The organism is Actinacidiphila sp. bgisy160 (assembly GCF_965342435.1).
In the GTDB taxonomy this organism is placed as follows: domain Bacteria; phylum Actinomycetota; class Actinomycetes; order Streptomycetales; family Streptomycetaceae; genus Actinacidiphila.
On sequence record NZ_CBDRCM010000060.1, the window covers coordinates 1 to 44,592 of the forward strand.

General features: G+C 72.9%; 38 protein-coding genes and 1 pseudogene. 14 read left to right on the forward strand and 25 right to left on the reverse strand.

Going from position 1 to position 44,592, the window contains the following annotated elements:
- From ACRWNP_RS31360 to ACRWNP_RS31370, 3 genes are all read right to left on the reverse strand, one after another.
- A partial coding sequence (locus tag ACRWNP_RS31360) for an amino acid ABC transporter ATP-binding protein (protein ID WP_431967365.1) occupies positions 1–764 on the reverse strand: 764 nt, incomplete at its 3' end.
- A complete protein-coding gene (locus ACRWNP_RS31365) occupies positions 761–1,711 on the reverse strand; it encodes an amino acid ABC transporter permease (protein ID WP_431967367.1) in 951 nt (316 codons plus the stop codon). The genes ACRWNP_RS31360 and ACRWNP_RS31365, both read right to left, overlap by 4 nt.
- A gap of 26 nt (positions 1,712–1,737) precedes the next feature.
- Positions 1,738–2,679 carry an ABC transporter substrate-binding protein gene (locus ACRWNP_RS31370; RefSeq protein ID WP_431967369.1) on the reverse strand — a complete coding sequence of 314 codons (942 nt, stop codon included), beginning with the start codon at positions 2,677–2,679 and terminating at the stop codon, positions 1,738–1,740.
- A gap of 499 nt (positions 2,680–3,178) precedes the next feature.
- Between ACRWNP_RS31370 and ACRWNP_RS31375 the strand changes: the two genes are divergently transcribed.
- Positions 3,179–4,426, forward strand: a complete 1,248-nt coding sequence (locus ACRWNP_RS31375) for an NAD(P)-dependent malic enzyme (protein WP_431967371.1) — start codon at positions 3,179–3,181, stop codon at positions 4,424–4,426.
- A 130-nt stretch (positions 4,427–4,556) separates the two neighbouring features.
- The gene (locus ACRWNP_RS31380) at positions 4,557–5,519 is read left to right on the forward strand and encodes a zinc-binding dehydrogenase (protein ID WP_431967373.1); all 963 of its coding nucleotides are present in this window, start codon (positions 4,557–4,559) and stop codon (positions 5,517–5,519) included.
- 421 nt (positions 5,520–5,940) lie between these two features.
- Here the strand turns inward: ACRWNP_RS31380 and ACRWNP_RS31385 are convergent, their stop codons facing one another.
- From ACRWNP_RS31385 to ACRWNP_RS31440, 12 genes are all read right to left on the reverse strand, one after another.
- Entirely contained in the window at positions 5,941–6,843 is a 903-nt protein-coding gene (locus tag ACRWNP_RS31385; RefSeq protein WP_431967375.1) for a PadR family transcriptional regulator, read from the reverse strand.
- 1 nt (position 6,844) lies between these two features.
- The gene (locus ACRWNP_RS31390; protein WP_431967377.1) at positions 6,845–7,714 is read right to left on the reverse strand and encodes a DUF4097 family beta strand repeat-containing protein; all 870 of its coding nucleotides are present in this window, start codon (positions 7,712–7,714) and stop codon (positions 6,845–6,847) included.
- Between the two features lie 786 nt (positions 7,715–8,500).
- A complete protein-coding gene (locus ACRWNP_RS31395; protein ID WP_431967379.1) occupies positions 8,501–8,680 on the reverse strand; it encodes a DUF6104 family protein in 180 nt (59 codons plus the stop codon).
- 166 nt (positions 8,681–8,846) lie between these two features.
- A complete protein-coding gene (locus ACRWNP_RS31400) occupies positions 8,847–12,710 on the reverse strand; it encodes a multifunctional oxoglutarate decarboxylase/oxoglutarate dehydrogenase thiamine pyrophosphate-binding subunit/dihydrolipoyllysine-residue succinyltransferase subunit (RefSeq protein WP_431967381.1) in 3,864 nt (1,287 codons plus the stop codon).
- 204 nt (positions 12,711–12,914) lie between these two features.
- Positions 12,915–14,012 carry a HAMP domain-containing sensor histidine kinase gene (locus ACRWNP_RS31405; protein ID WP_431967383.1) on the reverse strand — a complete coding sequence of 366 codons (1,098 nt, stop codon included), beginning with the start codon at positions 14,010–14,012 and terminating at the stop codon, positions 12,915–12,917.
- Complete coding sequence (locus tag ACRWNP_RS31410) at positions 14,009–14,755, reverse strand: response regulator transcription factor (RefSeq protein ID WP_431967385.1); 747 nt, start codon at positions 14,753–14,755, stop codon at positions 14,009–14,011. Before ACRWNP_RS31410 ends, ACRWNP_RS31405 begins: the two co-directional genes overlap by 4 nt.
- Positions 14,756–14,816: 61 nt before the next feature.
- Positions 14,817–15,500, reverse strand: coding sequence for a spermidine synthase (locus ACRWNP_RS31415; RefSeq protein ID WP_431967387.1), 684 nt, complete (start codon positions 15,498–15,500; stop codon positions 14,817–14,819).
- 43 nt (positions 15,501–15,543) lie between these two features.
- On the reverse strand, positions 15,544–16,155 hold the full coding sequence (locus ACRWNP_RS31420; RefSeq protein WP_431967389.1) for a hypothetical protein: 612 nt from the start codon (positions 16,153–16,155) through the stop codon (positions 15,544–15,546).
- Positions 16,156–16,186: 31 nt separating this feature from the next.
- Positions 16,187–17,506 (reverse strand): hypothetical protein, encoded by a 1,320-nt coding sequence (locus ACRWNP_RS31425; RefSeq protein WP_431967391.1) that lies wholly within the window; start codon positions 17,504–17,506, stop codon positions 16,187–16,189.
- Entirely contained in the window at positions 17,503–18,288 is a 786-nt protein-coding gene (locus tag ACRWNP_RS31430; protein ID WP_431967393.1) for an ABC transporter ATP-binding protein, read from the reverse strand. Before ACRWNP_RS31430 ends, ACRWNP_RS31425 begins: the two co-directional genes overlap by 4 nt.
- Positions 18,285–19,178: a zf-HC2 domain-containing protein gene (locus ACRWNP_RS31435; protein ID WP_431967395.1), complete on the reverse strand. Its 894-nt coding sequence runs from the start codon at positions 19,176–19,178 to the stop codon at positions 18,285–18,287. The genes ACRWNP_RS31430 and ACRWNP_RS31435 overlap by 4 nt, the downstream gene beginning before the upstream one ends.
- On the reverse strand, positions 19,175–19,738 hold the full coding sequence (locus tag ACRWNP_RS31440) for an RNA polymerase sigma factor (RefSeq protein ID WP_431967397.1): 564 nt from the start codon (positions 19,736–19,738) through the stop codon (positions 19,175–19,177). The genes ACRWNP_RS31435 and ACRWNP_RS31440 overlap by 4 nt, the downstream gene beginning before the upstream one ends.
- A 378-nt stretch (positions 19,739–20,116) precedes the next feature.
- On the opposite strand from ACRWNP_RS31440, the gene lon reads away from it, so the two are divergent.
- Both lon and ACRWNP_RS31450 read left to right on the forward strand, forming a co-directional pair.
- Positions 20,117–22,558 (forward strand): endopeptidase La, encoded by a 2,442-nt coding sequence (gene lon, locus ACRWNP_RS31445; protein WP_431967399.1) that lies wholly within the window; start codon positions 20,117–20,119, stop codon positions 22,556–22,558.
- A gap of 265 nt (positions 22,559–22,823) precedes the next feature.
- A complete protein-coding gene (locus ACRWNP_RS31450) occupies positions 22,824–23,252 on the forward strand; it encodes a MarR family winged helix-turn-helix transcriptional regulator (RefSeq protein WP_431967437.1) in 429 nt (142 codons plus the stop codon).
- Between the two features lie 61 nt (positions 23,253–23,313).
- On the opposite strand, the gene ACRWNP_RS31455 is transcribed toward ACRWNP_RS31450, so the two are convergent.
- Positions 23,314–24,159 carry a hypothetical protein gene (locus tag ACRWNP_RS31455; RefSeq protein WP_431967401.1) on the reverse strand — a complete coding sequence of 282 codons (846 nt, stop codon included), beginning with the start codon at positions 24,157–24,159 and terminating at the stop codon, positions 23,314–23,316.
- Positions 24,160–24,522: 363 nt separating this feature from the next.
- Here ACRWNP_RS31455 and ACRWNP_RS31460 point away from each other — a divergent pair, with 363 nt between their 5' ends.
- From ACRWNP_RS31460 to ACRWNP_RS31485, 6 genes are all read left to right on the forward strand, one after another.
- Positions 24,523–27,108 carry a sensor histidine kinase gene (locus ACRWNP_RS31460; protein WP_431967402.1) on the forward strand — a complete coding sequence of 862 codons (2,586 nt, stop codon included), beginning with the start codon at positions 24,523–24,525 and terminating at the stop codon, positions 27,106–27,108.
- Positions 27,108–27,623, forward strand: a complete 516-nt coding sequence (locus tag ACRWNP_RS31465; protein WP_431967403.1) for a roadblock/LC7 domain-containing protein — start codon at positions 27,108–27,110, stop codon at positions 27,621–27,623. The genes ACRWNP_RS31460 and ACRWNP_RS31465 overlap by 1 nt, the downstream gene beginning before the upstream one ends.
- Positions 27,623–28,048, forward strand: a complete 426-nt coding sequence (locus ACRWNP_RS31470; RefSeq protein ID WP_431967405.1) for a DUF742 domain-containing protein — start codon at positions 27,623–27,625, stop codon at positions 28,046–28,048. The genes ACRWNP_RS31465 and ACRWNP_RS31470 overlap by 1 nt, the downstream gene beginning before the upstream one ends.
- A 1-nt stretch (position 28,049) precedes the next feature.
- Positions 28,050–28,652, forward strand: a complete 603-nt coding sequence (locus tag ACRWNP_RS31475) for a GTP-binding protein (RefSeq protein ID WP_431967407.1) — start codon at positions 28,050–28,052, stop codon at positions 28,650–28,652.
- Positions 28,653–28,725: 73 nt separating this feature from the next.
- Positions 28,726–29,961: a styrene monooxygenase/indole monooxygenase family protein gene (locus ACRWNP_RS31480; protein WP_431967409.1), complete on the forward strand. Its 1,236-nt coding sequence runs from the start codon at positions 28,726–28,728 to the stop codon at positions 29,959–29,961.
- Positions 29,962–30,428: 467 nt separating this feature from the next.
- Positions 30,429–31,853: a selenium-binding protein SBP56-related protein gene (locus ACRWNP_RS31485; protein ID WP_431967411.1), complete on the forward strand. Its 1,425-nt coding sequence runs from the start codon at positions 30,429–30,431 to the stop codon at positions 31,851–31,853.
- 13 nt (positions 31,854–31,866) lie between these two features.
- Here the strand turns inward: ACRWNP_RS31485 and ACRWNP_RS31490 are convergent, their stop codons facing one another.
- From ACRWNP_RS31490 to ACRWNP_RS31520, 7 genes and pseudogenes are all read right to left on the reverse strand, one after another.
- The gene (locus ACRWNP_RS31490; protein WP_431967413.1) at positions 31,867–32,886 is read right to left on the reverse strand and encodes a zinc-dependent alcohol dehydrogenase family protein; all 1,020 of its coding nucleotides are present in this window, start codon (positions 32,884–32,886) and stop codon (positions 31,867–31,869) included.
- An 85-nt stretch (positions 32,887–32,971) separates the two neighbouring features.
- Positions 32,972–33,556 (reverse strand): TetR/AcrR family transcriptional regulator, encoded by a 585-nt coding sequence (locus ACRWNP_RS31495; protein ID WP_431967415.1) that lies wholly within the window; start codon positions 33,554–33,556, stop codon positions 32,972–32,974.
- 132 nt (positions 33,557–33,688) lie between these two features.
- The gene (locus ACRWNP_RS31500; protein ID WP_431967417.1) at positions 33,689–34,837 is read right to left on the reverse strand and encodes an NlpC/P60 family protein; all 1,149 of its coding nucleotides are present in this window, start codon (positions 34,835–34,837) and stop codon (positions 33,689–33,691) included.
- Between the two features lie 143 nt (positions 34,838–34,980).
- Positions 34,981–35,432, reverse strand: a pseudogene (locus tag ACRWNP_RS31505) (chitinase); the annotation flags it as partial.
- Between the two features lie 151 nt (positions 35,433–35,583).
- On the reverse strand, positions 35,584–35,850 hold the full coding sequence (locus ACRWNP_RS31510) for a hypothetical protein (protein ID WP_431967419.1): 267 nt from the start codon (positions 35,848–35,850) through the stop codon (positions 35,584–35,586).
- 34 nt (positions 35,851–35,884) lie between these two features.
- Positions 35,885–36,637: a TetR/AcrR family transcriptional regulator gene (locus ACRWNP_RS31515; RefSeq protein ID WP_431967421.1), complete on the reverse strand. Its 753-nt coding sequence runs from the start codon at positions 36,635–36,637 to the stop codon at positions 35,885–35,887.
- A gap of 30 nt (positions 36,638–36,667) precedes the next feature.
- The gene (locus tag ACRWNP_RS31520; RefSeq protein WP_431967423.1) at positions 36,668–37,570 is read right to left on the reverse strand and encodes an AurF N-oxygenase family protein; all 903 of its coding nucleotides are present in this window, start codon (positions 37,568–37,570) and stop codon (positions 36,668–36,670) included.
- Positions 37,571–37,622: 52 nt separating this feature from the next.
- On the opposite strand from ACRWNP_RS31520, the gene ACRWNP_RS31525 reads away from it, so the two are divergent.
- Positions 37,623–38,705 (forward strand): ferritin-like domain-containing protein, encoded by a 1,083-nt coding sequence (locus ACRWNP_RS31525; RefSeq protein WP_431967425.1) that lies wholly within the window; start codon positions 37,623–37,625, stop codon positions 38,703–38,705.
- Between the two features lie 18 nt (positions 38,706–38,723).
- Here the strand turns inward: ACRWNP_RS31525 and ACRWNP_RS31530 are convergent, their stop codons facing one another.
- A complete protein-coding gene (locus ACRWNP_RS31530) occupies positions 38,724–40,187 on the reverse strand; it encodes a penicillin-binding transpeptidase domain-containing protein (protein WP_431967427.1) in 1,464 nt (487 codons plus the stop codon).
- Positions 40,184–41,581, reverse strand: coding sequence for an FtsW/RodA/SpoVE family cell cycle protein (locus tag ACRWNP_RS31535; protein ID WP_431967429.1), 1,398 nt, complete (start codon positions 41,579–41,581; stop codon positions 40,184–40,186). Before ACRWNP_RS31535 ends, ACRWNP_RS31530 begins: the two co-directional genes overlap by 4 nt.
- 262 nt (positions 41,582–41,843) lie before the next feature.
- Between ACRWNP_RS31535 and ACRWNP_RS31540 the strand changes: the two genes are divergently transcribed.
- The 3 genes from ACRWNP_RS31540 (at position 41,844) to ACRWNP_RS31550 (ending at position 44,521) form a co-directional block, all read left to right on the forward strand.
- Complete coding sequence (locus ACRWNP_RS31540) at positions 41,844–42,545, forward strand: pentapeptide repeat-containing protein (protein ID WP_431967431.1); 702 nt, start codon at positions 41,844–41,846, stop codon at positions 42,543–42,545.
- A gap of 60 nt (positions 42,546–42,605) precedes the next feature.
- Positions 42,606–43,193 carry a pyridoxamine 5'-phosphate oxidase family protein gene (locus ACRWNP_RS31545; protein WP_431967433.1) on the forward strand — a complete coding sequence of 196 codons (588 nt, stop codon included), beginning with the start codon at positions 42,606–42,608 and terminating at the stop codon, positions 43,191–43,193.
- A gap of 137 nt (positions 43,194–43,330) precedes the next feature.
- Positions 43,331–44,521, forward strand: a complete 1,191-nt coding sequence (locus ACRWNP_RS31550; protein ID WP_431967435.1) for a transglycosylase family protein — start codon at positions 43,331–43,333, stop codon at positions 44,519–44,521.
- The last annotated feature ends 71 nt before the right edge of the window (positions 44,522–44,592 follow it).

Here is a 44,592-nt window from a genome sequence, read left to right on the forward strand (position 1 = left end):
TTGGTGCGGTCGTGCTGCGGATTGGTGAGCACGTCGCGCGGGTGGCCGGACTCGACCACGACGCCGTCGTCCATGAAGACCAGGGCGTCGCCGACCTCGCGGGCGAAGCCCATCTCGTGGGTGACCACGATCATCGTCATACCGTCCTCCGCCAGGCCCCGCATGACGTCCAGGACGTCGCCGACCAGCTCCGGGTCGAGCGCCGAGGTGGGCTCGTCGAAGAGCATCAGTTTCGGCTCCATCGCCAGCGCGCGGGCGATGGCGACCCGCTGCTGCTGGCCACCGGAGAGCTGGGCGGGGTAGTGCCCGGCCTTGTCGCGCAGGCCGACCCGGTCCAGCAGGGCCAGCGCCCGCTCGCGGGCCACGGCCTTGGCCTCCTTCTTCACCCGCACCGGCGCCTCGATCACGTTCTCGATCGCGGTCATGTGGGGGAAGAGGTTGAAGCGCTGGAAGACCATGCCGATGTCGCGGCGCTTGGCGGCGACCTCACGGTCCTTGAGCTCGTAGAGCTTGTCGCCCTTCTGCCGGTAGCCGACCAGCTCGCCGTCGACCGAGAGCCGGCCGCCGCTGATCTTCTCCAGGTGGTTGATGCACCGCAGGAAGGTGGACTTGCCCGAGCCCGACGGGCCGATCAGGCAGAACACCTCACGCGGGGCGACCTCCAGGTCGATGCCCTTGAGGATGTGGGCCAGGCCGAAGTGCTTGTGCACCGCCTCGGCCTTGACCATCGGGTGGGCGCCGGTGCCCTTGCTGAAGTCGGTCATCGTGCCACCTCCGGGCGGCGGAAGGTGCCCAGGTTGGCCTTGACCCGCTGCCACGGGGTGGGCGGCAGGTTGCGGGTCGTGCCGCGGGCGTAACGGCGCTCCAGGTAGTACTGGCCGACCGAGAACACCGAGGTGAGGACCAGGTACCAGACCGCGGCGAGGAAGAGCATCTCCACGGTGGCACCGGTGGTGTTGCCGATGTCGGTGGTGGAGCGCAACAACTCGGCGTACTGGGCGGCCTGCGCGGCCAGTGACGAGGTCTTCAGCATGTTGATGAACTCGTTGCCGGTCGGCGGGACGATCACCCGCATCGCCTGCGGCAGCACGACGCGGCGCAGGTTCTGGCCCTGGGTCATGCCCAGCGCGTGCGACGCCTCGGTCTGGCCCTCGTCGACGGACTGGATGCCGGCCCGCACGATCTCGGACATGTACGCGGCCTCGTTCAGACCCAGGCCCAGCAGCGCGGCCATGAAGGGGGTCATGAACTGGTTCATCTCGTCCTTGTAGAAGCCGAGATTGATGACCGGGAAGATCAGCGCCAGGTTGAACCAGATCAGCAGCTGGACGTAGACCGGGGTGCCGCGGAAGAACCAGATGTAACCCCAGGCCACCGAGGAGGTGACCGGGTTCTTCGACAGCCGCATCACCGCGAGCACGATGCCCAGGACCAGGCCCAGGGCCATCGAGACCACGGTGATGACGATCGTGTTCCGCAGGCCCTTGAGCACCGCGGAGTCGAACAGGAAGTCCGGGATCGCCCCGTAGTTCACATTCGCGTTGGCGAAAGCGTTGACCAGCAGGCCGAGCACGGCGAGCACCAGGATCGCCGAGATCCAGCGGCCATAGTGCCGTACGGGGATCGCCTTGATGGCCTCCGGGCGGGAGGCCCCGGCGGGCGGGGTCCCGGCCGGGGTGCCGGCCGGGACCTTGTCATTCGCTTCGGACATGGAGGGAAGCCTCTTGCTGTCGTGACTCAGGAGCCGCCGTTGATCTTGGCCTCGGTGACGGCGCCGTCGGTGACGCCCCACTTCTCCAGGACCTTGGTGTAGGAGCCGTCCTTGATGACGGCGGTCAGCGCGGCCTGCAGCGCGTCGCGCAGCTCGGTGTTGCTCTTGGCGACGGCGATGCCGTACGGGCCGGCCTCGACCTGCTCGCCGGCCAGCTCGAAGTCGTTGCCGCCACCGGAGGTCTTCACGGCGTACGCGGCGACCGGGAAGTCGGAGACGTCGGCGACGACGCCGCCGGCCTTCAGGCGGGTCTGCGCCTCCGTGTCGGTGTCGAAGGCCTGGATCGACATCGGCTTGTCGCACTTCTGGGCCTTGAGCAGGTCCTGGGAAGTGGTGCCGCGCTGCACGGCGACCTTCTTGCCGCACAGGTCGGCGAGCGACGTGACGCCCTCCGGGTTGCCCTTCTTCACGATGATCGAGGAACCCGCGGTGAAGTAGTCCACGAAGTCGACGCCCTCGCCGACCTTCTTGCCCGTGGAGGAGTCGACACCCTCCTGGCGGTCCTTGGTGTCGCTCATCGCGGACATCACCATGTCGTAGCGCTTGGCGCGCAGACCGGTCAGCAGGGTGTCGAAGGTGCCGTTGTTGAACTCGACCTTGACGCCGAGCTGCTTGGCCATGGCGTCGGCCAGGTCCGGGTCGATGCCGACGTTCTTGCCGTCCTTGACGAACTCCACCGGCGGGTACGCGATGTCCGAGCCGACCTTGAGCACGCCCGCGGACTGCACCGACTTCGGCAGCTTCTCGAAGAGGGGCGCCTTGGAGGCGTCGCTCGACGCGGACGGGGAACCGCCCTTGTCCGTCTGGTCGCCGCAGCCGGTGAGGACGAGGGCGCCGGCGACCGCGATCGCTGCGACCGCGGCGAAGCGGTTCGTCACGGTCGAGCGACGGGTGGTACGTGCGGTCATGGGTGGTTCCTCCTGCGGGGAATCCTGGGAGCAGCCGATCTTCCGGGTGCACACGTTCGGTGGTCGCGTACGCGTGTGATCTCCGCATCTTGCCATCCGGACACGTCCTCATGGGTGTCCGGATGTGTCAAAATCGCATAACGGGCGATCCCCTGGCCCCCCACCAGGCCGGTACACCAAGGCCGGACCGTGCTGGGGCCGTGCCGCGAAGTTGCGTGCATCACTTTCCTTGTCCCGCTATTCGGACGACTTGTTGCGTTGTGCGCAGAAGTTCCCGATGTGCGACGCCGCGGTGCGGCGAACAGACTCGTCAGCGGAAACCGTCTTCCGGTACAACGGACCCTTACCCCTCACCGGGGGCCCCTCGGCGTGCGTGCGGCGCGCCTGGCCTCCGTCTCGCCCGGGACCACTCGAGTCCGGGTGTACGGAAGCCGAGCCCACCTATCCCCTGTTGTAGGGGGTAGTACCCTCATAGACAATTCGGACAAAGGGGTCAACAGTGGCAGCGGAGATCGTGAATCCTCGCACCGACAGCAGCGAAAGCACCGACGGCGCCGACCACGCGGAGAGCGCCGACAGCGACGGCCCGGAAAGCCCCGTGGACCCGGTGTTCGCCCTCCACCGCGGCGGCAAGATGGAGGTGACCGCCACCGTTCCGGTGCGGAACGCCGACGACCTGTCGCTCGCCTACACGCCGGGCGTCGCCCGGGTGTGCACCGCCATCGCCGAGCACCCCGAGCTGGTCCACGACTACACGTGGAAGTCCCAGGTCGTGGCCGTGGTCACGGACGGCACGGCGGTGCTGGGCCTCGGTGACATCGGCCCGGAGGCGTCCCTGCCGGTGATGGAGGGCAAGGCGATCCTCTTCAAGCAGTTCGGCGGCGTGGACGCGGTCCCGATCGCGCTGGCCACCACCGACGTGGACGAGATCGTCGACACCGTCGTGCGCCTCGCCCCCTCCTTCGGCGGGGTGAACCTGGAGGACATCTCCGCCCCCCGCTGCTTCGAGATCGAGCGCAAGCTCCAGGAGCGCCTGGACATCCCCGTCTTCCACGACGACCAGCACGGCACCGCCGTCGTCACCCTCGCCGCGCTGCGCAACGCCACCCGGCTCACCGGCCGCGTGCTGGGCGAGCTGCGCGCGGTGATCTCCGGGGCCGGCGCCGCGGGTGTCGCCATCGCCAAGATCCTCGTCGAGGCCGGCATCGGCGACGTCGCCGTCACCGACCGCAAGGGCGTGGTGCACGCGGGCCGCGAGGACCTGAACTCCGCCAAGCGCGAGCTCACCACCTACACCAACCGGGCCGGGCTCACCGGGACGCTGGAGCAGGCGCTCGCGGGCGCGGACGTCTTCATCGGTGTCTCGGGCGGCACCGTGCCCGAGGAGGCCGTCGCCACCATGGCCAAGGGCTGCTTCATCTTCGCGATGGCCAACCCCACGCCGGAGATCCACCCCGAGGTGGCGCACAAGTACGCGGCCGTCGTCGCCACCGGGCGCAGCGACTTCCCGAACCAGATCAACAACGTGCTCGCCTTCCCGGGCATCTTCTCGGGCGCGCTGCAGGTGCGGGCCTCCCGCATCACCGAGGGCATGAAGATCGCCGCCGCCGAGGCGCTGGCCGCGGTCGTGGACGGTGAGCTGTCCGCCGACTGCGTGATCCCCTCGCCCTTCGACGAGCGCGTGGCCCCCGCGGTCTCCGCCGCCGTGGCCGCGGCCGCCCGGGCCGAGGGCGTCGCCCGGCGCTGAGCGCCGTACGCCCGCAGACCACGCCGCCGCGTGGCGTGCTGCCCGCCGGCCGGGGGCACCACGCCACGCGGCGCGTGTCACATCCCCGCGCGGTTACGCCGGGGCACCGCGCGGCGCTAGCGTCAAGGTCATGTTCGCTGCCTACGCCGCCCGCATCGACCGCGACCAGCCGCTGAGCGGCCTCGAACTCGGGGAGCGCCCCGAGCCGGAGGCACGGCCCGGCTGGAGTACCGTCACCGTCAAGGCCGCCTCCCTCAACCACCACGACCTGTGGTCGCTGCGCGGGGTGGGGCTCGGCGAGGAGAGCCTGCCGATGATCCTCGGCTGCGACGCCGCCGGGATCGACGAGCACGGCAACGAGGTCGTCGTCTACCCCGTCGTCGGCCTGAGCGGGCACGGCGTGGGCCCCGACGAGCCGCGCAGCATCCTCACCGAGAGGTACCAGGGCACCTTCGCCGAGAAGGTCTCCGTGCCCACCTGGAACCTGCTGCCCAAGCCGAAGGAGCTCTCCTTCGAGGAGGCCGCCTGCCTGCCCACGGCCTGGCTGACCGCCTACCGGATGCTCTTCACAGGCGCCGGCGTGCGCCCGGGCGACTCCGTCCTGGTCCAGGGCGCCGGCGGCGGTGTCGCCACGGCGGCCATCGTGCTGGCCAAGGCCGCGGGCCTGCGGGTCTTCGCCACCAGCCGCGACGAGGCCAAGCGCAAGCGCGCCGAGGACCTCGGCGCCGACGCCGCCTTCGAACCGGGCGCCCGGCTGCCGCGGCGGGTGGACGCGGTCATCGAGACCGTCGGCGCCGCGACCTGGTCCCACTCGGTCAAGTCGCTGCGTCCCGGCGGCACGCTGGTGATCTCCGGCGCCACCTCCGGTCCCGACCCGAAGGCCGCCGAGCTGAACCGGATCTTCTTCCTGGAACTCAAGGTCGTCGGCTCGACCATGGGCACCAAGGACGAACTGGAGGACCTGCTGAGCTTCTGCGCGGTCACGGGGGTGCGTCCGGTCATCGACACCGTGCTGCCGCTGGACCGCGCCCGCGAGGGCTTCGAGAAGATGGCGGGCGGCGACCTGTTCGGGAAGGTCGTCCTGACCGTCTGAGGCCCGGCGCGGTCCGGAGAACGGTTCGGGGCATCCCCACAGCGGGCCCCGGACCTGTGGCCGTTGGGAGGACCAGGACCACGCGGCCACCCGGGACGTCCCCGACCGTCACCGTGAAGCGGGTCATCGGACCGGCCAGGACGGACGGCGCCCGCGGTGCCGGGGGTGGTGCCACCGGTTCCACGCCGCGTCACGGCCGACGGTGACGGTGCGTCGGGCAGGCGCCGCGGGGGACGCGCGACCTCCACCGGCCGCGCGCCGGCGCCGTCGCATCGGAGAGCCTGCCAGGGCACGGGTGCCGCGGCATCGGGGAACTGCATCGGGGAACTCCCTACGCCCTCCGCCGCGGACCGGGCGTGTCCGGGCTTCCGCCGGCGGGCGGGGGCCCGGACACGTCGGGGGACGAGGCCGTGGGCAGGGCCTATTCGCGGTCCTTGCGCCCGCCGCGCAGCACGACGCCGATGTGGGCCGCCGCCGTGGACAGATGGCGGCGGACCTCGCGCAGCTGCTCGGCGTCCACGCCGTTGTCGCGGGCGGCGTCGCGGACGTCGTCGCGGAAGCGGTCCAGCAGACGTTCCAGGTCGCGGGCCGGGTCCTCGGTCACGGCGGCGTCCTCCGCGCCCCATTCGGGCGCCTCGGCGGGTTCGGGCTTCACGTACGGCGGCCAGGTGGACGTACGGCCGAACTGCCCCAGCTCCCGGGTGAGTTCGGCCAGTCCTTCGCGGACGCCGGTCTGCCAGTCGCCGCGCCGGACGTGGTCCTGGACCTCCTCCTGGACGCGGCGTGCGATGCGCTGCATCTCGACCCGGGCGGCGTCCTGGGCCTCCCGCGCGGCGCGCTTGGCGGTGCGGGCCTCCTCGCGGGCCTGCCGGATCTCCTCCTTGGAGCGGCGCATCTGCTCCTTCCAGTCCGAAGGGGAGGACTTCGGCTGGGTGCGCGCCGCCTGCTGGGCGGCCGCCCTGATCTCGCGCCGCAGGTCGCCGGCGGCGCCGCGGACGTCCTCGCGGATCTCGGCGGCGAGCGTGGAGACGGAGTCGCGGATCTCGTTCTCCAGGTCGGCGATCTCGTCGCTGCGGGAGGCGAGTTCGGCGCGGCCCGCGTCGGTGATCGAGTACACCTTGCGGCCGCCCTCGGTGGAGTGGGTGACCAGGCCCTCCTTCTCCAGCTTGGCCAGCCGCGGGTAGACGGTGCCGGCGGAGGGGGCGTAGAGGCCGTGGAAGCGCTCCTCCAGCAGCCGGATCACCTCGTAGCCGTGTCGGGGGGCCTCGTCCAGCAGCTTGAGGAGGTACAGGCGGAGGCGGCCGTGTGCGAAGACGGGGGCCATCTCAGACGTCCTTCCGGAACGGATCCGCGTCCGCGGATCCGTGGTCGTCCTGGGGAGGGCGGCGCAGCAGCGCGATCGCGCCCGACACCGTGGTGGCCTTCAGCCGGGAGCCGCCGGACCCCATCCGGCCGGAGATCCGCTTGGCCCCCCACTGCCCGCTGACCCGCAGTTCGTCGAAGGCGCAGGAGACGTCGCCGCTGGTGGTGTTGGCGTCCACCTCGGCGTCCCCGGGGTCGGGGATGCGGATCGCGATCTCCCCCGAGACGGAGGTCAGACGGACGTCGGCGCCGCTGCGCGGGTCCAGGTCGAGGACCATGTTGCCGCTGACCGAGTCGGCCTTGACGGTGGCGCCGCTGCCCTCGACCACGGTCAGGTCGCCCGAGACGGTGTTGACCCGCAGGTCGCCGGAGACCGCCTGGGCCTCCACGTTCCCCGCGACGGTCTCGGCGGTCACCGGGCCGGCCTGGCCGACCAGCGTGATGTCGCCGTTGACCCCCCTCACGGCGGTGCGGTCCGAGATCCCGGAGATCACGGCGTTCGCCCCGACCACCCCGACGGACACGTTGGTGCGCTGCGGCACCGCGAGCGAGACGACGGCGTGCCGCCGCCAGCCCTTGCGGTCCAGCCACTTGAGCAGGCCCTTCCAGGGCAGGTCCTCGTAGGTGACGGTGAGCGTGCCGCCCTCGTGCGACACGATCAGCGGCGGGCCGTCGAGCTCGCTCACCTCCAGGCGGGCCGGGCCCTCGTCGACGCCGACCACGTTGACGGCGCCATTGACCACCCGGACGTGAAGGGTGTCGACGTTTCCGTCGAAGACCATCTTGTGCGGCTCGGTGACCGTCCACTCCCGTGAGCCGGGGGTTCCGCTCATTACGCCCCTCCTTGGGGTTCACCCGGGCACCCCGGGGCAAGGCCGACAACGCCTACGACGCCGACAACGCAACATATCGCGTCTCTCGATAGACACGATATATCGCGTGGATCGGAAGTCAAGGGAGCGCCGCGCGGCTGCCGGTGGCGGCTTCCGGCGGATACTCCGTCTCCCGGCGGGCGGCCGCGCGGCATACGGGTGGGTCCCGCACGCGGGAGACCGCCTCGCGCGCGCCGCGACCGGCCGTACGGGGGCGACGGGCGGTGTTTGCGCTCGGTTCCCCGTGCGCCTTCGCACGGCCACCGTGGCCACCCTCCGCACGGGGCCCGCCCTCGCCGCCTGGGGAACCCCTGCCGGGACCGGCGAGCCCGCCGCCGGGGTGAGCCCCTCGGCGGCCCGGGTGAGCGCCCGCACGGCCGGCACGACCGCCGTGCGCTTCCCGGCCGCAGGCGTCCACGCGAACGCGTCGCGGCCGGCGGTCGCACGGGTCGAGGCGGCCGGCACCCCGGGCGCCCTCCGCGCACTGCACGGCGCCGCGACCCTCACCGCGAGGGACGACCAGGGCAGGCCGCCCCCGGTACTGACGCCGTGGAACTCCACCCGGGTGCGAGGGGCACCGCCGAGGTCGGCCACGGCCACCCTTCGTCACGCGAGGTCCGTCCCGTGCGGGCCTCCCGCATGGGAGATCGGGCTGCCCGGGGACGCGGCCCGTACGGTCGAGGTCACGCCGGCCGACGGCAGACCGGCGCCTTCCACGCCCGAGACCCCCGGTCCCGCCACCGGCGGCTACTCGTCCTCGTCGTCGTCCAGCCGGGCCAGCCAGGTCGCCAGCCGCTCCACCGGGATCTCGAACTCCGGGTTGAGGTCGACGAACTCCCGCAGCCGCTCGGCCAGCCACTCGAAGGTGACCTCCTCCTGGCCGCGCCGGTTCTCCAGCTCCTCGATGCCGCGGTCGGTGAAGTACAAGGGGTGCTCCGGATCAGGGTCGAAAAATGACGTACCAGGCCAGGATAAGTACTCCCGGCGCTCCGGCCCGTGGCTCCCCCTCCCGCGGGCCCGCGTACGCGAAGGGGCCCCGCACTCGCGCTCGCGCAGTGCGGGGCCCCTTCGCGTGGTGGCGCTCAGTAGTGCGTCAGAGCTCGAAGACCTCACGCACCAGCTGCTCCTGCTCCTGCTGGTGCCGCTTGGCGGAACCGACCGCCGGCGACGAGGAGGACGGACGCGACACGCGACGCAGCCGGTCGGCGTTGTCAGGAGCGGCGCCGAGCACCAGGTCGAGGTGGTCGATCAGGTTGAGGGCGATGAAGGGCCAGGCACCCTGGTTGGCTGGCTCGTCCTGGGCCCAGACGTACTTCTGGGCCTTGGTGAACGGGGCCAGGGCGGCCTGGATCTCCAGGCCCGGCAGCGGGTAGAGGCGCTCGATGCGGATGAGGGCGGTGTCGTAGGCACCGCGCTTCTCCCGCTCGGCGACGAGGTCGTAGTAGACCTTGCCGGAGCAGAAGACGACCTTGCGGACGTCCTCGGGCTTGACCGTGCTGTCGCCGATGACCGGCTGGAACCGGCCGGAGGTGAACTCCTCCGTCCTCGAGGTCGCCGCCTTCAGGCGCAGCATCGACTTCGGGGTGAAGACGATGAGCGGCTTGTGGTGCGGGTTGTGGACCTGCCACCGCAGGAGGTGGAAGTAGTTCGCCGGAGTGGTGGGGACCGCGACCGTCATGTTGTTCTGCGCGCACAGCTGCAGGAAGCGCTCGATGCGGGCGGAGGAGTGGTCCGGGCCCTGGCCCTCGTAGCCGTGCGGCAGCAGGAGGGTGACGCCGGAGGTCTGGCCCCACTTCTGCTCGGCCGAGGAGACGAACTCGTCGACGACGGTCTGGGCGCCGTTGACGAAGTCGCCGAACTGGGCCTCCCAGGCGACCAGCGCGTCCGGGCGGGCCAGCGAGTAGCCGTACTCGAAGCCCATCGCCGCGTACTCGCTGAGCAGCGAGTCGTAGACGTTGTAGCGCGCCTGGTCCTCGGACAGGTAGAGCAGCGGGGTGTAGTCCTCGCCGGTCTCCCGGTCGACCAGGACGGCGTGCCGCTGGCCGAAGGTGCCGCGGCGGGAGTCCTGGCCGGCGAGGCGGACCGGGGTGCCCTCCATCAGCAGGGAGCCGATGGCGAGGGTCTCGCCCATGGCCCAGTCGATCGTGTCGTCCTCGACCATGGCCGCGCGGCGCTGCAGCTGCGGCATCAGACGGGGGTGGACGGTGATCCGCTCGGGGATGTTGACCTGCGAGGCGGCGATCCGCTTCACGGTCTCCTGGCTGATCGCGGTGTCCACCGGGACGGGGAACTCCGGACCGGTGGCCTGGGTCTCCTCCTGCTGCGCGGCGGCCGGCGCGGTCGCCTCGCGGACCTCGGTGAAGACCTTCTCCAGCTGGCCCTGGTAGTCCTGCAGGACCTGCTCGGCCTCTTCCAGGGTGATGTCGCCGCGACCGATGAGGGACTCGGTGTAGAGCTTGCGCACCGAGCGCTTCTTGTCGATCAGGTCGTACATCAGCGGCTGGGTGAAGGACGGGTTGTCGGCCTCGTTGTGACCGCGGCGGCGGTAGCAGATGAGGTCGATGACGACGTCCTTGTTGAACGCCTGGCGGAACTCGAAGGCGAGCCGCGCGACGCGGACCACGGCCTCCGGGTCGTCGCCGTTCACGTGGAAGATCGGCGCCTCGATCATGCGCGCGACGTCGGTGCTGTACATCGACGAGCGCGAGGACTCCGGGGCGGCGGTGAAGCCGACCTGGTTGTTGATCACCACGTGCACGGTGCCGCCGGTGCGGTAGCCGCGCAGCTGCGACATGTTCAGGGTCTCCGCCACGACGCCCTGGCCGGCGAAGGCCGCGTCGCCGTGGAGCACGACCGGCATGACGGTGAAGTCCGTGCCGCCCTTGCCGATGACGTCCTGCTTGGCGCGGGCGATGCCCTCGACGATCGGGTCGACCGCCTCCAGGTGCGAGGGGTTGGCGGCCAGCGAGACCTTGATCTGCTCGCCGTCCAGGCCCGTGAAGGTGCCCTCGGCGCCCAGGTGGTACTTCACGTCGCCGGAGCCGTGCATCGACTTCGGGTCGAGGTTGCCCTCGAACTCGCGGAAGATCTGCGCGTACGACTTGCCGACGATGTTGGCGAGCACGTTGAGGCGGCCGCGGTGGGCCATGCCGATGACGACCTCGTCCAGACGCGACTCGGCGGCCGCGTCGATGACGGCGTCGAGCAGCGGGATGACGGACTCGCCGCCCTCCAGGGAGAAGCGCTTCTGGCCGACGTACTTGGTCTGCAGGAAGGTCTCGAAGGCCTCGGCGGCGTTGAGGCGGCGCAGGATGCGCAGTTGCTCGTCGCGCTCGGGCTTGGTGTGCTGGCGCTCGACCCGGTCCTGGATCCACTTGCGCTGCAGCGGATCCTGGATGTGCATGAACTCGATGCCGACGGTGCGGCAGTACGAGTCGCGCAGCACGCCGAGGATGTCGCGCAGCTTCATCAGCGACTTGCCGGCGAAGCCGCCGACCGCGAAGTCGCGCTCCAGGTCCCACAGGGTGAGCCCGTGCTCGGTGATGTCCAGGTCGGGGTGCTTGCGCTGCTTGTACTCCAGCGGGTCGGTGTCGGCCATGACGTGGCCGCGGACCCGGTAGGCGTGGATCAGCTCGAAGACGCGGGCGGCCTTGGTGACGTCGTCGTCGTGGCTGGCGTCGATGTCCTTGAGCCAGCGGACCGGCTCGTAGGGGATGCGCAGCGCCTTGAAGATGTCGTCGAAGAAGTTGTTCTCGCCCAGCAGGAGCTGGTTCATGATGCGCAGGAACTCGCCGGACGCCGCACCCTGGATGACCCGGTGGTCGTAGGTGCTGGTCAGCGTCATGACCTTGGAGATGCCCAGCTTGTTCAGGGTGTCCTGGGAGGTGCCCTGGAACTCGGCGGGGTAGTCCATCGAGCCGACGCCGAGGATCACCGACTGGCCGGGCATCAGGCGCGGCACGGAGTGGACGGTGCCGATGCCGCCGGGGTTGGTCAGCGAGACGGTGACGCCGGAGAAGTCGTCCATCGTCAGCTTGCCGACGCGGGCGCGGCGGACGATGTCCTCGTAGGCCTGCCAGAACTCGAAGAAGTTGAGGGTCTCGGCCTTCTTGATGGCCGCGACGACCAGCTGGCGGTCGCCGTTGGGCTTGACCAGGTCGATGGCCAGGCCCAGGTTGACGTGGTCGGGCTTGACCAGCGTCGGCTTGCCGTCCTTCTCCGCGAACGACCAGTTCATCGCCGGCATGATCTTCAGCGCCTGCACCATGGCGTAGCCGATGATGTGGGTGAAGGAGACCTTGCCGCCGCGGGCGCGCTTGAGGTGGTTGTTGATGACGATGCGGTTGTCGAACAGCAGCTTCACCGGGATGGCACGCACGGACGTGGCCGTGGGCAGCTCCAGCGAGGCGTTCATGTTCTTCGCCACGGCCGCGGACGGGCCGCGCAGCGTCACGTACTCCGGTCCCTGGGCAGCCTCGGTGGCCGGGGCGGCCTTGGCCGTCGGCTGCGGCTGCGCCGGAGTGGGCTTCTCGGCGACGGGCTTCGCGGGGGCCGGGGCGACGGGCGCGACCGGCGCGGGGGCCGGGGCCGGCGCGGCGGCGGGGGCCTGGGCGGCGGCCGGGGCCGGCGCGGCGGCGGGCGTCACGGGCGCCGCGGCCGGAGCGGGAGCAGCGGGTGCGGCCGGAGCGGCCGGCGGCGCTGCGGGGGCCGCCTGAGGCTGGCCCGAGGCGACTGCGGAACCCGTATCCGCTCCCGGCTTGTAATCGGCGAAGAAGTCCCACCAGGCTCGGTCCACCGAGTTCGGGTCCTGGAGGTACTGCTGGTAGATCTCATCGACAAGCCACTCGTTGGGCCCGAAGCCCGCGGCAGGGCCCTGGCCCTGCCCATCGGTTTCGGTCCCGGGGGTACCGCCCGACCGGAGGTCGGGGGAGCTCGAGCTATTGGGGTGTGGCGACACGGCGGCAACCGCCCTCTTCCGCTTCACAAGGTGATGGACAGCGGAAATAAAGGCTACGCCTACCCGAGCGTTTCCTGCAGGCGGGGAGGCCAGTCGTCGCCTAAGTCACATCGGAAAGGCGGTTTCGGCGCGGAGTTTGGCGGGAATGAGGTGCTGAATCGACTGGTCCGGTTGCCTCTGGCAACATCCGCCCAGGCTGGAGCGTCAAGCCGACGCCGGGGCGGTACCCGGGAGGGTGACGCGGATCCGGCAGCCGCGGGGGGATTCCGCGACCGCGATACGTCCGCCGTGGAGATCCACCGCCCAGCGCGCGATCGCCAGCCCGAGCCCCGTCCCGCCGTCGCCCGGTCCCGCGGTGCCGCGGTTGAACCGCTCGAAGACGCGGGTGCGCTCGGCCTCCGGTATGCCCGGGCCCTCGTCCAGGACCTCCAGGTCGAGGCTGCCTGGGCCGGTGCCGCGGCGGGCGCGGACGGTGACCCGGCCGCTGGGCGGGCTGTGCTTGACGGCGTTGTCGATCAGGTTGGCGACCACCTGGTGCAGCCGCTCGGCGTCCGCGTACGCGGTCAGCTCCGGCGGCGAGACGTCCAGGTGGAGGTGGACGTCCTTGCGCGCCCGCCCGGCGGGCGCCTGGGAGTCCTGCAGGCCGAGCCCGGCGGTCTTGATCACCGCCGACAGGTAGGGCCAGACCTCGAAACGCTTGGCGTCCAGCGGCACGATGCCGTTGTCCAGGCGGGAGAGGTCCAGCAGGTGGGCGACGAGCAGGCTCAGCCGCTCCGCCTGCTGCAGCGCGGTGCGCATGGTCTCCGGGTCGGCCTCGCAGACCCCGTCCACGACGTTCTCCAGGACCGCGCGCAGTGCCGCGATCGGGGTGCGCAGCTCGTGCGAGACATTCGCCACCAGCTCCTTGCGGTGCTGGTCGACGGCCTCCAGGTCGGCGGCCATCCGGTTGAAGGTCTCGGCCAGCTCGCCGACCTCGTCGCGGCGCACGGCCGTGACCCGCCGGCTGTAGTCGCCGCGCGCCATGGCACCGGCGACCGAGGTCATCTCACGCAGCGGCGCGGTCAGCCCGTGCGCCACCAGTTGCGAGATCAGCAGTGAGGCGATGATCGAGAAGATCGTGATGATCCGGATCTCGGTCGCGGAGTGCATCGCCACGAAGATCAGGCCCGTGGTGATGAGCACCGAGGCGAGCACCAGGTACTGCAGCGCCGCCTTGATCGACCGGAAGGGGTCGTACGGCCTCAGCGCGGCCCAGACACGTTCCCGCAGCGTCGGCGGGCGCGGCGCGCTGTAGGGGCTCACGGCGTGGGCGTCTCGAGCGCGTAGCCGACCCCGTGCACGGTACGGATGCGTTCCGCGCCGATCTTCCGCCGCAGTGCCTTGACGTGGCTGTCGACGGTGCGGGTGCCGGAGGCGTCCGCCCAGTCCCACACCTCGGCGAGCAGCTGCTCCCGGGAGAGCACCGCGCGCGGCTGCTGTGCCAGGCAGACCAGCAGGTCGAACTCGGTCGGGGTGAGGTGCACGTCGGCACCCCGGACCCGGACCCGGCGCTGGGCGTTGTCGATCTCCAGGTCGCCGAGCTGCATGTTGGCGCCGCGCGGGTCGCGTGCGGCGATCGTGGCGCGCTCCACGCGGCGCAGCAGCACATGGACCCGGGCGACCAGCTCGCGCAGCGAGAAGGGCTTGGTCATGTAGTCGTCGGCGCCCACGCCGAGCCCGACCAGCATGTCGGTCTCGTCGTCCCGGGCGGTCAGCATCAGCACCGGGACCGGACGTGAGGCCTGCACGCGGCGGCAGACCTCCAGGCCGTCGTACCCGGGGAGCATGACGTCGAGGACGAGGAGGTCGGGCTGCCAGGAGGCGGCGGTCTCCACGGCGGCGGGACCGTCGCCCGCGGTGCGGACCTGGAAGCCCTCGGCCCGCAGGCGTACCGCGATGGCGTCGGCGATCGTGGCGTCGTCCTCCACCACCAGCACGCGGCGCTGCGCACCGGGGGTGGCCGCCACCGCTGCGGCGTCGGCCGTCGTCGGCTGTGTGCTGTCCATGTGGGGTCCCCCATGGTCGTTTGCGTTGCGCTGCAGCGTACGGGGCGGGACGACGCCGCGGCTATGCGGGTTTGATTGCCAGGTGCACGACATCCGGAACGCCCCGATTCACCGGGATCTCGATGGTCCGGACCTGCGTGAACCGCGCCGACCGCAGTGCGTCCTCGAACGCGGCGGACGGCTGCGCCGACCATACCGCCAGTACGCCACCGGGTTCGAGCCGCTCCCCGCAGGCCGCGAGGCCCGCCGGACCGTACAGCCCCCCGTTGCCCTCGGTGACCGTCCAGTCCGGGCCGTTGTCGATGTCCAGGCACAGTGCGTCGTACGTCACGTCCGCGTTCCGGACGTACGCCACCAGATCGCCCTCGACCACGCTGACCCGCGGGTCCTCCAGCGCGTGCTCGGAGAAGGCGCCCAGCGGTCCCGAGCGGTGCCAGTCGACCACCGCCCGCTCCCGCTCGGCCACCGCGATGCGCGTCCACCGCGGTTCGGCCGCCGCCCGCGCGAGCGAGAAACCCACCCCGAGTCCGCCGATCAGCACCGACAGGTCCGCCCGGTCCGCCGGCAGCGCGTCCAGCGCCGCGTCGACGAGCAGCCGCTCCGAGCGGCCGTCGGAGGTGTCCATCAGGAAGGTGCCGTTGGCGATGATCTCGTAGCGCCCGCCGGTGCGCCGCAGGGCGACCTCGCCGAACGGCCCGTCACGCCGGTCGAGCGTGACGGGCCGTTCCTCGTCGTTCGTGTACATGGACCCAGCGTAATGAGGCGGGTCCGCGGGCCGGACGGAGTATTTACCCGCGGCCCTCCGGGGCCGGCCCCCGGACGGCCACCAGGGCCGCGCCGCCCACGAAGAGGGCGACGGCGGTCACCCATGCCGCGGACTGCGCGCCCGGCTGCATCGACCAGGCCCACACGGCGGCCGCTCCGCCCGGCGTACGGGGCGCCACGAGATAGACGGCGCCGCCGTAGAGCACCGGCGGCAGCCAGCTCAGCCGGGCACCCAGGACGGCGGCGCCCGCGGCCGCGAGCCCGGTGAAGCCGAGGACACCCCGGACCATCGTCGGGGCGCCGAAGTGGCCGGGGTCCCCGGGGACCGCGACGCCCAGGCAGAGCACCGCCGGCCCGGTGAGGGCGAGCAGGTGCACGGCCCGCCACCGCCACCAGGGCAGCGGGGCACCGCGGTCCACTTCCCGGGAGTGGGTGTGGAGCGAGACGCCGATGACGGCCGCCGTGAGGACCGGGGCGAGGACGACCACCGGGACGCGCGCGCCGGTGCCGTAGAACGGGCGGCCGACCAGCCAGTCCGCGCTCCAGCGGGAGGCGGCGAAGAGGACGGCCAGCGCGGCGGCGGCGCCGGGCAGGCCGCGCGAGCGGACATAGAGCGACAGAAGGGAAGGGGTCATCGTGAGGCCTCCTCGACGGGTCCGGTGGGGGTCACGGCGCCGGCACCCCGCCGATGTCGCAGGCCCGGACGCCGGCCAGGTAACGGCCCAGCCAGGCGCGGCGGTCGTCGGGCGTCATGGCGCGCAACCGGTCCGCCGCCGCGCGCGCGAGGCGGTTCCCGGCCCCGTCGGCGGGGGAGAGGGGTCGCCCGAGGCGCAGCCACTCCTGGGCGGCGTACTCATTGGCGTGGGCGCGCGCACCGACCTGGTTCCTCTCGCACGGAGCCGTGGAGGAGACGGCGTACACGAAGTCCCGGTAGAGCATGCCGTCGTCGCCGAGGCGGCCTCGGAAGACGCCGCCGTACAGCTGGAACCGGACCTCCCCGGGCGGCGCCGTCTCCGGCGATCCCCCCTCGCGGTACCGGACGGGCGCTCCCGGGGCGCCGTCCAGCCGGGCGTCGATGCGGTCCACCACCGCGCGTACCGCGGGCAGCGCCGAGCCGTGCACCGCGCGGACGCACACCGTCGGGGTGCCCTGGTCGCAGACGAGCGCGGAAGCGGCGGGGTCGGGACGCCACAGATCGTCGTCGCTGCGGTACAGGACGGACGCGGCCGCGACGGCGACGACCAGCGGCAGAACGGCGATCACCCGCCGCCGGGCGTGACCGGCCAGCAGCGCGGCGGCGGCCGGTCCGGCGCACCACACCGCCGCGACGGGGCCCGCCCACCAGACCGGGGCGTCACCGGGGGGACCGGCGTACGCGGGGCTGAGCACCGTGGCGCCTGACTCGCCGTAGGCGCCGATGCCGAGCAGCAGATACCCGGCGACCGCGAGCAGCGGTGCCGTGAACCGCCAGGGCAGGGCCCGCCCCGCCGCGAAACCGAGCGCGCCCATGGCGGCCAGCGCCACCGCGTCGGCGGCCGGCCGGTCCCACGAGGGGTGGCCGTAGGACGCGTACGGCAGGACCAGCGCCAGACACAGGCCCGCTGCCGTCAGATAGCCCAGCACCGGCCAGACCATCGACGGCAGGGCCGCCACCAGCGCCCTGCGCAGCGGTGACCGCGCGGCCGAGGCGAGCAGGTCGCCGGTGCCGCGCCGCCGTTCGCGCCCGCCCTGCCAGCAGCCCGCGGCGAGGGCGAGCGGACCGCCGAGGAGCAGGCCCGCCTCGCGCAGCGAGCCGTGGAGCACCGCCCAGCTGTCCCCCAGCGAGTACCGCCTGGCCAGTACGGCGACGAGGACGCCGCCGGCCACGGCGACCCCCGTCCACGGCCCGTAGCCGCGCAGCAGCTCGGTGCGGGGGGCGCGCCGCGCACGGGGCGCGGCGGCGGGAGGTGCCTGCGGAGGGGAGACCAGGGTGTCCGTGGTGCTCATACGGCGGCCTCCCGGACGCCGGCGGCCGCGGCGCGGTGGCGGCGCAGCGCCGCCGTGTAGCCGCGCTCGATCGGGCTGTCCCCGGCCCCGTCGTCGTCCCCGGCCGCGGCCAGTTCCGCCGCCGTACCGCGGAAGGCGACCCGGCCGCCGGCGAGCAGCGTCACGTCCGTGCAGGCGGCGGCCACGTCCTCGACGAGGTGGGTGGCGACCAGGACGGTCGCGGTGGCGCCCACTTCCCTGAGCAGGGCGCGGAACTCCACCCGCTGCTCCGGGTCGAGGCCGGCCGTCGGCTCGTCGAGCAGCAGCAGGTACGGGTCGTTGACGATGGCCTGGGCGATGCCGACCCGGCGCACCATGCCGCCGGACAGGGTCCTGAGCTTCGCGTCGGCACGGTCGCCGAGGCCGACCCGCTCCAGTGCCCGCTCGACGGCCGCCGGTACCGCGGTCGCGGGCATCTCCTTGAGCCAGGCCACGTAGGCCACGAACTCGCGCGCAGTGAAGCCCGGGTAGTAGCCGAACTCCTGCGGCAGGTAGCCGAGGCGCCGCCGGATCGCGGTGCGCCCGGGCTGGGTCGCCGGATCGTGGCCCAGCAGTTCCAGGCGGCCCGACTGGTGCCCGGCCACGGTGGCCAGCACCCGGATCAGCGAGGTCTTCCCGGCGCCGTTGGGGCCGAGAAGCCCGTGGACTCCGCGCCCGAACCGCAGGTCGAGGGCTTCCAGGGCGGTGGTCCTGCGGTGTCTCACGGTCAGACCGTCGACGGAGACGGTCGTCTCGGTGCTCATGGGCGCTCCAGGTGGTCGAAAGAGGTACGGCGAAGGATCAGAAGAAGGGCGCAGGCGGCGCCGGCCGCGGCCCAGGCGGGCTGCGCGGTGGGGGAGAGCAGCAGGGGGGCGGACTCGGGTGGGAGCCCGCACAGGACGACCGCGCACAGCCAGCCCCCGGTCACCACGGCGGCGGCCCGGTGGCAGCCTGTCCAGCTGCCCAGCGCGAGCGTGGCCCCGGTGAGCACGAGGCCCGGCAGCAGCCACGCCACCGCCGCGCCCGTGCCCGCCAGGACGCCTCCGGCGGCGGTCAGCAGCGGCACGCACACCGCCAGCACGGCTCCGGTGCGCGTCAGCAGCAGCCGCAGCCCGCCGGAGGGCGTCGACGCGGCCAGCTCGTGGGCCGGATCGCCGTACCGCCCGTACGCGAGGGCCACGCCCACCGGCGGCAGCGCCGGGGTGAGTACCAGCAGCCAGGGGCGTCCCTGCGGCGCCCAGCCGAAACGTGTCAGCGCCACGGCCGCCGCCAGCATCAGCAGCACCGACGCCACCCAGGCGGGACGCAGCGTGCGCGCGGAGCGGACCGCGGCGAGCCAGGGCCGGGCAGCGGCCGTCCGCGGCTCCGCCCTCGGCGGCGAGGTGCCCGCGGCCGCGGCGAGCACGGCGTCCCGGACCTCGGCGAGGACCGCTCCGCCCGCGCCCGCCCGGACCAGCGCGGAGATCCGGGCGGAGCAGGCCGCGCACGACTCCAGGTGCTTGTCCACCGACCAGGCGGCGGTGTCGGCGAGGGTGCCGTCGGCGTAGGCGGCGGCGGTGTCCTCGGGTACGTGCCAGGCGCCGCGGTTCCGGCGCGGGGCCGAGCGCGGGGTCGACGGGGAACGCCGGGGGCGCCCCCGGGCCGGGGTCATCATGCGGTACCTCCCGCGGGGTCGAGGGCCGCGAGGGCGGCGCGCAGTTCCCGGCGCGCTCGCGAGGCCCGGGTCTTGACGGTGCCTTCGGGGATGCCGAGCAGGCGCGCGGTCTCACGGGTGGTGAGGCCGTCGATCACGGTGGCCCGCAGCACGGCCCGCAGCTCCGGGGAGATCCGGTCGAGCGCGGCGCCCACGTCGCCGTACTCCAGCCCGGCCAGGACGTGCTCCTCGGCGGAGGGGGTGGTGCCCGGTTCCTCGGCGGCCAGCAGGTCGCGGGTGCCGGCCCGCGCCGCGGCGCGGCGGGCGTCCGCCAGTCGCCGAACGGCGATCACCCACAACCAGCCGCCCACGGCTCCGCCGCGATGGCCCCGCGCGGAGCGCCAGGCCGTGACGAAGGTGTCCTGCAGCACCTCACGGACGGTCTCGGGGTCGGAGCAGCGCCGCGTGAGCCGGGCGTGCAGCCATCCGGAATGGCGGTCATACAGATCCGCGAGGGCCTGGGCGTCGCCCCGGGCGATCGCGCGCAGGAGCGCGTCGTCCCCGGGGGGCTCGTGGCTCATGGGCCGGAAGAGTCTCACACCCCTCTATCGCCGCCGCTGCCGCCGGCGGTTCTCGGGGGCGCGTGTCCGGTGAGGCCGGAGGCCGCGTCTGCCGACGGTCGTGGCCGGCGAGGCGAGGAGTCCACCCCGCGGGCCCGAAGCCAGCCCCTCTCAGTGGCTGCCGCCCGGCTCGGAACAGCCGGTCTCCGGACACGTGCTCCCGGTTCGCCCGCGCCGGGCGCCGACGGGCGGGCCGCGCAGACGCCGATGCCGTCGGTGTCGCCGTCGACACGGTGCGCGCCGCGGCTGATCGCTCAGAGCGAACGCGGCCTGGGGAACACCGAGGGCATCAGATGCATTGAGCCTGTGTAGCTCAACTTCATTGCTTAGGGAGAGATAATGGCTCAATCGTCTTCGTCGGCGTTCGCGCCGCTCACCCTGCCCGTGCTGCCCCTCGACGACGCGGTGGTCCTGCCCGGCATGGTCGTGCCGGTGGACCTGACCGACGCCGAGGCGCGGGCCGCGGTCGAGGCCGCCCAGGCCGCACAGCGGTCCGGTCGGCCCGGTCTCGGCAACAAGCCGCGGGTCCTGCTCGTTCCCCGGGTCGACGGGGACTACGTGGGCGTCGGCACACTGGGCACCGTCGAGCAGGTGGGACGCCTGTCGGACGGCGATCCCGGTGCCGTGCTCCGTGCCGTGAGCCGCGTGCGCATCGGCGCAGGCACGACGGGCCCCGGCGGCGCCCTGTGGGTGGAGGGCACCGAGCTCTCCGAGCCCGCACCGGCCGAGGCCCCCGGCACCGTCGCGGAGCTCATGAAGGAATACAAGGCGCTGGCCACCAGCTGGCTGCGCAAGCGGGGCGCCTGGCAGGTCGTGGACCGCGTCCAGCAGATCGAGGACGTCTCGCAGCTCGCCGACAACGCCGGCTACTCCGGCTTCCTGACCACCAAGCAGCGCATCGAGCTGCTGGAGACCCTGGACCCGGTCGCCCGGCTGCGGCTGGCCACGCAGTGGCTGCGCGACCACCTGGCCGAGCAGGACGTCGCCGAGACCATCCGCAAGGACGTCCAGGAGGGCATGGAGAAGCAGCAGCGCGAGTTCCTGCTCCGCCAGCAACTGCAGGCCGTCCGCAAGGAGCTGGCCGAGCTGAACGGCGACCCGGAGGACGAGGCGGACGACTACCGTTCCCGCGTCGAGGCCGCCGACCTGCCCGAGAAGGTGCGCGAGGCCGCCCTGAAGGAGGTCGAGAAGCTGGAGCGGTCCAGCGACGCGTCCCCCGAGGGCAGCTGGATCCGCACCTGGCTGGACACCGTCCTGGAGCTGCCGTGGAACACCACGACCCAGGACGCCTACGACATCCCCGGCGCGCGGGCGGTGCTGGACGCCGACCACGCGGGCCTGGAGGACGTGAAGGAACGCATCACCGAGTACCTGGCCGTGCGCAAGCGCCGCACCGACCGCGGACTCGGGGTCGTCGGCGGCCGTCGCGGAGGCGCGGTGCTGGCCCTGGTGGGCCCGCCCGGCGTCGGCAAGACCTCGCTCGGCGAGTCCGTGGCCCGCGCCATGGGGCGCAAGTTCGTGCGCGTCGCGCTCGGCGGCGTCCGCGACGAGGCGGAGATCCGCGGCCACCGGCGCACCTACGTGGGCGCGCTGCCCGGCCGTGTCGTCCGCGCCATCAAGGAGGCCGGGTCGATGAACCCGGTGGTCCTGCTGGACGAGATCGACAAGGTCGGCTCCGACTACCGCGGCGACCCGGCCGCGGCCCTGCTGGAGGTCCTGGACCCGGCGCAGAACCACACCTTCCGGGACCACTACCTGGAGGTCGAGCTGGACCTGAGCGACGTGGTGTTCCTCGCCACCGCCAACGTCCTGGAGGCCATCCCGGAGCCGCTGCTGGACCGCATGGAGCTGGTGCGGCTGGACGGCTACACCGAGGACGAGAAGGTCGTCATCGCCCGTGACCACCTGCTGCCGCGCCAGCGCGAGCTGGCCGGGCTCGGCGAGGACGAGGTGACGGTCGACGACGCGGCCCTGCGCAGGCTGGCCGGGGAGTACACCCGCGAGGCGGGGGTGCGCACCCTGGAGCGGTCGATCGCCCGCATCCTGCGGAAGGTCGCCGCCAAGCACGAGCTCGGCGAGCGCGAGCTGCCGTACACCGTGACCCCGGAGGACCTGCGCGAGCTCATCGGGCGGCCGCACCACGTGCCGGAGTCCGCGCAGGACCCGCAGGAGCGGCGCACGGCGGTGCCGGGCGTGTCCACGGGTCTGGCGGTGACCGGCGCGGGCGGTGACGTCCTCTACATCGAGGCGTCGCTGGCCGACCCGGAGACCGGCGGCAGCGGACTGCAGCTCACCGGCCAGCTGGGCGACGTGATGAAGGAGTCCGCGCAGATCGCGCTCTCCTTCCTGCGCTCGCACGGCGCCGAACTGGAGCTGCCGGTCGGTGACCTGAAGGAGCGCGGCGTCCACCTGCACGTCCCGGCGGGCGCGGTTCCCAAGGACGGGCCGAGCGCGGGCATCACCATGACCACGGCGCTGGCCTCGCTCCTGTCGGGGCGCCGGGTCCGTGACGACGTGGCGATGACCGGCGAGGTGTCGCTGACCGGGCGTGTGCTGCCGATCGGTGGCGTCAAGCAGAAGCTGCTGGCGGCGCACCGTGCCGGGATCACCACCGTGGTGATCCCCAAGAGGAACGAGGCGGATCTGGACGACGTCCCCGCCGAGGTCCTGGAGAAGCTGGAGGTCCACGCGGTCTCGGACGTCCGGCACGTGCTGAAGCTGGCCCTGGTGCCCGCCGTCACCGAGGCGGACTCCGGCCTGGAGGCCTCGGTCGCGGCCTGAGCCGAGGCCCCTGACCGGGTGAATGGACAGCGGCCCCTCCCACGGCCTGAGGAGGGGCCGCTCCCGTGCGTGCGGCCCGCGGCGGGCGCGGGCCGGTCGCCGGGACACCGGACGCGGAAGGGCCCCTGGTCACGCCGTTGGTGCACGCCTGCGAAATACTGGGGACGCTGCGCGTACGGCGGCCGGAGACGAGTAGTTCTCACGACGGAAGGCGGGTGACCAGGTGGCCGGAACCGCCGGCTCCCCCAGGGAGGCGGACCCCGTGATGGAGGCGCTCGAACGCGAGCTCACCGTCCTGTTGCGGCGTGCCCGCGCCTCCTCCGGCGAGATGGCCCGCGAGGTCCACCCGGACCTGGAGCCCGCGGCGTACGGGATTCTCGCCAGGCTCGCCGAGACCGGCCCCGAGCGGGCCACCGTGCTCGCCGGCTACTTCGGCGTCGGCAAGGCCACGATGAGCCGTCAACTGCGCGCCCTGGAGGTGCTCGGGCTCATCCGGCGCGAGCCCGACCCCGCCGACGGCCGGGCCTTCCTGGTGCAGCTCACCACGGAGGGCGCCGAGCGCTTCTCACGCGTCCGCCAGGCCCGCCGGGCGCGCTACGTCAACCGCCTCAGCGGCTGGGACCGGGACGAACTGCGGGAACTGGCCCGGCTGCTGGGCCAGCTGAACGCCTCGCAGGAGCAGGAGAGCGCGTAGCGCCCGACCCGTGGGGTCCCCGACCCGTGTGGTCCTGCGCCCGGCGTACGCCATGCCGCCGTCACCACCGGGCGAACACCGCGGTCGCGTCGTCGCGTGCCTTGCCGCGCGGGAAGTGGATGCCTTCCGGGTCCGCGTGCTCCGCGGCGCGCACGCGCCGCAGGAGCTCCTCGGGGCCGGCCTTGCGCAGCAGCGTGAACGTGCCCCGCCAGTCCTGCTCGTGGAAGACCTCGACCAGCCGGGCGGCGCCGTCCGTCAGGGCCGCGACCGCGCGGACCTGCGAGCGCGGCCGGGTGCCGGTGACGGCGCGTGCCGCGACCGCGGGGTCCGCCGCCGCGGTGAAGAAGCCGCCCTCGACGTTGCGCAGGGCCTCCACCGCCCGCCCGTACTCCGCCGCCGCCGCGGCGCGGGCGGCGGTGCCGCGCGGCAGGGCACGCACCGCGGCGCGCAGCGCGGGCACCGGACCGGGCAGCCGGCGCAGCCGGTCGTCGAGCACGGCACCGACGTGACCTACGGTGTCCTCGATGAGCAACACCGAGTCGGATAGCACCAGATGCTCCAGGGTGTCCGCATTCCAGCGGACCGCCACCACGGTCGCCTGCGGGGTGCGACGGTGATAAAGGTCACAGGTGTCGCGGTGCGCGTCGGCAGTGCGCCGGAGGGATTCCGCGAGACACTCCGCCAGGCTCGGGGCCGCGGGCGAAACGGACAGTTCGATCATGGATCCGCCCAGGTGGGCGACGTACCAGGGGACGTCGTGACGGCATCCGGTGAGGCCGTCGGGAGGGGTCACGCCGTCCAGCAGGACCAGTGAACCGCCGCCGCCTGACGCGGGCATGGCCACCGCGACGAAGTCCTCGTTGGGGCGTCCGGGGCTGCCGGGCTCGGTCGCCGTCTCGATGCGCATGCGGCCAGTCTCCAGCAACCGCCCGGGGGAGCTGTTCGAACCCCGGGGGTGGTCACCGGGGGTTACCGGTGAGTGAAGGTGCGCATCCTGCCAGGGCGGCGGCTCCGATGCCAGTTCCGGATCCGGCCGACCGGCAGACGCACGCGTAACGATCCAGTCGGGGAGTTGAACGTCAACTTGTCGGTGCGATTCACTCGTTCGAGTGTCGGGGCGGGGGACGCACATCCGCATTCCGGGCCGGCCTGAGAAGGTCGGGACGATGCCGGGATGAGGCCAGACGTTGCCGTGCTCGGCGCTCGGCGCTCGGCCGATGTGTCGTCATCTCGAGACCAGTTGACAGGCGAGACGGGATAGCGAGCACCGGTGCGAACACGACGTAACCCGCGGACCAAGCGCGTACGGCAGAGACTGCTGGGCGCCCTGCTGATCTGCGCCGTCACGGTCCTGGCCGCGTCCGCTCCGGGCGTGGCCACCGGCGTGCGCGATCTGGCCGAGTCCCAGCGGCTGGTGGGCATGGCACGGCTGGAGGCCCAGGCGGTCTCGTTGTCCCACGCCCTGGCAGACGAACGCGACGGCATGGCCGTCCACGTGGCCGGCGGCCGTTCCGCCGAGGGCGGCACGGGTGTCTCCGGGACCCAGCGGCAGCGGGTCGACCGCCAGACCGAGGAGGTGCTGGCGGCGGCGGCCGACGCCGACACCGACGACGCCCCGGCCTTCGCCGACGCGACCGCCGAGGTCGTCCGGCAGCTTCGGGAACTGCCCGCCGTCCGGCGGAAGGTGCTCTCCGGCCCCGGCCCCGGCTCCGCCGAGGCGGTCGTCGCGGCCTACGACCCGGTGATCCGGGCGCTGAACGGGGTCGGCTCCGCCGTCGCCCGCTCGCTGCCCGCCCGCGGTGCCTCCGCCGACACCACCGCGCTGCCCGACCTCGCCCGCGCCGTCGACCAGGCTTCCGTCCAGCGCGGCCTGCTGGTCGGCGCGCTCACCGCGGGCGGCGAGCAGTCCGACCTGGTCGGCGCCGCGCAGACCGCCGCCGTCAGCGAGCGGTCCGCGCTCGCCGGCTTCCGCGGCGGTGCCTCGCGGGCCGCGGTCGAGCAGTACGACCAGACGGTCACCGGCTCCGACGTCAACCTGGCCGACAAGCGCCTGAAGCAACTGCTGAACGGCTCCTCGCTGTCCGCCGCCGACCACGCGCTGAAGCCGGGAGCGGTCCAGGCGGCGCTCTCGGCGCGGGTCGACATGATGCGCGGCGTCGAGTCCTCGCTCGCGGCCGCCGCCGCCGACCGGCTCGCCGCGCTGCGCGACGACGACGTGACGGCCCTCGAACTCCACGTCGCCCTCGCCTCGGTGTGCTTCCTGCTCGTTCTCGGTGTCGGCGTCTCCACGGCCCGCTCGATCACCCGGCCGGCCGCCGCGCTGGGCCGCTTCGCCCGTGGGGACGTCCCCGCCGGGGAACAGGTCAGAGTCGTCGGCTCCGACGAGTTCGCGGCGACGGCCCGGGCCGTCAACGCGCTCCGCGCCGAGGTCGCCGGGCTGCGCGGGCGCGTCGCCGATCAGGACGCGGAGCACACCAGGCTCCAGGGCGTACGGGACGCCCTCGCCGCGGAACGCGACGCGCTGCACGGCCGGCAGGAGGCACTCACCGCGCGCCTGGGCACCCTGCGGGGCGACGTGCACGGCACCTACGTCAGCCTGACGATGCGCACCCTCGGTCTGGTCGAGCGCCAGCTCACGCTGATCGAGCGACTGGAGGAACTCGTCCACGACCCGGACGAGCTCGCCCAGCTGTTCAGGCTGGACCACCTGGCCACCCGGATGCGCCGCAACAGCGAGAACCTGCTGCTGCTCGCCGGCGCCGAGCACGGCCACGCACACCCCAAGCCCGTCCCGCTGGTCGACGTGGCGCGCGCCGCGGTCTCCGAGATCGACAAGTACGAGCGGGTCCGCATCCAGCAGTTGCCCGCGGGACGCATCGCCGGCTTCGCCTGCGACGACCTCAGCCACCTGATCGCCGAGCTCCTGGAGAACGCGGCCGCGTTCTCCCCGCCGGAGACCGAGGTGGAGCTGTCCGGCTGGACGCTGGAGAGCGGCGAGCTGATGCTGTCGGTCGAGGACCAGGGCATCGGCATCCCCACGGCCCGGCTGGACGAGCTCAACGCGCTGCTGACCGAGGCGGATCCCGCGGAGCACGCCTCCGGTGCGGAGGCCACCGGCATCGGCGTCCACGTCGTCGCCCGGCTCGCCGCCCGGCACGGCATCCGCGTCCAGCTCCGCGACGCCAAGCGCGGCGGCACCACCGCCGTGGTGGTCGTCCCCGCGGCGCTCACCGCTCCCGCGCAGGACCCGGAAGGCCCGCAGACCCCGGTGGAGGCGGCCGTCGCGGGCGAGCCGTGGCGGCCGCGCGAGGCGCAGCGGCGTGCGCGCGAGGAGCGGGCCGGGGAGCCGGAGCGGACGGCACCGGCGGCCGTGGAGCCCGTGTGGGAGCCGGCGCCCGGGCCGGGCGACACAACCGGGCCCGGGGGCCACGCCGTCGAGCACGCCCGCGCCGACCAGCCCGCCCCCGCACCGGAAGCCGCGCCGGCACCGGCCGAGGCGCCCGCGACTTCGCCCGCGGCGCCCGCACCGGACTCCGCGCGGGTGCCGGAGGGCGCGGGGCTCACCGCCAAGGGGCTTCCGCAGCGGGTGCCACGGTCCACGGGGCTCTCGGGTGAACCGCAGGTCCGCGGACGGGCCCGGCAGGGCGGCGGCGTCGACCCGGAGGAGCTGCGGCGCAAGCTCGGCGGCTTCGCCCGGGGCCTGCGCGACGGCCGGGCGGAGGCCGAGGCCGAGACGCGGGAGATCCGGCGCGGCCTGCCCGCCCCGAGGACGGCCGCGGACGCGGCCGCGACGGCAGGCAGTTCGGGGGGACACCAACAAGTCGAAGCCGAAGGCGTCGAGGAGGCACGCGGTTGATGTCGGCCGGTACGGACACCCAGAGTGAACGGGGCCTGAGCCACGAGGCACGTAGCCTCCAGTGGCTGCTGAGCAATTTCGTGGAGGACGTGCCCGGGGTCCGCTCCGTGGCCGTCGTGTCCTCGGACGGACTGCTGCTGCTGACCTCGGAGCCCGAGGACGAGGCCGGCGCGGCGGACGAGGACGCGGCGGACGGCGCGGCCGAACGGCCCAAGGGCCCGGCGGGCACCTCCGCCGACCTGGCCACGGTGGTCTCCGGCATCGCCTCGCTGACCGACGGCGCCGCGCGCCTGATGGACGGCGGCGGCGTGCGCCAGACGGCGGTCTCGATGGAGAACGGCAGTGTGTTCGTCATGACGATCGGGGACGGTTCGCTGCTCGGCGTCAGCGCGGACGCCGAGTGCGACATGAGTGTGGTGGCCTACCACATGGCCCTGTTCGTGGGCCGGGCCGGGCATGCGCTCACCCCCGCGCTCCGTACGGAGCTGCGTCACGCGATCGAGGGGGGCCGCTGATGCGCCGTCCGCTGATCGCCGCGGCCCAGACCGCCGCCGCGCTCCCGGTACGGGGCGCCGGGCGCAGGGCCGCCCGGGTGCGGCCGTACGCGCTGACCGGCGGCCGTACGTCCTTCGGCCACGTGCTGCTGGTGGAGACCTTCGTCGCGACGATCGACGGCTCCACCGAGCGCCGGGAGCTGACCTCGGGCAGCTGGGCCGAGCGCGTCATGCCGGAGATGCGGGCCATCGTGGAGCTGTGCCGGCGGATGCGTTCGGTGGCGGAGATCTCGGCGCTGCTGCGCATGCCGCTCGGTGTCGTCCGGGTGCTGCTCAGCGACCTGGCCGATCAGGGAAGGATCCGCGTGTACGGGACCGGGCACGGGCCCGGGGCCCCGGATCGCGCGCTGCTGGAAAGGGTGCTCGGTGGACTTCGCAGGCTCTGACATGCCGTCCCTCGCGGAAGAAGACGGCCTGCAGGAGTGGCAGCTGGACGTGAGCCGTGCCCCCACCTCGACCAAGATCGTGGTGGCGGGCGGCTTCGGCGTCGGCAAGACCACCTTCGTCGGCGCGGTCTCGGAGATCACCCCGCTCACCACCGAGGCGGTGATGACACGGGCCAGTGAGGACATCGACGACCTCGGTTCCACCCCGGACAAGACCACCACCACGGTGGCGATGGACTTCGGCCGGATCACGCTCGACCGGGAGCTGGTGCTCTACCTGTTCGGGACCCCCGGCCAGCAGCGCTTCTGGTTCATGTGGGACGACCTGGTGCGCGGGGCGATCGGCGCGGTCGTCCTCGCCGACACCCGCCGGCTGGCCGACGCCTTCCCGGCGCTGGACTACTTCGAGAGCAGCGGCCTGCCCTACGCCGTGGCGGTCAACCACTTCGAGGGCACCACCGCCTACGACGAGATCGACGTCCGCGAGGCGCTCGCCGTGCCGGACGAGATCCCGGTGGTGATATGCGACGCCCGCGACCGCCAGTCGGTGATCCAGGTGCTGCTGGCCCTGGTCAAGCAGGCCCTCGTCGCCCAGCCGGAGTAGCAGTCTTCCGGGGGAGTCGTGGGGACGCCCACCGGACGCACCCAAGCCGCACCGTACGAGAGAGCATGCCGCCTTGCGCAAGATACTGATCGTGGGAGCCGGCCAGTCCGGGCTCCAGCTGGCCCTGGGGCTGCAGTCCCGGGGATACGAAGTCACCGTCATGTCCAACCGCACGGCGGACGAGATACGCCAGGGGCGTGTCATGTCCACCCAGTGCATGTTCGGCACGGCGCTGCGGCACGAGCGCGAGCTCGGCCTGAACTTCTGGGAGGAGCAGACCCCCCGGATCGAGGGGCTGGGCGTCTCGGTCGCCGCCCCCGACGGATCACGCCCCATCGACTGGGTGGGACGGCTCGACGCGTACGCGCAGTCCGTCGACCAGCGGGTGAAGATGGCCGGCTGGCTGGAGACCTTCGTCGAGCGCGGCGGCAAGCTGGTCGTCCACGGCGTGACCGTCGGCGACCTGGACTACTTCTCCCGGGCCTACGACCTGGTGATGGTCGCGGCGGGCAAGGGCGAGCTGGTCTCCATGTTCGGCCGGGACGCGGAGCGTTCCCCGTACGAGAGCCCGCAGCGTTCGCTGGCCGTCGCCTATGTGCACGGCCTCGCCCCGCGCCCGGAGCACCCCGACTTCCACGCGGTGCGGCTCAACATGGTGCCCGGAGCCGGCGAACTGATCGTGATCCCGGCCCTCACCACCTCCGGCCCCTGCGACATCCTGTTCTGGGAGGGGCTGCCCGGCGGTCCGCTCGACGTCTTCGACGGCGTCAAGGACCCGCGGGAACACCTGCGCGTCACTCTGGAACTGATGGAGCGTCATCTCCCTTGGGAGTACGACCGCGCGCGTGACGTCGAGCTCACGGACGCCGGTGGCACCCTGGCCGGGCGGTTCGCGCCGGTGGTCCGGCATCCCGTGGCGGAACTGCCCTCCGGCGGGCTGGTGCTGGGCGTGGCCGACGTCGTCGTGGCCAACGACCCGATCACCGGCCAGGGCTCCAACAGCGCCTCCAAGTGCGCGGCCGCCTACCTCGACGCCATCGTCGAGCAGGGCGACAAGCCCTTCGACCGGGACTGGATGGAGTCCGCCTTCGCCCGCTTCTGGACCACCGCCGAGCCGGTCACCAAGTGGACCAACGCCCTGCTCGGCCCGCCGCCGGAGCATGTCCTGGGCCTGATCGGCGCCGCCGGGCAGCTGCCGGCCGTGGCGAACCGCTTCGCCAACGGCTTCGACGACCCGTCGGACTACGAGTCGTACTTCTACGACCCGGCGGCGACCTCCGCCTACCTGGCCTCGGCCGCCGGAGCCTGACGGCCCGGGCGCCGGCGGCGCACACCGCCGGCGCCGGACGGCCCGCCGGTCTCAGCGGCCCAGGCGTGTCCGCTGCATCGAGGCGAGTCCCAGCACCACGGCGATGCACAGCAGGCCCCCAGCGCGGCCACGACGACGACGGTCGTCGCCTCGGGGACGAGGACCGGCTCGCCCTTGGCCGGCCGCACGGGTGGGGACACGACGGTGGCGTCGTCGTGAGTCACGAGGCGGCAACCTACTGCCGGCCCCGGTGTCCGGTCCGGCGCCGCCCGCGTACCGGCAACCGGGCCCGGCGTGGGGCGGGCCCAGCGGGCGCTCGCGGGCCCGCCTTGGCAGGTCCCCGGGGCTGTGAAACGCTCGTCATACGGGACATCCGTCCGGCGTCCGCACACAGATCCCGTACGGCCGAGCCAGGCTGCCCGTCGCAAGGCCCCTGGTCAGGGCCCCGTACGGGAGAGGGAACAGCCATGACGACGACCGAGCACGACCGCGACGGCCATCTGGACCCCACCTTGTACCGCACACCGGCGGACGCCATCGCCGCGCCCCCGGAGAAGCTCGCCTACGTCGTCGGCTTCGACCCGGCCGGACAGCGCCCGGACGCGCTGTTCACCGTCGTCACCGACCCCAAGTCCCCGGTGTACGGCCAGGTCGCCGCCCACGTCGAGCTGCCCGGCCGGGGCAACGAACTGCACCACTTCGGCTGGAACGCCTGCTCCAGCGCGCTGGCCCACGCCGGCCACAGCCATGCCGCGCGGCGCTACCTCATCGTCCCGGGGCTGCGCTCCTCCCGGCTGCACGTCCTGGACACCGGCCCCGATCCCGTCCGCCCGCGCCTGGTCAAGGTGGTCGAGGCGGGGGAACTGGCCGCCAGGGCCGGGTACTCGCGGCCGCACACCCTCCACTGCGGCCCCGACGGGGTGTTCCTGTCCTGCCTGGGCGGCGCGGACGGCGCGGACGGGCCGGGCGGTGTGGCGCTGCTGGACCACGAGACCTTCGACGTGCTGCGTGCCTGGGAGAGCGAGCGCGGACCGCAGCGGCTCGCCTACGACGTCTGGTGGCACCTGCGCCAGAACATCGCCGTGACCAGCGAGTGGGGCAGCCCCTCGATGATCGAGGACGGGCTGGTGCCCGAACTGCTGCTGGACCGCCGCTACGGGCACGCGGTGCACTTCTGGGACCTGGACGCCGGCCGGCACCTGCAGCGCGTCGACCTGGGGGACGAGAACCAGATGGTGCTGGAACTACGCCCCTCCCACGACCCCGAGGCGACCTGGGGATTCGTGAACACCGTCGTCGACGTCGAGGACCTGTCGGCGTCGGTGTGGCTGTGGACCCGCGAGGACGGGGACTTCACGGTCCGCAAGGTGATCACCGTCCCCGCCGAGCCCGCCCCGGCGGAGGACCTGCCCCCGGCGCTGCGGCCGTTCGGCGCCGTGCCCCCGCTGATCACCGACATCGACCTGTCGGTGGACGACCGGTGGCTGTACGTGTCGGCGTGGGGTACCGGCGACCTGCTGCAGTACGACGTGGGCGACCCGCGCCGGCCGAGGCTGACCGCGTCCGTGCGACTGGGCGGCATCGCCGGCCGGCGGACGCATCCCGCGGAGCCCGACGTCCCGCTGACCGGCGGATCGCAGATGGTCGAGCTCAGCCGGGACGGACGACGCGTGTACGTGACGAACTCCCTGTACGCCGCCTGGGACGAGCAGTTCTATCCCGAGGGCATCGACCCGTGGATGATCAAGCTCGACGCCGACACCTCCAGCGGCGGGCTCCGCGTCGACGGCGGCTTCTTCCCGCACGGCCCCGACTTCCGGGGGCTGCGGGTGCACCAGACGCGCCTGGAGGGCGGCGACGCCTCCTCGGACTCGTACTGCTACCGCCGCTGACCGCCGGGAGGCGTCACCCGGCGACGTCCACGACGACCTTGCCCTGGCCCTCGCCGCGCTCGACCACACCGTGCGCCTCGGCGGCCGTGGCCAGGGTGAAGCGCCGCGGGTCGAGAAGCGGCCGCAGTGCCCCGGCCTCGGCGAGGGCGGCGGCCTCGCGCAGGATCTCGCCGTGGTGCTCGCGCCCGCGGCCGGTGAGCATCGGCAGCAGCGTGAACACCCCGGAGTAGCTGGCCCCGCGGAAGGACAGCGGCGCGAGGCTGTGGCTGCCCCAGCCCAGGGCGCTGACCACATGGCCGGTGTAGGTGCGCACCGCGGTGAAGGAGGCGTCGAGCGTCTCCCCGCCGACGGTGTCGAAGACGATGTCGAAGCCCTCGCCACCGGTGTGCTCGGCGACGTAGGTGTCGACCGGGGTGGCGGTGCGGTCGATCGGGGTCGCGCCGAGGGCGGCGATGGTCTCCAGGTTCCGCGGCGAACCGGTGGCGAAGACCTCCGCGCCCCGGGCCCTGGCGAGCTGCACGGCCACGTGACCGATGCCGCCGGCGCCGCCGTGGACGAGCACCTTCTGTCCCTCGTGCACACCCGCCCGGTCCACCAGACCCTCCCAGGCGGTGATGAAGACCAGCGGGAGCGCCGCAGCCTGACGCATCGTCAGTGCGGCGGGCTTGCGGGCCAGCAGCCGGGCGTCCACGGCCGCGTACTCGGCGAGGGAGCCCTGCAGGTCGCCGACCCCGCCGGTCATGCCGAAGACCTCGTCCCCGGGGGCGAAGCCGGTGACGTCCGCACCGACCTCCTCGACCACGCCGGCCAGGTCCAGGCCGAGCACGGCGGGCGGCCGGGTGCGCGCGTGGGCGGCCTTCCCGGCGCTGATCTTGGTGTCCAGAGGGTTCACCCCGGAGGCCGCGATCCGGACGAGCACCTGGCCGGGACCGGGCGCGGGGGTGCGGATCGCGCCCAGGACGAGGGGGCTGCCGAACTCTTCCAGCAGGACCGCGCGCATGGTGGCGTCCACCGGGGGACGGGAGGAGGTCATCGGATGTCCTTTCGAACAGACAGGTCTGTTTGATTCGGGTCGGAGGAAGCCCTCGTCGACGGTGCGGACGAGGGTGGGGCCGGGATCAGGCGGCGGGCGGGCAGGCCCGGTCGACCGCGGCCCGCGCCGCGGCCTTGGCGGCGGCCGGCATCGCCGGGTTCTGCTCGAGCTTGCCCGCGGCCAGGGTGCCGTCGATGAGCAGGGTCAGCTGCAGTGCCAGTTCGTCGGGGTCCGCGGCGCCGGCCGCCTCGGCCAGCCCGCGCACCCATGCCCGGACGGCCCGCTTGTGCGCCGCGGTCACCTCGTGCGGCAGACTGCCCGGCTCGCTCTCCGCGGCGGCGTTGATGAACGGGCAGCCGTGGAAGCCGTGGCGCTCGTACGAGGCCGCCACCGCGTCGAACAGGCCCACCAGCTGCGCGCGGGGGTCGTCCCCGGCCGCCAGCGCGGCGGCCCGCAGCTTGCCCCGCCAGGAGTCGTCGACCCTGCGCAGGTACGCGGCGGCCAGCTCGTCCTTGGAGGGGAAGTGCACGTAGAGGGTGGACTTGGCCACGCCCGACTCGGCGATGATCCGGTCGACCCCCACGCCGCGCAGGCCGTGCGCGGCGAACAGCGCCTCGGCCGTGGTCAGTATGCGCTCGCGCGCCGGGGGACGCTTCGCCGTCGTGGCCATGGTGCTCACCGTGATCCTCGCCGGGGCCCGGCGGGCCCCTCGCGGCAAAACTAACAGACAGGTCTGTCCGATGGCGATGAGGCGCCGGTCACACCGGGACCGGGGCCCGCCGTCGCGGCGCGCCGCCGCGGCTCAGGAGCGCGAGGTGCCGCCGAGCGGCGTCGGGTCGGTGGCCGATTTGGGGGCGACCGGGGAGACGTAGCGCTTCATCGACGGGTCGCCGGAGTCCGGCCGGACGGCGCCCAGGACCGGGTTGGCGGCGATCGGGGAGATCTTGACGACGCCGCCGGGGCGCGGGGCCTGGATGACCATGCCGTTGCCGATGTACATCGCCACGTGCGTGGCGCCGGGGAAATAGACCACCAGGTCGCCGGGGCGCAGCAGGTTCAGCGGGACGTGCGGCAGCTGCTTCCACTGCTCCTGGCTGGTGCGCGGGATGGTGGTGCCCGCGTGCTCCCAGGCCCGTGAGGTCAGGCCCGAGCAGTCGTACGCCTTCGGGCCCTCGGCCCCCCAGACGTAGGGTTTGCCGAGCTGCGCGTAGGCGAAGCTCAGCGCCCTGTTGCCGGCCTTCGAGGGCGCGAGCGCCACGCTGCCGAGCCGGCCGGAGCGCAGGAAGGCCGCCTGCGCCTGGTCGATGCCCTGCTGCTCCATCCGCTGGAGGTCCTCGATCTGGGCACCGGTCAGGCCGGCGAGGATCCGCTCGACGTCGGCCAGCTGCCGCTCGATCTCCTCCTTGGCCTCGCGCTGCTTCTTCTCCAGCTGCTCCGAGCCGTCCAGCGCGTGCTGCTGGGCCCGGTTGAGCGCGGCGATCCGCTTCTCGCCGTTCTCCAGCTGGGCGACCAGCTCGGCCTGGCTGCCCGCGGCGCGGTCGAGCATGTGTCCCTGGGTGAAGGCGTCCTGCGGGTTGTCGCTGAGCAGCAGGTTGAGGTACGGGGAGACGCCGCCGGACTTGTACTGTTCCCGGGCCAGCTGCCCGGCCAGGGCGCGGGCGTCGCTGAGCGCGGTGCGCTCCTCGGCGAGCTGCCGGTCGAGGCGGTCGGCCTTGCTCTGGTTCTCCTCGAACTCGGCCTTGGCCTGGTCGTAGGTCTCGGTGGCCTGCTCGGCCTTGAGGTAGAGGTCCTGCAGCTGCTCGAGCAGCACCACGAGCGTCCGGTCGTCCGGCACCGGGTCGTCGGGCGCGGCGTGGGCCTGGGCGGGGATGCCCAGCGCCGCGGCGGCCAGCAGCGTCCCGCAGACGAGTGCCCTGCGCACCCACTCCATCGGTCGGTGTGCTGCTGACATACCGTCACCTCCGCCTGTCCGGCCGATACCTGCGGGTAGATCCTTACATGATCGGGTCGGCTGCGACAGAGGGACCGGCCGGAACGGGTGGCTCCGCGGGCCGCGCAGCCACCCGTTCGTCCGGTGTCATCCGAAACGGCGCCGAAGTTCCGGTGGAATTCCGCAGCGCCACTTGTCCCGGTTCACCGACCAGGTCATCAGGCCGTGCAGCGCGGGTGAGGTGCCGTGGGTGGCGTAGCCGCCGCAGTTGACCTTCCTGGTAAGGCAGTCGAGCGCCTTGTTCACCTCGGCCGGGGTGGTCCAGCCGTTGCCCGCGTTGCTGCTCGCGGGAGGGCCGATGGCCACCTGCGACGGGACGGCGGCGGGAACGCCCGGGAGGTGTGGCCCGCGACCGGGAAGCCGGTGAGCGGCATGTCGGTCATGGCGATGTGGAGGTCGGCGCCGCCCATCCGGTGGTACTGCTCGTCCAGTCCCATGATCGCCCGGAGTTGTGTCCTGGACGTGAAGGAGCGTCAGATCCTTGCGCAGTGCGTGGATCACCGGGGAGGTGCGCGCCGGCCCGCGGGTCCTGGGCGCCGTTCGGGCCCGGGCCGTAGGGCCGCTCCTTGGGGGGCGGGAAGAAGTGAGCGCGACAATCCGCGGCAACAGGTCCGGGCCAATCCCGTCAATCGTCCGGGCCAAGTCCCGCGGGCTCGTCACCCGATCACGTCCGGCGGCGGTCCGCCCGCGCGCGACCGCCCGGCGGCTCACGCCCGCGGCTTCGACCAGGGCCAGCGCGGCTTCCCCGGGCGGTTCCCCTCGGGGTCGTAGACGAAGACCCAGCGCGTACGGCGCTGCGCGCGCGGACCGGGACTGGGCTCGCGATGATAGATGTGCACAACAGGGGGTGCGCCGTCCTCTTGCGGAACCGGCACTTCGTACACCTTCGGAGGCTGCCCGGTGATGCCGGTCAGCACCCCCAGCACGCGGCCGTCCAGCGGCCCTCCGACGAATTCCGTGTCCTCATGCCTCACGGGCTCAGAGTAGGCCCTGCGGAGCGGGTCACGTTCAGGAAACGGCAGGTGGGAGCAGATGTGCGACTGCCTGGGCCAGCGGGGCCACCCGGCGGGCCAGGTCCCCGGCGGGGCTGCCGGCGGACTCCCGCTCCAGCGCGGCCAGCGCGACCCCGGCGGTCTCCTGGTCGGTGGTGGAAGTGACCAGCAGCAGTGCGACGAAGTGGTCCACCAGCCACCGCCGCAGCTCCTGGGCGGGCGGCTGCTTGCCCTCGTCCAGCCAGGTCAGCGAGACCGCCTCGACGCTCGCGATCCAGGAGCGGACCATCATCGCCAGCCGTGGTCCGGGGCGCGGTGCGCCCAGGTGCATCAGGATCTGCTCGGCCGCGCCACGCCGGACCCCGTCGACGATGGCGTCGGTCCGGCTGGTCTCGGCAACGCTGCCGCCGCGCAGCAGTGCCGAGTACGCCGCGTCGTGCTCGTCCACGTAGGCGAGGTAGCGGTCCAGCGCGTTGGACAGGCGCTGGGTCATCCCGCCCTCCGCGGGCTCCGCGAAGCAGGTCCGCAGTTCCTCGGCGGCGCCCCGCATGGCGGCCTCGTACAGCTGCTGCTTCCCGCCGGGGAAGTAGCGGTAGACCAGGGGGCGGGACACCCCGGCGGCCGCCGCCACGTCGTCGACCGAGACGTCCTCGGGCCTGCGGTGCCCGAAGAGGTCCAGCGCGGCGGCGAGCAGCTGGGTGCGCCGCTGCTCGACGCTCAGCCGGCGGTAGGCGGGAGCGGCGGGCGCCGGCGTCGAACTGCCGTTCATGAACGCCAGCGTATCCGCCCGCGCGTCGTGCTACCCGAGAAGCCCCGAGGTGCGCCACATGCGCCGTACGCCCGGGCCCTGGAACATGCCGATCTCGTCCAGAAAGTCCATGAGCTTCCGCGCGGCCTGCCGCATCACGTCGCGGCGGTGCGGGCTGGTGCGGGCCAGCTCGGCGGCGTACCGGGGGTCAAGACCCACCGAGGCGTACACCCGCGGGCTGATCAGCGACCGGGCGATCACCCGGGCGGCCTCGGCGGAGGCGACCCGGGTGAAGGCGAGCTCCCAGCGCGGCGCCGAGCCCATCTGGCGGCGCAGCTCCTCGCGGGCGTAGCGGATGTGCCGGGCCTCCTCGACCACGTGGATGCGGGTGACGCCGCGGGTCAGCGGCTGCACGCGCTCGTCCGGGAAGGTCAGCCGCTGCATCCAGTCGAGGATCTCCTCGGCGAGCAGGGCGCCGGTGAAGGAGCCGGGCGTGGTGGAGACCGACTTCAGCACCCGGCCGAGGTTGTGGTCCAGGCGCGACGGCCGGTACACCGGCGTGCCGAGCCTGGTCACCAGCCGCGCGAACATCTTCGAGTGGCGGCACTCGTCGGCGATCTCGGTCAGCGCGTAGCGGACGTGGGCGCTGGTGGGGTCCAGGTCGTAGGAGTGCCGCAGCAGCAGCTGCATCAGGATGATCTCGAACCAGATGCCGACCGAGGCCAGCGACGCCGCCTCGTGCCGGCTCAGTTCGATCCGCTGCTCCTGCGACATGTGCTTCCACAGCGGGGTGTCGTACAGGGAGCACAGCTCGGGCGGCCAGAACCATGCGCCGTCCTCGAACGGGGCCTCCCAGTCCAGCTCGGTGTCGGGGTCGAAGGAGTGCTTCGCGGAGGCGTCGAGCAGCCGCTCCGCCACTTTTTCACGCGTTGCAAGAGGGGTGCCAGCGGTCATGCTCTTATGAGACTGTGTGTCAGCAAGCCCGTCAAGAGTCGAGGAGACGCCAATGCCGTCGCAGGACAACTTGTGGGAGATCCCGGCTTCCGGAGCCGCCCGCTTCTCCTGGGAGTACGACGACGGGCGCGACCGGCTGCTGGCCCTCTACCAGAAGGGCAAGGACAAGCAGTGGGACGCGGTCACCCGCATCGACTGGGACACCGAGGTCGACCCGTACGACCCGCTCGGCGTGCCGGACCAGAACATGACCGTCCACGGCACGCCCTACTGGGACAAGATGTCCGAGCGGAACAAGCGCGACATGCGCCGCGCCTACGCCTCGTGGCAGTTCAGCCAGTTCCTCCACGGGGAGCAGGGCGCCATGGTCTGCGCCGCCCGCATCGTGGAGTCGGTGCCCGACCTCGACGCCAAGTTCTACTCCGCGACCCAGACGATGGACGAGGCCCGGCACGCCGAGATCTACTCCCGTTTCCTGCGCGAGAAGGTCGGCATGGTCTACCCCATCAACGACTCGCTGCAGGCCCTGCTCGGCGACACCCTGCGCGACTCCCGCTGGGACATGCCGTACCTGGGCATGCAGGTGCTCATCGAGGGCCTGGCACTCGCCGCCTTCGGCATGCTCCGCGACACCACCGACAAGCCGCTGCCCAAGCAGATCCTCGCCTACGTCATGCAGGACGAGGCCCGGCACGTGGCCTTCGGGCGGATGGCGCTGCGCGACCACTACAAGCAGTTGTCCGACGCCGAACTGCGCGAGCGCGAGGAGTTCGTCATCGAGGGCTGCTACCTCATGCGCGACCGGCTGCGCGGCGCCGAGGTGCTGGAGGACTTCGGCATCCCGCGGCAGGAGGCGGAGGAGCTCAGCGAGCGCTCGGAGTACCTGCAGCTCTTCCGCAAGCTGCTGTTCAGCCGCATCGTGCCGTGCGTGAAGGACATCGGGCTGTGGGGCGAGCGGCTGCAGCGCGCCTACGTCGACATGGGCGTCCTGGAACTGGGCGACTCCGACCTCGACCTGCTGATGGCCCAGGACGAGGAGATCGCCGAGAAGCTCGACGCCGAGCGCTTCGCCAGGGAGGAGACCGAACGGGCGGCCGAGGTCGACGAGGCCATCGCGCTGGGCGCCCAGGACTGACCGGGGCCGGGCACGGGATCAGTGCCCCAGTACCGCGCGCATCACCGCGCGGGCGACCGGGGCCGCCTCGCCGCCGCCGCTGATGTCCGCGCGGTCCGCGGCGGCGTCCTCCACGACGACGGCGACGGCGACCTTCGCCGGGGCCCCGCGGCTCTCCTTCGCCCAGGAGATGAACCAGGCGAACGGGTTCTTGCGGTTGTCCTCGCCGTGCTGCGCCGTGCCCGTCTTGCCGCCCACCAGCACGCCGGGCAGGGCGGCGTTGCGGCCCGTGCCGTGCCGCACCACGGCGACCATCATGTCCTGCATCGTGAACGCCACGGATGCGTCCATCACCTGCCGGTAGGCCCGCTCCCCGGTGATCTCCAGCGGAAGGCCGGCGCCGTCGGTGGTCCGGTCCACCAGATGCGGGTACATCAGCGTGCCGTCGTTGGCCACGGCCGCGGCGACCATCGCCATCTGCAGCGGGGTGGCCCGGGTGTCGTACTGCCCGATGGACGACAGGGCCAGCTGCGCCCGGTCCATGCGGCGGTCGAAGACGCTGACCGCGGGGTGCGAGGGGACGCCGATGGAGGGGTCGTTGAAGCCGAAGGCCTCCGCCGTCTCGCGCATCGCCCGCAGGCCCACGTCGTCGCCGAGCTTGCCGAAGACGGTGTTGCAGGAGACGACGTACGCGTACCTCAGCGGCGCGTCCTCGCAGCCCGCGGACGCCGACTCGTTGCCCAGCGTCGTCGTGGAACCCGGCAGGGGATAGGGGTCCGGGGAGTCGGTGGGCTCATCGACGTCGGTGACGACCCCGGAGGTGAGCGCCGCGACCGCGGTCACCGTCTTGAAGGTCGAACCCGGCGGGTAGGTCTGGCGCAGCGCCCGGTTGAGCATCGGCTGGTCCTCGGCGGTGACGAACCGGTGCCAGGCGCCGAGCGCCTCCGGGCCGGTGCCGGCGATCACGCCCGGGTCGTACGAGGGCGTGCTGACCAGTGCCAGGATGCGGCCGGTCGCCGGGTCGAGGGCGGCGACCGCGCCCTTCTTGCCGCCCAGCGCCTTGTACGCGGCCTCCTGGGCGGCCGGGTCGATGGTGGTGCGGACGTCGCCGGGGCGCCGCGGCGCCCTGCTGATCGCGTTCCACAGCGGGAGCGCGGACAGGCTGGGAGAGGAGCCCGAGAGGACGTCGTCGGCGGCGGCCTCGAGCAGGGCCGTGCCGTACGTCTGGGAGGAGAAGCCGGTCACGGGCGCGTAGAGCGGGCCGTCGGCGTAGGTGCGGACCCAGTCCAGCTGGGCGCCGGTGGACCGGGAGCCGGTCACGGGCCGGCCGCCGACGAGGATGTCGCCGCGCGGCTGCGCGTAACGGTCGATCGGCACCCTCCGGTTGGCCGGGTTGGCGTCGTACGCGGGGGCCCGAACCACCTGGACCCGGATGGCGTTCACCAGCAGGGCGACGAGGAGCAGCAGGCACAGCGCCGCCGCGCGGCGGGCGTACGGGGTCACGCCGCGTCCGCCCCGCCGGCGGCGGTCCGGCCGGTGCCCGGGCCGGGCACCGGCCGGCGGGCGGTGTCGCTGAGCAGGATGAGCAGCGCCACGATCACCCAGTTGGTGACGACCGACGAACCCCCCTGTGCCAGGAAGGGCATCGCCATCCCGGTCAGCGGGATCAGGTCCGTCACCCCGCCGGCGATCACGAAGACCTGCAGCGCGACGATCGAGGCCAGCCCCACGGCCAGCAGCCTGCCGAACGGCTCGCGGACCGACAGCCCCGCCCGGTAGCCCCGGGCCACCAGCAGCCCGTACAGCAGGAACAGCGCGGTCAGCCCGGTCAGCCCCAGCTCCTCGCCCGCGGTGGCCAGGATGAAGTCGGACTTGGCCGCGAAGCCGATCAGGATCGAGTGCCCCTCACCCAGGCCCGCGCCCAGCAGTCCCCCGGCGGAGAACGCGAACAGCGACTGCGCCAGCTGGCCCGGCCCCCGGCCCGCCTCGATGCCGGCGAAGGGGTGCAGCCAGTCCGCCACCCTGGAGTGCACGTGCGGTTCGAGTGAGCCGACGAGGAAGGCGCCGGCCGCCGACAGCAGCAACCCGATCGCGATCCAGCCGGTGCGGCCTGATGCGACGTAGAGCAGGATCACGAAGAGTCCGAAGAACAACAGCGAGGTCCCCAGGTCGCGTTCGATGACCAGCACGCCGAGACTGATCGTCCAGACCGCCAGTACCGGGCCGAGCACCCGGCCGGTCGGCAGTTGCAGCCGGCGGAAGCGCCAGATCCGCCGGCCGGCGTAGGCGAGCGCGGCGCGGTTGTCCGCGAGGTACGCCGCGAAGAACACCGCCAGCAGCACCTTCGCGAACTCGCCGGGCTGGAAGGAGAAGCCCGCGACCCGGATCCAGATCCGGGCGCCGTTCACGGCGGGGAAGAGGCTCGGCGCGATCATCAGCACCAGGGCCGCCACGACGCTCAGGTACGCGTACCGGGCCAGGGCGCGGTAGTCGCGCAACAGCAGGACGACCGCGATGAACAGGGCCACGCCCAGTCCGGACCAGATCAGCTGTGCCGGGGCGGCGGAGTCGGGCGTCTCCAGGTCGAGGCGGTAGATCAGGACCAGGCCGAGGCCGTTGAGCAGCACCCCGATCGGCAGCAGCAGCGGGTCGGCGTACGGGGCGCGCAGCCGCACCGCCAGATGGGCCACCAGCGCCAGGCCGCCGACCGCCGCGCCGTAGCCGAGCGCGCCCCGCGGTACGGCGCCCTCGTGCGCCAGGCCCACGGCGCAGTAGCCGTACACCGGGATCAGCACCGCGCCGACGAGCAGTGCGAACTCGACGCCCCGGCGCCGGGGCAGCGGGACGGCGGGCACGGCGAGGGCCGGCGGCGAGGTCCCGGGGGCGGGGGCGGTCATGGGACGCAACGTAGCAAGACATCACGGATAAATCGTTCATATTCGTGAAGGGCGGCGCTGTCACAGCGGGCCACTAGGGCGTGTTTCGAAAGTCCCGCCTGTCCCGCGACGCCTGGCACGGCACCTCGCTGCGTTGTCGAATCGTCCGAGTAGCCCACTACGAGGACGACTCTCCGCCTTGCGATGCACCGCACCAGACGCCGCGGGACCCGCCCTTCGGGCGGCCGGCGCTACTTTCGAAACACGCCCTAGCGTGGCCGCCATGACCTTCAAGGCACCGCAATCCCTGTCCGAGCTGCCGTACGCGCAGGCGCTGGAGCCGTTCGGCGAGTCCGTGCTGGGCGTCGAGGAGCGCTACGACACCGTCCGCTTCGACGGCCTCACCCTCGGCGAACAGGACGCCGGCGGTGCCGTCTTCCTGGAGTGCGCGATCACCGACACCGTCTTCGAGCGCGGCAGCCTGCGCCGGGCGCGCTTCAACGAGGTCTGGCTGCAGGGCGACCGCTTCGTCGGCACCTCGGCCGCCGAGACGAACTGGATGGACGCCACCGCCGACTCCTGCGTGCTCGCCGGGGTCGAGGCCTTCGGCGCGGTGCTGCGCCGGGTGGTCTTCCGGCGCTGCAAGTTCGACTCCGTCAACCTGCGCACCGCCCGGCTGCACGAGGTCGTCTTCGAGGACTGCGTACTGCGCGACGTCGACCTCGGCGGCGCCCGCCTCAAGGACGTCTCCTTCCCTGGCACAGCCCTGGAACGCCTGCGTCTCGGCCGCGCCGAACTCGACGCCACGGACCTGCGCGGCGCCACCCGCCTCGACCTCGCCGACGGCCACGACTCGCTGCGCGGCGCCGTCATCGGCAGCGCCCAGCTGCTCGACCTGGCCCCGGCGCTGGCCGCCGCGCTGGGCATCGCCGTCCGGGACGGCGAGGACGGGCGTCCCCGCGGTCGCGGTCCCCGGCGGCGCTGACCCGTCCGGTGGCCGGAAAGGTGCGGCGGGAGCCGGGGCTCGCGCCGCAGAATCACAGACATGGGAAAGACGTACGAACGCATCGACGGGCGCCTGCGCGCCTTCATCGAAGAACAGAAGGTCTTCTTCACCGCCACCGCGCCCCTGTCCGGCGACGGGCACGTCAACCTGTCGCCCAAGGGTCTCGACGGTTCCTTCGCCCTCCTCGACGACCGCACCTTCGCCTACGCCGACCTCGGCGGCAGCGGCGCCGAGACCATCGCCCACCTGCGGGAGAACGGTCGCATCACCGTGATGTGGTGTGCCTTCGCCGGTCCGCCCACCGTCGTGCGGGTGCACGGGCGGGGCGAGGCCGTCTTCCGCGACGACCCGCGCTGGGACGACCTGCTCCCGCACTTCTCCGACGACATCCGCAAGCGGACCGACCTCCGCGCCGTCATTGTCGTCACCGCCGAACGCATCAGCGACAGCTGCGGATTCGCCGTCCCCTTCATGGACTTCCGGGAGGAACGGCCGCTGCACACCCAGCGCTTCTCCCGCGAGACCGAGGAGTCCTTCAGCGACTACTGCGTGAGCAAGCCGTACGTCGCGGTCAGCCTCGACGGCCTGCCGGGTCTGCCGCTCCCGCTGCCGCCCCGCACGTCCTGAGGGAGCCCCCCCGCGCCAACCCGGTTCCGGGCCGCACGGTTTGGGACGACAGAGTCTCAAAAGCACCCTTGCGGCGGCAAGATCCCTCTGTCGTACTTGTACGGCCGTGTGTCCGGAGCCGAGAGGTGGTCCTCCCCATGCCCGTACGGCCCGTACGCGGTCGCCACCGCAGACCCCAGCCGCCGAGCCGGCTCTCGCCGGTGGCCGTCGCCGTCACCGCCGCATCCGGCGCGGGGCTCGCGCTGCCGTTCATCGCCGCCACGGGTGCGGACGCGGCCACGGCCGGTACGTGGGACAAGGTCGCCCAGTGCGAGAGCAGCGGCAAGTGGCACATCAACACCGGCAACGGCTACTACGGCGGGCTGCAGTTCGCCCAGTCGACGTGGAAGGCTTACGGCGGCACGAAGTTCGCCACCCAGGCCGACCTGGCGACCAGGTCAGAGCAGGTGGCGATAGCCGAGCGCGTCCTGGACGGGCAGGGCCCCGGGGCGTGGCCCGTGTGCGCGCGGCGCGCCGGGCTCTCTCGGGGCGGCGGTGGGGACGGGCCGGAGGCGCAGGCGGCCCCGGTGAGGAGAAGCGAGAAGAAGACCGGGAAGCGGGCCGACAGGAAGCCGGAGCCGGACCGTCACCCCGCGGCGCGGGACGACTCCTACACGGTCGTCAGCGGGGACACCCTCTCCGGGATCGCCGAGGAGCAGGACGTCCTCGGCGGCTGGCAGCGCCTCTACGACGTGAACCGCCGGATCGTCGGAGCCGACCCCGACCTCATCCTCCCCGGACAGGAACTGTCCGTGCCCGGCGCGGAGCCCGCGAAGGCCGCCAAGCCTGCGAAGCCGGGGAAGAGCGCGAAGCCGGGGAAGAGCGCCAAGCCGGGGAATGGCGCCAAGCCCGCGGAGCGGCGGGCCGCACCCGCCTCGGCCGCGGGGACGTTCGTCGCGCCGGTCGGCGGGGCGCTCGGCACCCCGTACCACCGCAGCGGATCCCACTGGGCCAGCGGTTACCACACCGGCCAGGACTTCACGGTACCCACCGGCACCTCCGTCAAGGCGGTCGCCGCGGGCACCGTCGTCGAGGCCGGCTGGGGCGGCGCGTACGGCTATCAGGTGGTGATCCGGCACCACGACGGCATGTACACCCAGTACGGCCACCTGTCCTCGCTGACCGTACGTGCCGGTCAGTCGGTGGCCGCGGGCCGCCAGGTCGGCCGCTCGGGCTCCACGGGCAACACCACCGGCCCGCACCTGCACTTCGAAGTGCGCACGGGCGAGGGGTACGGCTCCGACGTCGACCCGGTGGCCTACCTGCGGCGACACGGGGTGCGCCTCTAGCGGGACCAGGTCGCAGGGGGGGGGGGGGGGGGGGGGGGGGGGGGGGGGGGGGGGGGGGGGGGGGGGGGGGG

Bases quoted from the DNA above. Each gene is read 5' to 3' on its own strand.
- ACRWNP_RS31365 (WP_431967367.1), bottom strand. From the start codon at position 1,711: ATGTCCGAAGCGAATGACAAGGTCCCGGCCGGCACCCCGGCCGGGACC.
- ACRWNP_RS31370 (WP_431967369.1), bottom strand. From the start codon at position 2,679: ATGACCGCACGTACCACCCGTCGCTCGACCGTGACGAACCGCTTCGCC.
- ACRWNP_RS31380 (WP_431967373.1), top strand. From the start codon at position 4,557: ATGTTCGCTGCCTACGCCGCCCGCATCGACCGCGACCAGCCGCTGAGC.
- ACRWNP_RS31385 (WP_431967375.1), bottom strand. From the start codon at position 6,843: ATGGCCCCCGTCTTCGCACACGGCCGCCTCCGCCTGTACCTCCTCAAG.
- ACRWNP_RS31390 (WP_431967377.1), bottom strand. From the start codon at position 7,714: ATGAGCGGAACCCCCGGCTCACGGGAGTGGACGGTCACCGAGCCGCAC.
- ACRWNP_RS31410 (WP_431967385.1), bottom strand. From the start codon at position 14,755: ATGGACAGCACACAGCCGACGACGGCCGACGCCGCAGCGGTGGCGGCC.
- ACRWNP_RS31415 (WP_431967387.1), bottom strand. From the start codon at position 15,500: ATGTACACGAACGACGAGGAACGGCCCGTCACGCTCGACCGGCGTGAC.
- ACRWNP_RS31420 (WP_431967389.1), bottom strand. From the start codon at position 16,155: ATGACCCCTTCCCTTCTGTCGCTCTATGTCCGCTCGCGCGGCCTGCCC.
- ACRWNP_RS31425 (WP_431967391.1), bottom strand. From the start codon at position 17,506: ATGAGCACCACGGACACCCTGGTCTCCCCTCCGCAGGCACCTCCCGCC.
- ACRWNP_RS31430 (WP_431967393.1), bottom strand. From the start codon at position 18,288: ATGAGCACCGAGACGACCGTCTCCGTCGACGGTCTGACCGTGAGACAC.
- ACRWNP_RS31435 (WP_431967395.1), bottom strand. From the start codon at position 19,178: ATGATGACCCCGGCCCGGGGGCGCCCCCGGCGTTCCCCGTCGACCCCG.
- ACRWNP_RS31440 (WP_431967397.1), bottom strand. From the start codon at position 19,738: ATGAGCCACGAGCCCCCCGGGGACGACGCGCTCCTGCGCGCGATCGCC.
- lon (WP_431967399.1), top strand. From the start codon at position 20,117: ATGGCTCAATCGTCTTCGTCGGCGTTCGCGCCGCTCACCCTGCCCGTG.
- ACRWNP_RS31450 (WP_431967437.1), top strand. From the start codon at position 22,824: ATGGAGGCGCTCGAACGCGAGCTCACCGTCCTGTTGCGGCGTGCCCGC.
- ACRWNP_RS31455 (WP_431967401.1), bottom strand. From the start codon at position 24,159: ATGCGCATCGAGACGGCGACCGAGCCCGGCAGCCCCGGACGCCCCAAC.
- ACRWNP_RS31465 (WP_431967403.1), top strand. From the start codon at position 27,108: ATGTCGGCCGGTACGGACACCCAGAGTGAACGGGGCCTGAGCCACGAG.
- ACRWNP_RS31470 (WP_431967405.1), top strand. From the start codon at position 27,623: ATGCGCCGTCCGCTGATCGCCGCGGCCCAGACCGCCGCCGCGCTCCCG.
- ACRWNP_RS31475 (WP_431967407.1), top strand. From the start codon at position 28,050: ATGCCGTCCCTCGCGGAAGAAGACGGCCTGCAGGAGTGGCAGCTGGAC.
- ACRWNP_RS31485 (WP_431967411.1), top strand. From the start codon at position 30,429: ATGACGACGACCGAGCACGACCGCGACGGCCATCTGGACCCCACCTTG.
- ACRWNP_RS31490 (WP_431967413.1), bottom strand. From the start codon at position 32,886: ATGACCTCCTCCCGTCCCCCGGTGGACGCCACCATGCGCGCGGTCCTG.
- ACRWNP_RS31495 (WP_431967415.1), bottom strand. From the start codon at position 33,556: ATGGCCACGACGGCGAAGCGTCCCCCGGCGCGCGAGCGCATACTGACC.
- ACRWNP_RS31500 (WP_431967417.1), bottom strand. From the start codon at position 34,837: ATGTCAGCAGCACACCGACCGATGGAGTGGGTGCGCAGGGCACTCGTC.
- ACRWNP_RS31515 (WP_431967421.1), bottom strand. From the start codon at position 36,637: ATGAACGGCAGTTCGACGCCGGCGCCCGCCGCTCCCGCCTACCGCCGG.
- ACRWNP_RS31520 (WP_431967423.1), bottom strand. From the start codon at position 37,570: ATGACCGCTGGCACCCCTCTTGCAACGCGTGAAAAAGTGGCGGAGCGG.
- ACRWNP_RS31525 (WP_431967425.1), top strand. From the start codon at position 37,623: ATGCCGTCGCAGGACAACTTGTGGGAGATCCCGGCTTCCGGAGCCGCC.
- ACRWNP_RS31535 (WP_431967429.1), bottom strand. From the start codon at position 41,581: ATGACCGCCCCCGCCCCCGGGACCTCGCCGCCGGCCCTCGCCGTGCCC.
- ACRWNP_RS31540 (WP_431967431.1), top strand. From the start codon at position 41,844: ATGACCTTCAAGGCACCGCAATCCCTGTCCGAGCTGCCGTACGCGCAG.
- ACRWNP_RS31545 (WP_431967433.1), top strand. From the start codon at position 42,606: ATGGGAAAGACGTACGAACGCATCGACGGGCGCCTGCGCGCCTTCATC.
- ACRWNP_RS31550 (WP_431967435.1), top strand. From the start codon at position 43,331: ATGCCCGTACGGCCCGTACGCGGTCGCCACCGCAGACCCCAGCCGCCG.